Raw genomic sequence first — 57,671 nt, forward strand, 5'->3', positions numbered from 1 at the left:
GATTTGTAAACAGATAAAGCAATAGAAACAATGGGCAAATTAAATGTATTCAATTTTATCAGTTTGGATGGCTATTATAAGGATGCCAACAATGGCATAAACTGGCATCAACACGGCCAGGAAGAGGGCGAATTTAGTGCAAAAAATCTGGAGTACGATAGTATCCTGCTCTTCGGCCGGATAACTTATGAAATGATGGCATCGTGGTGGCCATCGCAAAACGCTATTAATGCAATGCCCGAGGTAGCCAATGGTATGAACCGGGCCGAAAAGATTGTATGCTCCAATACGCTGCAACACGCCTATTGGCAAAATACATGGATAATGAGTGGAGATATAGTGGCTCAGATAGCTGAACTGAAGAAAACATCGCCAAAAGATATTACCATTTTAGGCAGTGGCAATCTGAGTACACAACTGGCTGAAGCAGGCTTGATCAACACTTATCAAATCATGATCGATCCGGTAGCCATTGGCAAAGGCACTTCCATTTTTAGTGGCATAAAAGGGCAATTGAATTTGAAATTAACCGATACCCGAAGCTTTAAAAGCGGCACCGTATTGTTGAGTTACGAAGCATTATAACTAAGAATCGATATTTAAATACGATAACCATGAAAACAAAAATTTGGGCCAATTTAGGCGTTAAAAACGTAGAGAAAAGCAGCGCCTTTTATACCAAACTAGGCTTTGAAAAAAATGCGGGACTCGAAAGCGATGAGTTAGCCAGCTTTTTATTTGGAGCGGATAATTTTGTGATCCACTTTTTTAAAGAGGATAGTTTAAAAAAAGGCATGAAAGGCGAACTGGCCGATTTAAGCAAGGGCAATGAAGTCATTTTTACCCTTTCGGCCGAAACAAAAGAAGAGGTAGATGAGTGGGCTATAAAAGTAAAAAACGCGGGCGGTTCTGTATTCTCGCCACCTGAAGAATTTCAGGGCATGTACGGTTGCGCCTTTGCCGACCCAGACGGGCATAAGTTTAATATACTGAAGTGGAAGTAGGTATATGCAAGCGGTCTCTAATGCGGGCCGCTTACATATGCTTTTCAGCACAAAATAAAATATACGCACATCGAATCCAAAAAACACATATTTGAGTTCGACACCTCTTCTGTATGTATACGAATAATTGGAATTATATTTTAGATTTCAATGATTTGCGGTTACTCTTCCATTGATAAAAAAGCACTCTCTGATCCTTGGTCAGAACACTGTCTATCCTGCTTTTGGATGAGGCCAGCATAGATTGAAAATATTGTCTTTTAGCTATCCCGCCAGTTTGACTCTTCTTTAGAGAATCGGCCAATTTAAATTGTAACTGAAAAATAGTGAAAAGCGAATCTTTTTGCTGATCGTTCAGCATAATTTTGTTCCGCAGATCGCGAACTAAAAAAGTTGCTTTTTTTTCGGGCGTGTCTAAGCGCTTTGAAGAGGTATTTTGAGCTTGACTGCTTAACGACAATAATGCCAAATAGATAAAATGTCTTGATCATTGTGATAATTTAGATTTAAATTCTGATTAAATATTAAGATTGATTATAAGCGTTGATGATTGATTTAATAAAATCGAAACTAAACTTACCCCCATTCTGGTATTGTTCTGCTACTTTAGGATTATCCTTTAACAGTACAAAAAATGCATCTTCTCGCTCTTTTCGGTTAAACGACAATTTACTGGTTTTGATTTCTATAATATCCTGATCCTGTTTTTTAACATACCAGGTTACGCTTGATGAAGCCACCCCGCTGTACGAAACTGCTGTTTCTATCAATTCATACAAAGTAATTTTACCAGACATTAGCCGATGCACAAATACTGTTTTTTTAGTTCCTGGCAGTTTTACAGCTTCGCAGTCGGTCGGATTCTTTCTAATCTTTACAACGTGAAAAGCTTTTATTTCAGTAGCTTTATATCTTACCCGCTCGGTACTGCCCTCAGGTATAAATTTAACCACATCTTCAAAATAATTTTTGACCTCGCCTTTAATGGTGTCGCTTTGGAGAGTTACGATATATTCGGATTGTGCTTTAAGATTGAAAGCAAAAAGTGATAGTATTGCACATGGAAGAATTGATTTAATTATGTCCATAATCTATTCTTTCAAATATTTGATATTTTCTTTTGAATTAAGAATTAAAAATATTTCTTTACCTGAAGCTATTTTCAAAGTAACAATTCCAAACCTCCTGCTACATGACAGTATGTCACTCTTAAAAAAGTATATTTTCTCATTTTTGCGGATGGCTTCCATACTCATCCCATCAATATAGAGATCATAAATAAAATAATAACGCCAAATTTTTCCAACTCCAAAATGAAGTAAGAAAAAAATTATTCCCGCAATAAGCAAAAAATATGCTCCCGTTAATATTATCATTAATAGTAAAGCCAAATAATTAAGGCTAATAACCCCTGGAAATATTCTACTCCAGAAAAAATGGTTGTCCTTTGTCAGTTTAATCATCAAATCAATATTTAAAAGGATTGTGTTGTTTGGCTATAATTTTAACGCTTGTCTCAACAACTACGCCAATACCTATTTTCCCACCGACTCCCAGAGAAGCTTCAAACTTTTTTGAGCTAAATCATAGGCTGTTTCAAGCGACACCGCACCGAAAGCACCCGAAAGCTTGACTTTGGCTTCTTCTAGTACAGCCTTATTTTGAACGATACCAACTTCGAAGCCCCCACCGATTGCATCATGAGCTGCTTCAAAGCCTACTGAATACTCAAAATATTCGTTCAAATCTATCCATTTATTATCATTCCATGTATATTTAGCTAAAGTAACAGAACCCATATTGACATCAAAACCTTCCAATCCTTTAATGATTGTTGAGGCTCTTAAACCTATCGTATTTTTAAGTTCAAAATCCAGATATATATCGAATCCTTTAAATGTATAATCATTTACAGCTTTGAAAGTCTTGAAGGAATAAGAATCAGCATCTTTGCCTTTTTTAAATCCAACCGTAGCATGCCCCATGAATCTGTCTCCATCCCAACCGTTATAAGTAGCCCCAGGTGTATTTTTAATAAAGTCCCTTCCCGCATTAGAAATCCAGCCGACACCAGTAATCCAATTTTTAAATTCCTGCCACCAACCGCCATCTGGATCAACAGTGGAAATTGGATTATTACCCATTCCAGTATAGGGTGACCAAAATTCCCACATAGGATCGGTACTCATCCATCTTCCATACCTATATTAGGGTAATTGATTGCTTTTATGATCTAATAAATCATAAACAGATGCGCAAAAACATCATAACCCAGAAAGATTTTTATATTTTCAGGAATTCCAATCACCATTTCTCTAATTGATATGCAAAAAAATCGCATACAATCCTGAGTCAATAACTTCCAGAACCCGATGTGATCAGCGTCTTAGCTTGTGTATGCCATTACCAAATTCTATTTCCTTACAGTCTAGATTTCAATGATTTTTGGTTACTCTTCCATTGATAAAAAAGTACCCTTTGGTCTTTTGTTAAAACGCTATCTATCCGGCTTTTGGAAGAGGAAAGCATAGATTGAAAATATTGTCTTTTGGCTGGCCCGTCGGTTTGACTTTTTTTCAGAGAATCGGCCAGTTTAAATTGTAACTAAAAAATAGTGAAAAGCGAATCTTTTCGCTGATCATTCAGCATAATTTTGTTCTGTAGATCGCGAACTAAAAAAGTTGCTTTTTTTTCGGGCGTGTCTAAGCGCTTTGAAGAGGTATTTTGAGCTTGACTACTTAACGACAATAACACCATAATGCTAAATAGATAGAATGTTTTGATCATTGTGATTAATTTAGATAAATCGTTTAAATATTAAGATTGATTATAAGCATTGATGATTGATTTAATAAAATCGAAACTAAACTTACCCCCATTCTGGTATTGTTCAGCTACTTTAGGATTATCCTTTAACAGTACAAAAAATGCATCTTCTCGCTCTTTTCGGTTAAAAGATAGTTCAGAAGTTTTAATTTCTACAATATCCTGATCCAATTTTTTAACATACCAGGTTACAGCATGCGAAACTCCTCCATTGTACCTCACAAAAGTTTCTATCAATTCGTACAAAATAATTTTACCTGATAAAACCCGGTTGACAAATAAAGCCTTTCTTTTTCCAGGTAATTTTATAGCTTCTAGATCAATTTCTTCTTTTTTCAGCTTTACATGAAAAGCTTTTATTTCAGTGGCTTTATATCTTACCCTTTCTATACTGCCCTCGGGGATAAATTTAACCCTATCTTCCAAATAATTTTTGATTTCACCTTTAATAGTATCATTTTGAAGGGTTACGATATACTCGGATTGTGCTTTTAGATTTTTAATGCTGCAAATGAATATAATTGTACAAGTGAATATTGTTTTAAGTTTTTTCATTAGAATAATAAATTTGTGCTAATTATTGATCTCGGAATTTATTACATTCAAAATAGGCCGACATTGTTTATTTAAGAAACATCCAATAGGTAAATAGAATATCCTGCAAAGCATATTTATAAATTCGTTAAATAGCAAAAGGTATTCCTTTGTTTCATTTCCTTCATAAATTTCAATTAGCATTTCTCACATCATGTTCGCATTTTTAACGGAAATGGTATTTGATAAAATCGTGAGCCCAAAAAGGAAGAGAAATGCAAAATCCAGTAAATATTAGTACAATAATTAAAGAGAGTAATTTACTGTTAAAAAAAAATATTGGATTCAAAATTATTTTTTTACCATTTTTTTTATAATTAAAGTACCATATAAAAATTATAAATAATAACAGAAATAAAGCATAGCCTATGTAATTTTTACTTTTCATAAAATAAAAAGAATCTACAAAGTCTAATGCTGAATTTATAAAAACGGAGCAAATAAAACTTAATAAAAAAATGGTTGAGGTATGAGGCTCCGTTTCTATTCTACTTTTCTTGTAAAACTGATAATAATAATAATAAAGTACTTTAAAAAACATTATAAATATTTGTGTTAGTAATTAGGAGTCTAATATTATGAATTAGCATTTTAATTAATCTCTACGCTGATGGAGAAGATCCTGCAAATGAGGTCTAATGTTTTCTCTGTACCATGGCCTTTGAGAAATCCATCTACCAGATTCCCAGCCGATACTCCATCCCAACCCTATGGTTCCGGGTGCAAGACCAATTATGTTCGAGCCCTGTTCCAAATTACGAGTAGTTTTTGAGATTTCTCCGTTTGCATATTGCTCGTTTATATCAAAATAATTTTTCACGGCAAGCCCTCTTCCAAGCCACTTCATTGTATTAGCTATTTTTCCAATATTCTTCTGCGGAAGAGTATACCCATTACCGTAAAAATTACGCCCATAAAATTTAAATTGCTTAAAATCAAACCAATGTTTCTCTCCGAAGATAGTGTTTTCAAAACTACCAATAAAGAGGCCTACTCTGGGATCTACAGTTTCTACTTTAGGTTTAACGATTGCTTCGTTTAACATGACGCTAAAGTTAAAAACTCCATTAATTTTAAATACCCCATTCTCATAACTCATGCCTCCAAGTCCTTTCATTGCGAATCCCTGAAATTTCCCATCTATATAATAATTATTGAAGTTATCATTTGTTTTTGTAATCTCGGTTTTACCTGTTTTAGTATTAAAATTAATATTATCTTTTGTTTGACCACCATCTGGATCAACTTTAGAAACAGGATTATTCCCCATCCCTGTATATGGGGACCAAAACTCTCCCATCGGATCGGTACTCATCCACCGCCCTATTTGGGCATCGTACATCCTGAAATCAAAATTATTCCAGCCCGTTTCTTTATCCACTTCTGCGTACTGACCCTAATAACCATATCTGTAATCGTTATTGGCCAAAGGTCATACCAAATAAATATATATTTATTCATCCAATATCGTTGCGCTTCTACAAAGAGACTTAATCATTTGGCAAAATCGTTTAATATCAGGTAAGCCCACAAAAAAACCCTCCAAAGTCACTTTAGAGGGGTTTAAGTTATGAGGTTAGCTGGTTTATGTATTTCAGAAAATATAATTCCTTTAAATTAAGCATCTGGTATTTCTGGCTCTACCAGCTTCGCTAACTTTTCTAGCGATTCCTGCCAGCCCAGGTAGCACATCTCTACAGGTATAGCTGATGGAATCCCCTCTTGTGAAATTTTAATTTCGGTACCCACTAAGGTCTTTTTTAACCAAACAGAGGTAATCATCTCACCAGGCAGATTTGGATCATCAAACTGATCGGTATACTTTAGAAACTCGTTTGGTGTAATTTCAAGGTATTTCCCACCGAATGAATGACCATTGGAAGTAGAAAAATTTTGAAAGGACATTTTAAAAGAACCTCCCAATGCCACTGTCATTTCGTGAACAGTACAAAGAAAGCCATATGGAGGTAACCATGAAGCAATTGCCAAAGGTTCGGTAAATGCACGGTATACTTTTTCTGGCGATGCTTTTAAAACTCTGTGCAATGAAACGGTGTTGTTCGACATAAAATTATTTTTTAATCCCCTACTCTTAGGCTTTTCGGTTTCGCCCGTTTTTGGAGTGGTAGCTGCTCCACCATATGGTCAGGTTTTTAATATTAATTCCTGACTATACAAAGATGGCATGTAAATTCGGGTTTGCCAGTGGCAATATGCGACAATGTTAGTGGGGCTTTACGCCCAGACTAAGCGTATTTTTTAAAAAAAACATTGTAACTATTTGATTACATATAATTTGTTCATATATTAGATTTATCTGATCAATACATTTTAACCTAAACTAACTTAAACATGAAAAACACAAAATTTTTATCGCTAGCCATGCTATGCGCTTTATTTATCTACGCATCTTCTTGTAAAAAGAACAACACTTCAGAACAAACTGATAACAAAGCCGAAATATCAGCAAGTACATTACAGCAAATAAAAAGCCTGGGATTTAGTGTCGAAAATGCACGTAAAGTGGATAACGGTTACCTTGTTGAAGGCGACATCGTTCTAACAGATGCCAACTTAAATGAAAAGTCTTCAAGTCCTAATTTAAACATTGCCGAAACCGAGCAGTACCGCACAACAAACGTGGTTAAATCACTACCACGTGTAATTACAATTTCTGTTACAAATTTACCACAGGTGTATAGTGATGCTGTTGATCTGATGATTTCAAGATACAACTCTTTAGGCCTGCGTATGACTTTTCAAAGGGCAAACACAGGTACTACAGGTAACATTGATGTATTTGGATTTAACGAAGGTCCAAGTGGAGGCTATATCACTTTAGGTTCATCTGGTTTTCCTACTTCGAGCGGCGAACCATTTAACCAGGTTAAAATGAATACGAATGTGAATGCCTATGGAACAAATCCTAATTTATTGTATGTTGCCTCTGTTTTACAACATGAAGTTGGACATTGTATAGGATTCCGCCATACCGACTATATGAACAGGGCGTATAGCTGTGGAGGAAGACGTTCTAACGAAGGAACAGCGGGAGTTGGTGCAATACAAATCCCAGGCACACCATCAAAAGCAGATGCAGAATCATTCATGCTGGCTTGCTCTAACGGTGGCGACCGTACATTTAATGCAAATGATGTAATTGCAATGAATTACCTTTATAAATAAACCAAATACAGATCAATAAAAAATAAAATATATAGATCAGATAAAAAAGAGGGAGCTGAAAAGCCTTCCTCTTTTTTTTGGACCTAAAAAGACTGGAAGTATATATTTTTTTTTATGTTTTTAATAAAATAACCTTTTAAAAAACCGCAAACACAGCACAAACAACAACGAACAATATAATTCAGAAAAAAAAATCGCCATTTTTCAATCAATAACATGAGGCTCACTTCATCTTTACGTCATCGTGTTAAATTTAATCCTTAATTCTGAACCTATCAGTTGAAAATCCTTAACATTATTTTCAATTAACCTTATAATTCTTAATAATTTCTTAATTCTAATTGACAAAATCCCTAATCGGGTTAAGGCATCTTTGTGAGAAATTCACAGAGCAAGAACAATCGTTTGTTTCTGTGAATGATCCCAACAATCATAACCAATCATTCATGAAACAAAACTACAAAAAGACCTACTTGTCTTTGATTGGCAGATGGCAATGTCTTGTTGCAATGCTGCTTTTCTTTTCATTAAACACCCATGCTCAGGGCAGTAAAACAATAACGGGTAAAGTTATTGATGAAACCAACCAGCCATTACCAGGTGTAACGGTTAAAATAAAAGGCAGCAATTTAGGAACATCAACTGATACAAATGGCGTTTATACCATTCAGGCAAAACCAGCTGATATACTTACATTTTCGCTACTTGGAAGTTTAACGAAAGAAATTCCAGTTAATAACCAGGTTAAAATAAATATAACACTTGTTTCGGATAATCAAAACCTGAAAGATGTTGTGGTTATTGGTTATGGTACCGCTAACAAAAAAGATTTAACAGGTGCGGTAACTTCTGTAAAGTCAGAAGAATTTAATCAAGGCGTTTTGGTTAACCCTGCACAACTTTTACAAGGTAAAGTTGCGGGTTTAAATGTTACTAAAAGTGGCGATCCGAATGCTAAACCATCTACTATTTTACGTGGTCCATCTACTTTGCGTGAAGGTGCTGCGCAAGAACCATTTTACATTATCGATGGTGTTCCTGGAGCTTCAATTGATTTATTGGCTCCGGCTGATATAGAAAATATCGATATTTTAAAAGATGCATCTTCAACCGCAATTTATGGTTCAAGAGCTGCAAACGGTGTAATCATTGTCACCACAAAACGTTCTAAAAGCGGCCAATCCCGCCTAAATTATAGCGGTTATGCTGCAGTAGAGAAAGTTTCTAAAAAATATGATATGCTTTCAGCTCCAGAGTTAAGGCAATATCTTGCAGATAATAAGCAAACTTTAAACGCTGTAGATGATGATGGTTCGGATACAAACTGGCAATCACTTTTAGAAAGAACAGGTTATTCTCAGAATCACAATGTTTCTTATGGTGGCGCTGGTCAGACATCAGATTATGGCGCAAGTGTAAATTACCTCGATAATAAAGGAATTCTTAAAAATACATCACTAAAGAGAACAATTGTTCGTGCCTTCCTTAACGAAAAGTTTTTTAATGACAGGCTTAAACTTGGCTTAACCATAACAAATAGTAATTCGAAAAGTTCTGATATATACCAGTCGCAAGCGCTACCCAATATGCTTTTCTATTTGCCAACAGTAAATCCTTTTAATACTGATGGCAGCTATAAAGAGAACTACAACCGCACGGGGAGCGGAACAAGAAATCCGTTATCCATTGTTGATAATAACATCATCAATAACCTGAATAACAAAACGTTGATTAATGGTATGGCCCAGGTAAATATCATAGATGGATTAAAGTTTACAGCAAGTGTTTCTTCTCAGAGAGATCAGAATAATTATAGCACTTATTTAAACAGCCAATCGGGATTAGCCAGGGGTGTAAATGGGCAAGCGCAAAAAATCGATGTGCTGAACAAAAATCAGATTTTAGAAGGTTATTTTAACTACGATAAAACTTTTGGCAAACATAGTTTAAAATTGCTTGGTGGTTATTCATGGCAAGAAGATAGAACCAATGATGGTTTTGGCGTAACTACACAAAATTTTTCAAATGATAATTTAGGTTCTAACAACCTGTTTTTATCTAACCCAACTTTACTCTCCCAAATCACTTTTAACGATGCGCCTATATCTACTTTAAGGTTAATTTCATATTACGGCAGGGTTCAGTACAACTATAATGAAAAATATTTATTCCAGGCGTCTTTAAGGGACGACGGCTCTTCTGCATTCGGAAAAAACAATCGCTGGGGTTTATTCCCAGCTGTTTCTGCTGGCTGGAGAATAATTAGTGAAGATTTTATGCAATCTGTTCCGGTTATTAGCGACTTAAAACTTCGTGCTGGTTATGGCGTATCTGGTAACAGTTTAGGTTTCAATGCCTTCTCTTCGTTATTGATTTACGGAACACTTCCGGGAAGTAATAAATTTTTAAATAATGGTTCTATCAGCAATGCAATTGGCCCGGTTAGAAATCCTAATCCAGATTTAAAATGGGAAAGTACAGCAACAACCAATATTGGATTGGATTTTGGTTTATTTAAAGATAGGATTACCGGTTCGTTAGATTTTTACGTGAAGAAAACTTCAGATTTGATTTACGACCGTTACGAAGTTTCTACAACACAGTTTTTCTTACCAACCATTACAGCCAATGTTGGTAAAATGAAAAATACAGGAGTAGAGTTCTCTTTAAATGCAATTGCAGTTAAAACAGACAATTTCAAATGGACAACCTCTCCAAATATTGCACACAACAAAAACGTAGTAGAAACTTTATCTGATGATTTCTATAAAATCGCAGCCATCCAAACTGCCCAACTCGGAGGTAAAGGCCAGTCAGGTAATTTCAGTCAGCTGATTCAGCCAGGTTATGCATTGGGTACCTTCAATTTATGGAACTATGCCGGTAAAAATGCAGCTGGTGTAAGTACCTATATTAATGCAGCCGGACAAACCATTGCTACACAACCCTTAACCACTGATGCTAAAATAGCAGGCGATGCCCAACCAAAATTAATTTACGGCTGGGCAAATACCTTCAACTATAAAAACTGGGATTTGAATTTCCTTGTTCGTGGGGTATTGGGCAATAAGATTCTGAATGCCACAAATGCATCTTTAAACAATCCTGCCGATGCAAAACTTCAAAACATTCCAAGGTTTACCCTGGGCGAATCTTTCAATGATATTAATGCTTATCTGATTTCAGACCGTTTTCTTGAAAGTGGTTCGTACCTGCGCCTGGATAACGCCACCCTTGGCTATACGGTAAAACCTAAAACACCGGCTATTAAAGCCATTAGGTTATATGTTACAGCAAATAATCTTTTTGTAATAACCAAATACAGTGGTTTAGACCCCGAAATCAACATTGGTGGATTAACCCCAGGAATTGATAACAATAATTATTACCCAAAAACAAGAACCTTCAGTTTCGGTGCAAGTGCATCATTCTAAAAAAAATAAAGATGAAAAAGATTATAATCCTATTTAATTTCCTTGCTTGCCTGATGGTTTTAGAATCATGCAGTAAGCTCGATGTTGATGTAGAATCGCAATACGTTAAAGACAATTTTCCTTTTACCAATTCAGATTACGCAGCACTTTTCGGCACCATGTATTCTAACCTTTCTTCTCAATATGGTGTTCCTTATTGGAGAATGCAAGAGCTTTCTACAGATGCCGCAATTATTCCGGCACGCGATGGAAATTTTGATGATGGAGGTCAATACCGTCAGCTCCACTACCATACCTGGACCATTGATCATCCAAATGTGAGAGATATCTGGCAGTGGGGATTTGGCGGTATCAATAACTGCAACCGCTTAATTAACCTAACCAATGAGTCTTCAATCTCAGCAACACAGAAAAGTAGCAGTATAGCCGAAGTAAAAGCAATGAGGGCCTTATACTATTATTTTATGATGGATTTATACGGTAATGTACCAATTATTGATACTTTCCCAGTGAGTACGCTCCCAGGAAACCAAAGCAGAGATAAAGTATTTGAATTTATTGAGAAAGAACTTTTATCCGTTATTCCGCAATTACCAATAAAGGACAATAACAACCGTGTATTGGTTTATGGCCGACCAACCCAGGCAATGGCTTATGCTTTATTAGAAAAAATGTACCTTAATGCTGAGGTATATACAGGCAAACCGAGATATGCAGATGCCGTAATTATGGCCGATAATATTCTGAAAAATACCAACTACGCTTTGGATAACAAGTATTCTGATATTTTTGATGTAAACAATGGGCCTCAAATTAACGAAACCATATTCGCTATTCCTTACGATCAGCAAATTCCGGGTAACCAGATTACAAGATTTGGTTTTTACCCTGCATTAGCAGCGGCTTATGGCATTAACGTAGGTTTCAGTATTGCCATGAGCACTACACCCGAATATTATAATCGTTTTAATTTAAACAATGATATCCGTAACAGTTTCTGGTTAATTGGCAAACAATATGCACCAGATGCCAACCGTAAACCTGATTTAACTAAACCCGTTTTTGTTGCAGGAACCACTACACAAATCGAAATTACGCCAGATTTAATTCTGAAACCAGGCAAACCAATGGATTTAGGCAATACCGTTGCAGACCAGGCTAAAGGTGTTCGATCGGTAAAATACTGGCCAGATGTAAATGCAATTCAGGCCACACGTTTAAATGGCAACGATATGCCCGTATTGCGTTTAGCTGATGTGATGCTCATGAAAGCAGAAGCCATATTAAGAGGAGCAACTGCTACCACTGTTAATGGCGAGTTGCAAACGCCACTGGTACTTTTAAATAAAATAAGAAGCCGTGCAGGTGCCGAATTGGCAAGCACTGTAACATTAACGGTTTTATTAGATGAAAGAGCCCGCGAATTTAGCTGGGAAGCATGGAGAAGAAATGACTTAATCCGTTTCGGACAATTTGAAACCGAATATCCGTTACCTAACGATGTACTTTTCATGAATAAGGATATAACCAGAAGAATTTATCCTATTCCGGCAAACGAGTTAAAGCTTAATACAAACCTGAAACAAAACCCAGGGTATTAATAATCAAAAAAGGTGTATGAGAATCATCAGTTACGTAAGCCTATTGCTGGTATTGCCAGCAATAGCGTTTATTACCGTTAAGGAAGATCCAACCATCAATCAGATTCAGGTTATTGGTTCGCACAATAGTTATAAGCAAGCCATCGATCCGGCATTATTTGCCATGTTTAAAAAAACAGATTCAGTAGCTGCCAGTAAGATCGATTATGAGCACATTTCTATACCAGAACAATTAAATATGGGCTTAAGAAATTTGGAGATTGATGTTTATGCTGATTCTGCTGGTGGCCGTTATGCGCATCCAAAAGGTTTAGATTGGGCAAAGGATCAGCCTGCCTTTGATGCCTCTGGAGAAATGAAAAAGCCCGGTTTTAAGGTTTTACACATCCCCGAACTCGATTTTAGAAGTTCTGTACCAACTTTTGTAGCGGCTTTAAAAGTGTTGCGTACCTGGTCAGAAACACATGCAGATCATTCGCCGATTTTTATTACACTAGAGGCTAAAGATGATTCGATAAAAAGACCTGGTTTTACATCACCAGAATTATTTACGCCAAAGGTTTTTGATGAACTGGATAAAGTGATTTTAGAGAATTTAGGTAAAGAACATATCATTCTTCCTGATGAAGTAAGAGGTAAATACAGTTCGCTTCAAGACGCGGTACTCCATCAGAATTGGCCAAAATTGAGCCAGGCGAAAGGCAAGTTTATTTTCGTACTGGATGCAACCGGCAAAAAAAGAGCAACTTATATTCAAAATCATCCATCACTAAAGGCCCGTGTAATGTTTACGAATTCAGACCCAGGCACACCCGAGGCTGCTTTTATGATTAGAAATAATCCGAAAGACAAACAGATTCCGGAAATGGTAAAAAAAGGTTACATCATTAGAACACGAGCCGATAACGATACGCAACAGGCTCGTAAAAATGATACAAGTGATTTCGATGCAGCATGTAACTCTGGTGCACAGGTTATCACAACAGACTATTACCTAAAAAGCACACATTTTAAGTCCAGTTACGCTGTTAGCTTTGCTAAGGGCGAATACTTTAGAGCTAACCCCCTATTTAAAGTTAGATAAAGAACAACCTGTTTGATAACTGGATTTCGAGAATTTATCCGGTAAGGGCTAATAAACTTAGCGCCTGTTTAAATTTTTATAACCAATATAAATGGCCTCTTGTTGTCAACACTGAGGAGTAATTTATTGGATGAAAATCAATATGAGTGACTGATAAGTTTTAAGTATGTAATATTCCTCGAGAGATCGTCATTCCCAACTTGATTGAGAATCTTAATGCAAGCGTTCTAAGATTCCCGCATGCGCGAGAATGACAACCGCTCTAGTGGATTCTGTCAATGGTCGCGTAGTCCAAGTGCATTTATTAATACGTTAATGATCTTCGACTACGCTCTCCACAGGAGTCCTTTGGACAGACTGACGTACGAAATAATTTTATTTAGTTTTTAAACGGGCCCTTAAAAGTATATTGATTTAATCCAGACTTTCGATTTTCCTAATAGCCAAACCAAAGACAATACATCGGTTAATCTATGGTTCCACTTTTTCTGGCTTTAATTTCGGGGATTTCCTTGCCATCAAGTTCCATCAATGTGGCTTCTATCATCTGGCACATTTCATTCAATGCAAGGTCATTAGATTCTGTACCAAAAGGCTGCTCAATCTCATCTGCAATGGCTTCAAAAGCGACAAAAGTATAGGCAATAAAAACAACAATAAATGGGGTTAGCCATTGGAGGCTATCTACAAGCCCAAAAGGAAGAAGAAAGCAGTAGAGGTATACTGTCCGGTGTAATAACACACGGTAACTGTAAGGTATTGGTGTTGATATGATCCGCTCACAGCCTCCGACAATTTCGGCCAGCTTGTCTAGATTTTCATCAAACCGCATCTGCTGAATTGAATCTATGCTTTCTTTGCTGCGTGCATGAGCAATCCAATCCCCCATCAGTTTAATAATCATGGTCGGTTTATAACGTGTAGTATGGATAAAGCTGAATTGGGTATCGTTGAGCCTTTTTTTAAGGTCATTTTCTGCATTTGTACCCCTTAGCTGATGTTTTAACGCATAGGTACATGATATCAAAAGATTGATGAAGCCTGTGGATTCAGATTTTTCAGATGAAGTGCGGGGAAGCGTTATGACTTGTCTGGCGAGTGAGCGGGTACAATTTAAAAGGGAGCCCCAAAGCTTTCGGGCTTCCCAGAACCTGTCATAACTCACATTATTTCGAAAGCCAAGGAACAATGCAAGTACAAAACCGAACAAGGTTAACGGTGTTGGATTTAAAGGCACTTTAAAGGAAAGGATTTTACCATGAAAGAACACCACCCCTATAGACAGTACAAAAAGTAAGATAAGCCGTGGCAATAGCCTGGGAAGAACCGAGCCATGCCACACAAAAAGCATTTTGAACCAATTTTCTTTTTTCCTGATTATCATATTATTTTGAGCTATTTATCATTTTGACAAAGGTAATTTTCATAGTCAAAGATACGATAAGGCTCCATGCTTTAGGATTACTATTGCATCAGCCGATAATTTTCTTCTACTTTTTTTACCCGGTCATAAATAGTGGGTTCGTGCTTTTTAATTTTAATCTTTACGTATTTAGAAGCTGGCATATTACTTTCTTCTACCACATTGTTCACAGAAACCAAAACATTGGTTTCGGGGAAATAGGTTACCGTATTACGTTCTGGAATCTCATAAGGTACGATGATGAACAGCGGGGCAATCCGTTCAACGCCGTCATCGAAATTAAACAAGTCTACTTTGTCGCCGGCTTTCATCCCCAGTTTTTCGACATCCTTCTTATTCATGAAGATCACGCGCCGCTCATTTTTAATGCCGCGATAACGGTCATCCAGTCCATATATGGTCGTATTGAATTGATCATGTGTCCTGGTGGTTGCCATCATATACTCATCATCCTCGAGATCGTTATTGGGAATTTTTGTAAGGGTGAAGGGTGCACGGTCGCCGAATTCTTTGGTCATAAACTTTCCATCTCTTGCAGCGTTTGGCAAGTAAAACCCACCTTTTTGCCTAACTTTTTCATTATAGTTTTCAAAGCCTGGAATGCATTTCTCTATCGCGTCGCGAACCGCGTCATAACTATCATGGTAGAGTTGCCAGTTAACAACCGATTTTTCTCCCAGTGTTGCCATTGCCATTCGGCAAGCTATCTGCGTTTCATTAATCAAGTTTTTGGATACCGCATCCAGCATCCCCTTTGAAGCCTGTACAACCCCCATAGAGTTTTCAGTAGAAATGATCTGTACCTCGCCATTTACAATATCTTTATCACTTCGGCCGTAAGTTGGCAGTATTAATGCTTCATTTCCGTGAATAAGATGGCTTCGATTGAGCTTGGTAGATACGCAAACCAGCAGATCCAGTTTTCGTACAGCATTGGCGGTATAGGTAGTATCAGGAGTTGCAGACAAAAAATTCCCGCCCATGCAAAACATAAATTTGAGCTTTCCCTCGTGCATGGCCTTGATTGCCCGGACCACATCGTAGCCATGCTCGCGTGGCATTTTAAAGCCATAGTAATTTTCAAGGCGGTCGAGCTGTTCAGCTGTAGGCTTTTCATCTATAAGCATGGTTCTGTTACCCTGAACATTACTGTGCCCACGTACCGGACATACGCCGGCCCCAGGCTTTCCGATACTTCCTTTAAGCAATAGAATATTAAGAATTTCACGGATCATTGCAACACCATTGGGCTGTTGTGTAAGTCCCATTCCCCAACAGAAAATGATTCTTTTTTTAAAGGCAATCATCTCCGCAGCCCTTAGGATATCTTCTTTGGAAACGCCACATAGCCCGGATAAATGATCAAGATTATAATCCTCATGTTCAAACTGCTTCAAAAATGCTTCATATCCGGTTGTTTTATCTTTGATAAATTCCTGGTCAAAAACCTGTCCCGGAAATTTCTTTTCGAAATCGATCAGCAGAATTTCCAAGGCCTTAAGCAAGGCCATATCGCCGTTGATTTTTACAGGGAGATATAAATCTGCCAGCTTAACCCCGCCCCCAATCATTCCCTTTATAGACTGTGGATCCTGAAAACCAAGCAATCCGGCCTCCGGCAGAGGATTAATGGCTATGATCATGGCTCCGTTTTTTTTCCCCTTAGCCAGGGCACTCATCATCCGAGGTGCATTTGTACCTGGATTATGGCCGATATCGATAATTACATCGGTTTCATAAAAGTCCTCTAGCGTAACGGTCCCCTTGCCAATACCAATAGTTGGCCGCAGTGCAGAACCGGAAGTTTCATGGCACATATTCGAACAGTCGGGCATATTGTTGGTACCAAATTCCTTGGCAAAGAGCTGATACACAAATGATGCCTCATTGCTGGTTCTGCCCGAGGTGTAAAATGCGGCCTGGTGGGGCGACTCGAGTGCATTGAGGTGCGCTCCTATTTTCTTGAAAGCATTCTCCCAACTAATTGGCTCATAATGCGTTCCGCCCTTGGGCATATACATTGGCTCGGTAAGTCTCCCGAACTTGCCAATCTGGTAATCATCCAGCTTGGCCAGGTCAAAAACAGAATGCTTTTTAAAAAAATCAGCTGTCACTCTTTTCGTTGTTGCTTCTTCTGCAAGGGCCTTTGCACCGTTTTCACAGTATTCGCCAACAGGAGAGCGTTCATCATCAGGATCTGGCCATGCACAGCTCGGACAATCGAATCCCTTAAACTGGTTCATGTTCAAAAGTGCGTGGTTTCCCCTGAAAAATGTCTTCTCCTCTATCAAATCTCCCATGGCGGCCATTACCGCGTGCATTCCTGCTGCCGATTTCTCTACAGGTGTCAGTTTCAGATCAAGCAGCTTATATGGATTTTCTGCAGAAGGTGCCTTTTTATCTTGTTCCATAGCTTAACAGTTTATATTGGGATTGGGAAAATTATCACTCTGATCTTCTTCCACATTATCCAAACAGGTAAAATCTTTTTCAATGAGCAGGCTTACCGGACCAGACACATCGCTAAAACCGACCTTATCTGTATTGACCAGCTCCTCGATCATTTTTTCGGGCATATTGAGAACGATCCGGTTTTCCGAAAAATCGGCGGTAAGTTGTCCCTCGCTTGTTGTCATAATCGCATATTCCAGCGCTTGGCTAGCAAAGTGGGTACGTTCGGAAAGAAATCCAACCATTCCCAATGCCGCTACTTCAGACTTGGTTAAACGATATCTGAGCGAATTGCCCTTTATTCTAATTTTCATGCGATGTAGGTATTAAAATTCTGTCGTTACTGGTATAAATGTTAAAACGGTCTTCCTTTAAAAAACCTAAAAGGGTAATGCCAAATTCAGTGGCAAGTTCTACGGCAAGACTGGATGGGGCACCGATAGCGGCTACAATTGCAATTCCAGCCATGGCTGCTTTCTGAATCAGCTCAAAACTTGCCCGCCCACTCAACAACAAGATGTACTTGTTAAGGGGAAGCAGATCGCTGGCAAGTGCTGCACCAATGAGTTTATCCAAAGCATTGTGGCGGCCTACATCCTCCCTAAGCATCAGCATTTCTCCTTCAATCGTAAAAAGGCCCGATGCATGAATTCCCCCAGTAGCAGAGAAATTTCGCTGTGCCGACCTCAGCTTGCGTGGGAGCTGGTAGAGGATTTCAGGAGAAAGGCTGAGTTCCTGCTCACTGGCCAGACCTGAATAAATGCTTGACGTCCTGATAGACTGTATTGATCCCTTGCCGCAGACTCCGCAGCTCGATGTGGTGTAAAAATTACGGTCAGACTGCGAGAGATTAGGCGTAAATCGATCACTGAATTCAACACAAACAATGTTTTCCTTATCAAATTCACATGCCATTGCCAGGTGGGCAATAACAGTTACCTCCTCTTTGGAGGATACAATACCTTCGGTGAATAAAAAACCCAATGCCAGTTCCAGATCATTCCCGGGTGTCCGCATGGTTACAGAAATATTCTTTTTTACCCGAGCGTCTGCAGGCCCGTATATTATCCGGATTTCCAGCGGTTCCTCTACAGAAAGAATGTCTAGTGCAGGGGAAGCGATAAATCCCGATACTCTTTTTACGGGCAAGTGTTTAATCGAAACCGATGGAATATCCCTCATAAAATCGTTCTAGTCAAAAATGAAATATAAAGATACTGATTGAGCAGAAAATTAGGTGCGCCAATATGTTTATTTTTTGCCGCTGTTACACAAAACCCCTAACAGGTATATCTTATTTCTCGATCAATAATACCGTTTAAGTGGATGCGCTCCAGTTTAAACGGTACTATTTTCATTGTTTTACTTTACATCCTCAAAAGAAACGTCTGTCACATCATCCGGTCCGTCATTTGCAGGTTGGTTTACATTTTCTGCTCCCTGTGAAGGCTGATCGGTTTTGTACATCTCCTCACTGGCACTGTTCCATGCTTTGGTCAGATCTGCAAGGGAGGTATCAATAGCCGCAATATCCTGTTTTTCGTGTGCATATTTCAGGGCAGAAAGCGCACCCTCAATAGCCTGTCTGTTATCTGTAGAAAGTTTCTCTCCAAAGGTTTTCAATTGTTTCTCAGATTGGAAAATCTGGCTGTCCGCCAGGTTCAGTTTATCCACCCGCTCCCGGGCCTCCTTGTCAGAAACCTCATTGGCCTTAGCACTTTCCCTCATTTTTTCAACCTCTTCCTTACTCAGTCCGCTACCGGCCTCAATCCGTATTTTTTGTTCCTTATTGGTCCCTTTGTCTTTTGCAGTTACATTAAGTATCCCGTTGGAGTCGATATCGAATACAACCTCGATCTGAGGGATTCCCCTTGGCGCAGGTGGAAGTCCATCAAGGTTAAAGATGCCCAGGCTTTTATTATCCTTTGCCATGGTTCTATCCCCTTGCAATACATGTACCTGAACCCCTGGCTGGTTATCAGATGCAGTAGAGAACACTTCTGATTTTTTTGCCGGTATGGTTGTATTGGCTGGGATTAAGGTTGTCATTACACCACCCATTGTCTCTATCCCCAATGAGAGTGGCGTCACATCCAGTAGCACCACATCCTTTACGTCGCCAGATAACACCGCACCCTGGATTGCTGCACCCAATGCAACCACCTCGTCAGGATTTACACCTTTACTAGGTTGCCTGCCAAAAAACTGCGCTACTATTTCCTGTACTTTTGGAATACGGGTACTTCCACCTACAAGGATAACCTCCTCAATATCTGCCGATTTCAATTTAGCATCTTTAAGGGCCGCCTCGCAAGGTTTCAGGCAGCGCGAAAATAAACTGTCGGCTAACTTTTCAAATTTTGCACGGCTCAGTTTTTTTACCAGGTGTTTAGGAATTCCATCCACTGCAGTTACATAGGGTAGGTTAATTTCCGTTTCAGTAGCCGTTGAAAGTTCAACCTTGGCTTTCTCAGCTGCCTCCTTTAAACGCTGAAGTGCCATGGGATCCTTACGCAGATCAATCCCCTCCTCTTTCTTGAATTCATCTGCCATCCAATCTATAATTACCTTATCAAAATCATCACCCCCAAGATGGGTATCACCATTGGTTGATTTAACCTCAAAAACACCATCCCCAAGTTCAAGTACGGAAATATCAAATGTTCCCCCTCCAAGATCGAAAACAGCTACTTTCTGGTTCTTATTTGCCTTTTGCAGGCCATAGGCTAAAGCAGCCGCAGTTGGCTCATTTACTATCCTTTTTACGTTAAGCCCTGCAATTTCACCTGCTTCCTTGGTTGCCTGCCTTTGGGCATCATTAAAATATGCCGGCACGGTAATTACAGCATCTGTTACCTCCTGCCCGAGATAATCTTCTGCGTTTTTCTTCATCTTTTGCAGGATGATGGCGGAGATTTCCTGTGGCGTGTACAACTTCCCCTCAATATCAACCCGGATAGTATCATTGTCGCCACGAACAACTTTATAGCTACAATGTTTTATTTCTTCTGTTACTTCATCAAAACGACGACCCATAAAACGTTTGATAGACATGATCGTATTTTGCGGATTGGTAATAGCCTGCCTTTTCGCAGGATCGCCAACCTTACGTTCTCCATTTTTTAAAAAAGCCACAATCGAAGGAGTGGTTCTTTTTCCTTCATCGTTAGCGATCACTACCGGATCATTTCCTTCCATAACTGCCACGCAGCTATTGGTGGTTCCCAAGTCGATACCTATAATTTTGCCCATAATGTTAGATATAGTTTTAGTTAAAAATTTAATTATTATTTCAGATTAATACTTTCTTTAGCCAAAAACCCTGTCTATCGAAATCACCTGTCGTAAAATGGATGGTGATTATACGTTATACGCCACAATAGAAATCCCAATTCCTAACCCCTCTCGGTACTGGGGCATGTTCTGCATTTCTCACAACTATCAAATTTCATAACATCAGCCAATACAATATTAGATAATAAAAAAACGGCATCTTTCGATATCACTATAGAATAGCATGAAAATAGTAGCGTAAATTATCGATCCGAGAACTGCAAAAAACATCCAGACCGCTCGACCTGCAAAAATGATTTTGTAGCCCGCGGCACAGCCAGGCAAGATTTTGGATAGCAGAAAAAAATAAATATTAAACCTGTGTATTTTAGGCTACAGCCTGGATGAAAAGTGGTTTATTTAGGCTATTTTAAATATTAAAGTATAAAAGAAGAAACCCTAAAAACTATAAATATAGTATTTAGTGAAAATAATGTCGAATAATATGCATTTACAGAAAATGTGAGTTGTATCACATTTACATAAACTAAATTTGGCTTATGCCTTTTAAAAACGATACCTGTGAACGTGAAAAAAATCTACTTATAAAAAAGCTACAGAAGTCTGAAATTTATTTGCATTATAGGAAGCAAAGAAATCATTGAATTCTTGTTTCGAAGTTTAAAAAAACAACAGTAATTTTTCCCATGAGCACCAACTTACTCCATTATTTTAGATCGTGTTATTGATAGAATTATCCATATACCAGGCATTTTACAGGCAAGTTTTACCGTAATGGGAATTGATTTGGATAGCGTATATTTAAGATAAAAAAAAATCAGACAAAAGATAAAATTGAAAATTATAAACCCATAAGCGTGAATCAACCACAAAACGTAACAGACTATCCTAATAACAACACCATTTTTATGGTTTGGAAATTCAAAGATGGCGCAGCCATCAGGCCCGCCTTCGAGCAGCTATGTGCCCTGGTAGAAAACATAAATCGCTCTTATGCAATCCGAATTGTAAAGGGACGGACAAGTTGTGTGCTGGGTGTAGGGTATGATGCCTGGAAAAAACTTAGACTACCCACTCCCCTCCCAAAAGAGCTGGTAGAATTCGAACCCATTGTTGGAGAACGACATACCGCAGTGTCTACCCCGGGTGATCTACACCTACATTTACGGGCAATGGATATGGGCATATGTTTCGATATGGCCAGCGACATTACGGCGGTGCTAGAATCCGTAGCCGAATGCAGCCTGGAAATACATGGTTTCAGGTACTGGGACGGCCGCTCTATACTCGGCTTTGTAGATGGCACAGAAAATCCTATTGGAGATGAAAGGCAACTTTTTGCCCTTGTGGGAGATGAAGATCCGGTTTACAAAGGTGGGAGTTACTTATTTGTACAAAAGTACCTGCATGAGATGAAAAACTGGACGGCATTGTCTACAGAGGACCAGGAAAAGGTAATTGGCCGTTATAAAATGAGCGACATCGAAATGACCGATGAGGTAAAACCAAGCAATTCGCACAGTGCACTCGCCGGGATTGAAGATGCCGCAGGGAACGACCTTAAAATCATCAGAGATAACATGCCTTTTGGGCATCCGGCAAAAGGAGAAGTTGGTACCTATTTCATTGCCTATGCCAATACATTCAGCACTGTAAAAGAAATGCTCACCAGAATGTTTATTGGAAGCCCTCCGGGAAATTCTGATCGAATACTTGACTTTAGTACCGCTAAAACCGGTACACTTTATTTTGTACCAACCATTACTATGCTTCAGAATTATTCGGCAACTTCACAATAATTCAATCAAAGAAAAACGGTCCCGTCTATTAAATCAAGATTCAAATTTAAGACAGCTTATTAAAGATAACCCAGCCAAATGGATTACATTGATTATTACAAAGTTCTTGGTGTTGGTAAAAATGCAACACCCGATGAGATCAAGAAGGCATATCGCAAGTTAGCCCGCCAGCATCATCCCGATCTGAACCCTAATGATCCCGCTGCAGGAAAACTTTTCCAGCAGATCAACGAGGCTAACGAAGTGCTCAGTGACCCGGAAAAAAGAAAAAAATATGATCAGTATGGAAAAGACTGGAAAAATGCAGAACAGTTTGAAGAGGCGCGCAGGCAACAGCAACAACAACAGTCTGCTTACAGCGGAGGTAACCCTTTCGGAGGTCAGGGCGGATATTATTCAAGCGATGATGATGGAGACTTTTCTGATTTTTTTGCTTCGATGTTCGGAAACCAGGGCAGATCAAGGGCAAGCAGACAGCCCCATTTTAAGGGGCAAGACCTTCGTGCCACGCTCCAGTTAAATCTATCAGAAGCTTATACAACCCATAAACAAAGCTTTACCGTAAACGGGAAAAATATTAGAATTACCATTCCTGCGGGCGTAGAAAACGGCCAGGAAATCAAAATTAACGGGTATGGTGCCGATGGCGCTAACGGAGGGCCAAAAGGCGATCTCTATATCACAGTTGAAATTAAAAACAATACCGCTTTCATACGCAAGGGAAATGATTTGTATTTAACCGTCTTGCTGGATCTTTACAAAGCAATATTGGGATGAGAAGAAATGATTCAAACAATGAGCGGAAAAGTTAAATTGAATATTACCCCAGAAACACAGAACGGAAAAAAAGTACGTTTAAAAGGCAAGGGATTTCCTGTTTACAAAAAGGAAGGGGCCTTTGGAGATCTTTACATCACCTTTGATGTGCAAATCCCCAAAAACCTCACCGAACGTGAAAAGGAGTTATTCGGACAACTTGCAAAAGAATCCAAAAAATAATAAAGCCGATGGAAAATTTAACAAAGATTTCGGTAGAACAGTGCTGTATCTACTATAAAATTGAATTGTCTTTTATACAAAAACTGGATCAACATGGATTAATAAGCCTTATTTCATCGGGCGAAGGGGCTTTTATTACCTATGAGCAGCTGAACGACCTGGAGAAATACATTCACTTTCACTATGATCTGGAAATCAATATGGAAGGTATCGAAACGGTTGTGCACCTTTTAGAGAGGATCAAAAAGCTCCAGCAAGAAGTAAAAATCCTTCGAAATTATGGCCAAGAAGAACAATTCACAAACTTCGACACCGCGACCTAAAATAAATCAACATTACTCAAGCTACATTATTAATTGTTAAATGTCTAAAACAAAGAGCTACATTGGGCATCCCGGCAGTGATCCAGGTTCCGAAAACAAAGCTTTCGTAGAATATAAGTATTTTGATAACGCCAGTATGCTCACCGCTGCTCTAGAAGGCGATTACTTTGCCCTGATACTATTTGAAAGCGGAACGGGAGAGCAAAACATCGCTTCTCAAAAACAAGTTATCAAGCCCCAGCAGATCTGCATATGCCCGCCCGGAGAAATTCCGCAATGGAGGTTCCAGAATGAGCCAAAGGGTCAAATCCTGCTGGTAAAGCGGCCATTGATTGAGACCTTTCCCACAATTTTACAATTTTCATTTTTGGGACGTAATGCGCAGTCTCTCCTGGATCTGGATACGGAAATGTACGAAAAAGTCTGCGCAGAATTTTCGGCCATTAATAAGGAACTGTCCGCATCTACCGTTTTCAGCGAACTGGTTAATGCAAGATGCCGTTTAGTCGGTCTGATGATCACCCTATGGGTAGAGCATACCTTTGGCGATCATTCGCCGCAGCGGTCCAAGTCCATTGCTTATAAATTCCAGGCAATGGTTGACAAACATTTTAAAACACAGAAATCGGTATCATTCTATGCAAACCACCTTTGCATCACATCCAATTATCTGGGGGTATTATGCAAAAAGCAGTATAAGATGTCTGCATTAGATTTTATTCAGGAACGTATTTTACTTGAGGCAAAGAAATTGCTTCACAGTTCTGACCGATCCATCAAGGAAATTGCTTTTGATTTGGGTTTTAAGAGTCAAACCTATTTCTGTTATTTCTTCAAAGTCAAAACAAGTTTAACACCGAGAGAATACAAGATAATTTTAGGGAAATCGTAAGAAATTAAACACATCACATTCAATTTATCGACTTTAAATATATCAACCTAAAAAACAAGCAAACTAAGATCAAAAAGTGAATTAACAAACAGTCCGAAAATGAGGAGAGGCAAAATTAAAAGTATATGTTTAACAAATCGTTCTGGAATCATCATTGATGAAAACAGACAAACAATCGGCTTCAGCCGGTTAGATGATTTAGATTTGGAATTGAATGAAACTGTGTTTTTTGAAATAGAAATGAAGGAAAATGGGCTTGAAGCGGTAAACATAAAAAAGATGCAAATACTCGCCATAGCTAAAAACTATAGTGTTGCTGAGATTGTGTTGTTGCATTAATATTTCACTTACCAGCAATTGTAACATGTATTTATTACTTTTTTTTGGGGAGAAGCTCCTTAAATAATCTACACCATGCCTGCTACTGCCAATGATCTGGCCTACTTTGCCCGAGAATGCGCCATTTACGCCTTTTGAATAGCTTGCCATCATTTTGTTTTTTTATTGAAAAAATGTTTGTTCAAAAAAGGATTTCTGTTTATACCGGTATGTTTAAATCCATGCCCAAACTTAGCGGCTTAGCAGCATTGGTGCCTCATTTTGAGCTTAAATGAGCTAAATTGAGCTAAATAAGACCGTTATTGAGCTAAAATGGACCGTTATTGCGTGGTGGTTTGCAAGGGCCTGAGGGGCCATAGCAGCCAAATTTTATGTGTGGTTAAATTACGCCTACCTGCACTAAGGGCTTAACTTAATGACATTGCGTGGCGACCTGCTTAAGGGCAGCATAACCGTTGGTGGTGGTGCTATTCTGCTAAAACAGGCGCTGGCTTTACCTTTTAGGTAAGCAAAAGGTAAAGAATAGGTAACCCTGGGGTTAACCTGGGGTTAACTTGGTAGCAAGAAAGGGTAAACAACAGGTACGGGATAGGTAAACAACTTTTTAAGAAATTTTCTCCTTTCCAGGTAGACAGCCAGTAAATTTTCAGGTAAAAACGATCACCGTACGACAGTTTTATGGGCTTTAAAGTGTTATCTTTTACCTTACGCTTGTGGGTACTCTCGCTTATTTTAAAATAATCTTTTACCTGTTGGCGGGCAAGTTGCGCGTTAGGGTCGCCGAAGAGATCGATAAAAGAAAGGCGAGCTGTTCAGCTTATAGTTCAGTTTCGCTCTACAAAAAACCCCTTTAAGTTATCCTTAAAGGGGTTTAAAGCAGTCTTTCTTTTTTTGAGTTTATGAATTTAAAAACCATACATACCGCCCGAAACGGAAATCTGCTCTCCTGTAATCCAAGCCGACTCATCGGAAGCAAGGAATACTGCGGCTTTCGCAATGTCTTCGGGCTTACCTCTACGACCGAGCGGTGTATTGGCAATGAACATTTTTTCATACTCACTGCCAGCGGTGACACCCGCACTAATTGCACCTTCTGTTTCTGTAGCACCCGGCAAAATAGAATTGATACGAATGTTTTTTGCACCCAGCTCTTTCGACAAAGAGATCGTTATGGCATCTAATGCGGCTTTAGTTGCAGAATATAAAGAAGCTCCCGGAAGAGGCATCTTGCTGGCACCCGAACTGATATTGATGACATTCCCGCCCTTATCGCCAAACAGTTTCAAAGCTGCTTGGATAGTTAGTATGGGGCCAAGTACATTAACATTGAAACTATTATGAAATGTTTCTGCTAATATCAGTTCAATAGGTGCATATCCCTGATAAACCGCATTGTTCACCAAAATGTCCAAGGTACCGAAAGCCTGTTTTGTTTCTTCAAACAGCCTGGTTACATCGGCTTCATTTGAAACGTCAGCCTGTATCGCAATGGCCATGCCACCATTGTCGGTTATGGCTTTCACCACTTTATCTGCGCCTTCCTTACTTGAGGCATAATTTACAATAACTTTTGCGCCTGCTGCTGCGAAATGTTTTGCGATCGCTGCGCCTATTCCTTTCGAAGCACCGGTAACTACTGCTACTTTGTTTATTAATTTACTCATGATTTTATAATTTAATATTTGATTTTATAAGTCGAACTTGATCAGATCCTTAAAGATCAATTTACCCCAGCTATTTCCCTGCGCCTGCACAAGAAGTCCACCTTCCGAAAGCCCACCCAATTGAATTGGTGAAAAACCGAGATTTTTTGCAAGTTCACCGATCTCAGCTGCTGCAGTGTCATCATCGCTTGACAGATAAACTACTCTGCTTCCACCATGTACGGCAGGATCTTGCTCAAGAATGGCAGCGCCCAAATGGTTGAAGCCTTTCACCAGCTTCCCGCCGGTGAAGGCTTGGGCAACGACACTTGCAGAAGGCTGTCCTCCCAGTTGCTCAAGCGGTACACCATAGGCGTTGGTCACATCGACAATGATCTTTCCCTGCCAGTTGGGCAGCATTTTTGCGACATCTGCATGCGACTCAAAACGCACCGCTAAAAAGATGACGTTTGCCTTCAAGGCTTCCGCCAGTGTGGTGGGAATGATACCGGGTCCGATTGCGGCGGCCTCGGAGGCAAAACTTTCCGGGTTACGCGTGGTAGCAATGGATACTTCGATGCCTTTACGAGCGAAGGCCTTCGCCAAGGCCTTGCCAATCTTACCAAAGCCGATAATTGCGTAACTTTTTGCTACGTTGTTTTGTGAATTATTCATTTTGAGAATTATTTAATTATTTTGATAAATAAGTCATACCGCCATCCACAAGGAGTTCGGCACCCAACATAAACGAAGAATCATCAGAGGCCAGGAAAACCGCTGTTTTACCAATGTCAGTCGGTTGCCCGATCCTGCCTATCGGCATTTGATCTGCAAAGTGTTTTTTTACTGCTTCCATTTGTTCTGCAGGAACAAACTTGTCAAATGCAGGTGTATCTGTTGTACCTGGTGTGATGACATTTACCCTGATCTTTCTATCTAAAAGGTCGCTTGAAAATCCTTTTGCTAAATAGATCACCGCTGCTTTGGCAGCGCCATAAAGCGTAAAATTCGCATAGGCCCGGTGTGCCGCGTTTGACCCGATCAGAATAATAGAAGCACCATCATTCATATAGGGCAGTGCTTTCTGAACGGTGAAGTAAACACTTTTCAGGTTCAGATCAATGGCATGGTCAAAGTCGGTTTCACTGGTCGTTGCCACCGTTCCTACAGCGCCACCACCAGCGTTGGCGACGATCACGTCAATTTTACCAAATTTTTCAGCGGTGGTGGCAAACACGCTCTCCAGGTCGGCCAAATTGGTCACATCGGCGTTGATGGCGATAAAATCATCCCCCAGTTTTGCCACAGCGCTATCTAACGTTTCCTGATTTCTGCCAACAATAACTCCCTTTGCACCTTCATTCTTGAATTCTAGTGCAATGCCCAATCCAATGCCGCTATTTCCGCCTGTAATTACAGCTACTTTATTTGTTAATCTGTTCATTTTTAATTTAATATTAAATTTGTTTCTCAAAGTTACTATCATTAGTTTATATTTGTAACCATTATCGTAGATACTGGTTACGCACAGGTTACCACAATTTTTAAAAGATATGAGAGACGAAAGATTTTGCAATTCGAATTGCCCGTTCACGAGAGCTATTGGCACCATTGGTAATAAATGGAAGCCGATCATTATCAATGTAATTTCAACCCGCACCGTTCGTTTTGGTCAGCTGGATTCCATTATACCACACATTTCAAGGAAAGTACTAACCGAACAACTTAAAGAATTGGAAGAAGATGGATTGCTGGAAAGGATAGCCTATAAGGAACTACCGCCCAGGGTAGAATATAAGTTGTCTGAAAAAGGCGTAGCTTTTTTGCCAATTTTAGAAAGTATAAAAGAATGGAATTGCAAATATGAGGTAGCTCCGATGCCCAGCGAGGCTGATAAAAAAAGTAGAATAAGTTACTCCCGGACAGCATAAAATTGAAATGATCTCGGTTGGATGATACGCTGTCGTTGCTTCCGTCATTTTATGGTCAATCGTCAGGTATTACAGGATTATTGATTTACCTCGGGGGAGAGAAAGAAGAAGAAAAAAGCAGCTACAGCTTAATTAAATAACAGCTAAATAAAAAAGGTTTCTGGATATGCATCCAGAAACCTTTTTCTTTTTGGGTTAAGCTTAAAACTTCAGGATGAAGTTCCCTGTGAACCTCGCCGGTGCCTGTGGGGTAAGGCGTACAGACCAAGCCTTTTCACTGGTTAAGTTATCTACTTTTAAGCCGATACGGAATTTTGTATGATCGTAAAAAACACTTGCATCGAATATCTTATACGATGGGATAATAAACTTGGATAAACCGCTCGTAAGCGTAGGATAAGCGTTCGTATAATAAGACATATCACCGATATTGCCGCCTACACCCGCTCCAAGACCATTGAATTTACCCATCGGTATGCGGTAACTGACCCAAAAGTTGTAGGTGTTTGGCGGACCAGACTGCCCTGGGCGCAAACCATTATTGCGTGGGTCTGCAGCGGCGGTGAGCTTGCTGTCGTTATAAGCATAGCCTGCAACAATGTTTAATCCTGCAATTGGATTTGCCGTTAACTCGATTTCCAGCCCCCTGCTCAGCTGCGAGCCATCCTGGACACTGTAATTATTGGGATCAACCGGATCAGGTCGCAGCATATTTTTGACCTTAATGTCATAATAACTCACAGTACCGACCAATTTGTGGTCGAAAATATCGGCTTTTACGCCAAATTCAAGTTGGTCGGCATATTCGGCCTTAAACGCACTTCCGTCTCTTGCTACACCGCTTTTATTAAAAAAGCCGTTCATATAGTTCCCAAAAAGCGAAACATGATCTTTGTATACCTCATATACCAATCCAAATTTCGGAGATAAACTGGTCTGATTAAATGGCCCGTTCTGTACCCCGCCTGCGCCTAAACCACCTGAAGTCTGGCCCGTAGAAATATTATAAACACCTTTATACTGGTAGCGGTTTACCCTTAAGCTCATCATTGCATTCAAACGTTCTGTAATGCTGAATACATCTGAAGCATAAACAGCGTAGGTATTGTCCCGGTTGGTTTCCTTTCGTAACACTCCTCTTGAAGTCAAAGAATCTACCTTAAACTGACTCACACGGTAACTCGCAGGTGTATTGATAAAGTCTACATCAGGAAGATTGACCGTAACGCGGTCGAAATCGTTATAGTTATTATAATAATCCAATCCAACCACTAGGCGGTTACGGTGTCCGGCGATCTTGAAATCACCAATAAAATTCTGCTGAAAATCTGTAGCTATAAACTGGGTGTAGCCTACAATTACATTGGGGCGGATGGTGGTCTCACTTCTTCCGTTAAGCGCGGTAATATCTCCACTGATCGAAGAACGCGCCCTTGAAAGAATGGTCTGAGATGTCCATTCTTCAGATATCTTATAATTAATCTGGCCAAAGATGTTCATCATCTGGGTTTTATAGGTCAGATCATTGCTCAGGAAAGTTTTGTTGTATGGAAAACCGATATCGGCAATTGATCTTGTAATCTCGGCGGTACCTGTAGGAACGGCCACGTAGGGATTTAAACGTACGACTGAAGTTCCCTTGGCCTGTCCAAATTCCACATCCAGCAGCAGCGATAAACGGTCGGTAATCTGATAAGAGAAGCTTGGGGCAATGCTCATGCTGTTGGTATAGCCAAGATCCTGAAAACTGTGCTCCCAGGTAGTTGCACCGTTTAACCGGAACAAAGCAGTCCTATCGGCATTGATTGGTGTATTCACGTCAACGGTAAGCCTGTTTAGGTTCCAGCTCCCAGTAGTATAAGCTACCTCACCGCCAAAACCGTTGTAAGGTTTTTTGGTTACACGGTTATACAAACCACCGTAACTACTAGCAATGCTGTTACCGAAAAGTGTAGCAGACGGCCCTTTGATGGCTTCAATACGTTCTAAATTCGCTGGATCAATGAAAGAAAAAGCTGCACCGGCTACCCCGTTACGGGCATTGGGCTCCGTATCGAAACCACGTGAACGGAACGTCACGCGTCCCTGATTGGCAATCATTGGGATGCCTGCGCCCGGTACGTTCTTGGCAATACTTCCTAAATCCAGTGCCATTTGCTCCTGAAACAAAGCTTTTGGAACAGAATTGTATACCTGTGGATTCTCCAGGTTTTTAAGTGGCAGCCTCGCAATATACATGCTTTCCTTCTGTATGAATTTATTGGTCGCACCGGCAATGGTAACTTCCTGAAGGGCCTGTACGTTCTCCTTTTCGAGCCTGTAGTCAGCCCTGGTGGTCTCACCGTTAGCAACAGTTACTTTTAAATCTTTCTGCGGAAATCCCAGTAGCTGAATCCTCACCGTATAATTTCCAGGTTCGATGCCGGAAAAACTGTAGCTTCCCTGCTCGTCGGTCAGCGTGGTTTTTCGGATTTCCAAAACAGTCACAGAGGCTGATGCATAAGGCAGGCCATCGACTAAAAGAACTTTACCCGATATCTTTCCGGAGGTCTGGGCAAAAACAATATTGCCTGCAAATAAAAAGCAGGCCAATAAGTACAATGATTTCATCAAATAATACAATAAGGATGACTAAATATTCGGCAAAGATAAAAACATTATCTAAAATTAGTCTAAATAAATATATTGTACTAAAAAACCACCTTGCTTTATTCTGCAAACAGGCAAAAGCTTCTCCCTTTTCATCCAGTACCAGTTCCCTTTCCCAGTTTTCAGATTGGAAGTGTAGTAGCATTCCTTTGTACAGGCGATTCCAAATGGATTAATACTAAAAGAATAGTAGTTTCTGGCGGATACAGAATATAATAGAATCAAAATATATTAGATAAGCTCATTCGATTAGTGTTGAATGGGCTTTGGCTCGAATGACTCCTACACCATTTTTAGTAAAGTTAATGCATAAATCAAATGCGGTCTAACATTGATCACAGTACGGCTCTTTATATCGACCTATACCTTGTTCTTCAGCTTTTCTACGGGAACGAAAGAAGCAAAATCATCAAGGTTAAGTAAAATATACAATCATTTAAAAAAACATTTGTTTTATTGAACACCGTTCAATACATTTGTACGGTCAATTAAAATGAGCAGTTGCAAATGAAAAAGTTATTTCCTAAATCAGGCTAATATCTTTTTAAATTATTTTATCCATGGGCATTACAGAAAGAAAGCAAAGAGAAAAGCAAGAAATGAGGCAGCGCATATTAAATGGTGCTAGAAAAGTATTTCTTCAGAACGGCTATGAGCAGACCAGTATGCGCAACATCGCCAGTGAGATCAGCTATAGTGCAGGGGTGATTTATTTCCATTTTAAGGATAAAGGTGAAATCTTCCATGAGCTCCATAAAGAAGGCTTTAATCTGTTGCTTAAACAGCTTCTTGTACTGGATTCAGTCGTAGATCCATTCGAACGGTTAAAAGCCGTTGGTCGTGTATTTATTCAGTTTGCTCAGGAAAATAAAGATTATTATAACCTCATGTTTATGGTTGAAGAACCATTAAAAAGTGGTGAAGAAGGTGGTTTTCAAATCGCTCAGAGCGCCATCAGCCACCTGCATAACCTGATAAGACAATGTCAGGACAATGGTCGGTTCACGGATATGGATACTGATTATTTCGCTTTTATGTTCCTCTCTGCCATACACGGGATCTGCGCCCTGTTCTGTAAGGACCGGACCGTAAGTTTTACGAACAAGACAAATGAAGCGCTCATGGACAATGGTTACGCTTGTTTGGTTAAGCTCCTGGAAAAAGGGTAAAACCTTTTTTTTGTCACAATATTGAACACTGTTTAAATTTAATACAATGATTAATTATCTTCGAAATCTGCCTACTATTTACAGACTGACCGTCTTACAGCTCTCGGTCATCTTGCTCCCATTGGGGCTAAGTGCCCAAAATCGTTTGAATGACTATATCTCACAGGGGTTAGCGTCAAACCAGAGCATCAAGGAGCAAAACTTCCTTTTGGAAAAGAACATTTATGCCTTACAAGAGGCAAAAAGCATGTTCTTGCCCAGCGTAACCTTTTCTACAACTTATACGAAAGCCGACGGAGGCAGAACAATTGATTTTCCTACAGGCGATCTTTTTAATGCCGCCTACGCCACGTTGAACCAGCTCACAGGAAGTAACTCTTTCCCCCAGCTGGAGAACCAGAGTATACTGCTCAATCCCGATAACTTCTACGATGCCAAGTTCCGCACCAGTCTTCCCATCCTGAATGCCGAACTGGTATACAACAAAAGGATCAAAGCACAACAAGTAGACCTGCAGAAAGCGGAAATACTGATGTATAAACGCGAACTGGTCAAAGAAATCAAGACGGCATATTATAACTATCTTAAAGCCACCAATGCAATAAGGATCTATCAATCCTTTCTGAAACTGCTCGAAGAAGGTGAAAGGGTAAACCGGAAACTTTTTGAGAACAACAAGATCAACCGTACGGCCGTGATCCGTAGCCAGAACGAGGTGTCAAAAATAAACGCATCGCTTACTACTGCCCAAAAAACAGAGGAATCTGCCCGTTATTATTTCAATTTTCTACTGAACAGACCATTAACGGATCCCATTCTGACCGACGATGTTCCATTACTGCCCGCCCAGGATAATCTATTGCTTAATGATGTTAATGGCCGTGAGGAACTGGCGAAGCTTGAGATTGCCAAAGGAATAAATAAAAACCTTACCGGCCTTGCCAAATCTTATCTCATACCTAAAGTTGGCACTTCGCTCGATCTGGGTTCCCAGGCCTTCGACTGGAAGTTTAATCAGAAAAGTAGATATTATCTATTGGGCGTTTCATTGGAATGGAACCTGTTCTCCTCAGGACGGAACAGTTATAAAATAAAACAGGCTATCGCCAGTGAACGGGCCGTGTCGGCACAGGCCGATCATGTTACGCAGCAACTGCTTACCGAACTGAACGTGCGCAGGGCAAACCTGCAAAGTGCTTTAGCTCAGTACCGGGCGGCCCAATCGCAACTCAAAACCAGTCAGACCTATTATAATGACATGACCAAGCTCTACAAAGAGGGAATGGCCATTTATATAGAGCTGCTTGATGCCCAGAACCAATGGGTAGATGCACAGCTTCAATCCAACATTGCCCTATTTGACACCTGGATATCCCTTACCGCTATCGAACGCGCCAACGCTAGTTTCAACATACAATAAATATCATGAACAAGACACAACTCACACTTATTGCGCTTACATCACTATTGTTCGCATGCAAAGAAAAACCAAAAAATACAAATCCCCTTGGCCAGCCAGATATCATCTCTGTAAAGGTTGCGCCCATTTCTTCTTTTGGGATAACAAATTCCATTCAGGTCACTGGACTGGTAGGTACCGAAAATGAAGCGAATTATTCCTTCAAAATTGGCGGGGTAATCAGCAGCATCCTGGTAGATGAGGGACAATTTTTTAAAAAGGGGCAATTGCTGGCCACCCTGAATACCACCGAGATTGCGGCTGGTCTGGCCCAAGCGAATCTTGGTGTAGATAAGGCCGTTCGTGACTATGCCAGGGCAGTTAATCTTTACAAAGACAGCGTTTTTACGCTGGAACAGTTGCAGAATACCAAAACGGCACTGGATGTTGCAAAAAAAACAAGTGAGGCAACTGCCTTCAATCAGCGTTATGCCAGGATCTATGCGGCCTCTGATGGTTTTGTAACCAAAAAGGTTGCCAGCGTAGGCGAAGTGATTGGTGGCGGAATGCCGGTGCTGATGACGGGCTCAACCCAAAAAACTGACAGCTACCTGTTAAAGGTTGGGGTAACTGACCTGGAATGGGCAGGAATCAGTGCAGGGCAACGGGCTGTTGTTTATCTTGATGGATATCCCGAACAGCCATTCCAGGCAACGGTACTGCGTAAACTTCAATCTGCTGATGCCGCTATCGGATCTTTTCAGGTAGAACTGAAACTCCAGATGGGCAATCTGAAACCTGCAATTGGCATGTTCGGGAAGGCGGAAATCGAAACCAATACTTCAGAAAACAGGACCGTAATTCCCTTTAGCGCCCTTGTAGAGGCAGATGGAGAGACAGGTTACATCTTTACCCCTAAGGGTACAAACAGCGTTAGAAAAGTGCCGGTAACCATCCTGAAGTTTGACAATAAAAATGTTTACCTAAAAGATAAACTGGAAGGAATAGATCGCATAGTTATTTCTAACAGTGCCTACCTCAACGAACAGTCAACCGTAAAAATTATCAAATAAAAACCACGAGATGAAAATTACAAATTTTGCTGTAAAGAACTACCAGTTTACCCTGATCATATTTGTGCTTGTGGCAGTGGTAGGATTGCTTACGCTCTTTACCATGCCCCGCTCGGAGGATCCGACTACCCATCCTCCGCAATATCTGGTAACGGTAATCTACCCAGGCACCAGTCCGAAGGATATGGAAGAACAAGTGGTAAAGCCCATAGAAAATAAGATCTATGGCCTGGAGAATATCGATAAGATCCTGACCACGGTTGAAGATGGTGTAGCAGCGATACAGATCAAGTTCAAGTATGGGGTTGATGTGGATAACAAGTATCAGGAAATATCAACAGAAATCAATGCGCTGAAAAACGGCGAGCTTCCAAAAGACATTTATCAGATCAAGACCGAAAAAATTGCCTCATCAGACGTAAAGATTATTCAGGTTGCGCTGATCTCAAACACCGCTTCGTCCAAAATATTGCGCGACAATGCAGACAAATTGAAGACCCAGCTGGAAAAGATCACCAATCTGAGAGAGGTAAAGTATACTGGAATGCCAGAGCAGGAAATCCGCATCGACATGCAACTCGATAAACTGGCCCAACTAAAAATACCATTGAACCTCGTTATAGGTAGCCTACAAAGCGAGGCAGCCGACATTCCGGGAGGAAGTATCAATATGGACAGTAAGGTCTTTAACGTAAAGACCAGTGGCAAATTCAAAAATATTGAAGATGTGGCGAATACGATTATTTATAATGCCAATGGAAAAATAATATACCTGAAGGATGTGGCCCATGTGAGCTATATGGACGGCACGATTAACCACATTACCCGGATCAACGGACAGCGCTGTATATTGGTTACCTCTTCGATGAAGAACAACGTGGATATCAGTCAGGTTAAGAAAGAGTATACTCCGGTATTGGAACAATTTTCCCAAACCTTGCCTCAGAACATTAAAATGGTTAAAAATTTTGACCAGGCAGATATGGTATCAAAGCGGCTAGGGCACTTGGGCTTTGATTTTGGATTGGCCATACTATTAGTGGTGGTTACCCTGTTGCCTTTGGGCTTCAGACCATCGCTGATCGTAATGATTTCCATTCCACTCTCTCTGGCTCTTGGTCTTATTGCAATGAACCTTTTAGGCTTCTCGCTCAACCAGCTCAGTATTGTTGGGCTTGTGGTAGCATTGGGGCTATTGGTTGATGATAGTATCGTTGTTGTAGAGAATATAGAAAGGTGGTTAAGGGAAGGCCATTCCAGAAAGGATGCCATTTTAAAGGGCACCAAGCAGATCGGGGTAGCTGTTGTAGGCTGTACCGCAACACTTGTTATTGCATTTTTACCATTGGCCTTTCTGCCGGATATGGCCGGAGAATTTATCCGAAGCCTACCTATGGCCATTATTACCAGTGTATTGGCCTCTATGATTGTGGCGCTTACGCTCGTGCCTTTTATCGGCAGCAAGATCCTGAAAACCCATAGTCATGCGGAAGGAAATTATTTCTTAAAAAAATTGCAGGGCTTTTTGACCTGGTCGTATCGTGGCATTATGCCGTTGGCGCTAAAGTGGCCAAAGGTAACCATTAGTATATCTATTGCATTGAGCGTATTGGCTTTTTTACTGTTCCCACTGGCAGGTTTTAAGCTTTTCCCTACCTCAGAAAAACCAATGTTTCTGATCAATATTAAAATGCCGCTACAGGCAAATATCCCAGAAAGCGATAAAGCTGCAAAGCTGGTGGAAATGGAACTGAAAAAGCATAAGGAAATCGTTTACTACACCTCAAATGTAGGAAAAGGTAATCCACAGATCTATTACAACGTGCATCAGCAAGATATAAAACCAGATTTTGCACAGATTTTTGTGCAATTGGAAGAAGAGACAAGCCCAAATGACAAAACTGAGCTGATCAAAACACTTAGAAGCAGATTCACTGATTTCCCATATGCAAAAATAGAGGTGAAGGATTTTGAACAAGGCACTCCAATAGAGGCGAATATCGTAGTCAGGATTTTTGGAGAGAATCAGGATACCCTGCGATCACTCTCGTTCAAAGTGGAGGAGCTGCTACGTAAACACCCAGGTACTTTTTTCATCAACAATGAACTCAATGCCTATAAGTCGGATGTAAAGATTAAGATCGATAAGGCAAAGGCCCGCACATTGGGCGTACTGACCAGCGACATTGACAAGGTGATCAGGCTGGCTGTTGCCGGACTGACTGTTGGGGATTACATTGATGACAGGGGTGATTCGAGGAATGTGGTGATCACCATTCCACGTGATAAGTTTTCAAATTTAAATGCATTGAAGAACCTTTATGTGAACAATATCCAGGGTGCACCAATTCAGATCGATCAGATTGCAACCATTGGGCTTGAAACCTCTCCAACTGCAATCAACCATTTCAATAAATCGCGATTTGCAAAGGTTACCTCGCTTACCAAGGATAATGTTTTGGCAAACGATATCCTCAAGGATATTGTGCCCGAACTCAACAAATTGAAAATGCCCAAGGGCTATTATTATAAATTATCTGGAGAGGCTGAATCGGAAGGTGATGCGCTGGGCGGAAATTTCCTTTCGGTGATCATCCTAAGTACCTTCCTGTTTATCGCTGTACTGCTGCTACAGTTTAAGACATTTAAAGGGATTATTATCGTTTTGTCAATTATTCCTTTGGGCGTTTTGGGTGGGGTGATATTTCTGCTGATGACAGGAAATCCGATGTCGCTGGTATCTATCATCGGTTTCATTGGTTTATCAGGCATCCAGGTAAAGAATTCACTGTTATTAGTTGATTTTACCAACCAATTGCGGGAAGAGGGAAAAAGCATAGACGAGGCAATCCATATTGCCGGTGAAACCAGGTTCCTGCCTGTTGTACTTACTTCTATTACGGCCATTTGTGGTCTGATCCCGATTGCTATGAATCCCAATCCACAGATAGCGCCACTTGCCATTGTGCTGATTGGGGGTCTGATCAGCTCTACCATATTATCAAGGATCGTTACCCCGGTAATGTACAAGCTCATACCTCCACAGTTGCACGAAAAGATATGATATGCCAAAATTGTCTCGTCGTGCTATGTCTTGTCACTAAGAACAGAAAAATGGCAAGTTATAACAGGACGAGACAGTGATACTCCTTAACCGAAGTAACCATGTGTTTGGGATTGTCAATATATCAATGGGTGGTGTTAGTGGTACTTATGCTGATCCAAAGGTGGTGTTTGCTATCGCTTTAAAAGGTAATTCGTCTGGAATAATACTCACACATAACCATCCAAGTGGGTAAGTGCTTTTAAGAAAGATCAGGCAACAAAAAACCCCTCTAAGTTATCCTTAAAGGGGTTTAAAGCAGTGGGCCCACCTGGGTTTTTCACACACCATTTCCTATCTGATTTACGTTTAATGACACATTTAGCTAAAATAATCGAGGAAGATTTCAAGGAATATCCAAATGAATAGTGAGGAACTAAACTTCATTTATTGGCGTTATTTTGCACTCTCTTTTCAAGTATATCTAATGCATCAATTATTGTGTCTATTGGCTTCTTTAGATTTTCGAATTGACTTTTGCCATCTTGAAAATTATATTCACTCCAATGGGTTGGTTTCCAACCGTACTGCCACTTCCCATTTCCATCAATGTAAGCTTGATTAACTCCTCCATGCTCAAATCTTACCCAAACCAAGATATATTCCGTAGGCAATTCTTCATCAACATTTATCCAAACCATAAACTGTAATCTATAGTATTTTAAAAAAAGTCCTCAAAATGTCACGACACCTTTTCAATGATAACCCCTAGCCCTTCAAGATGTTCTCGGGTTTGAATTGAAATTGGCTGCAAACAACCGATACATAGCAACTTTTCTGCCCTGCTAAAAGCCACATATCCAAGCCGCGGATGATCTTTTAATTCTCGATCCCTTTTGGCTTCTCGTTTTAATTGATCGGTTTCTAGCCACAATAAAAGTTCTTGCTCATCTTTTGCAATAGCCAGAACAGCATGAGATTCAAGCCCTTTTATTGTATGAATATTAGATACAGTAATTACTCCATCATTCCTCGGAGTTGAATAATCAAATTTGAGGTTTGCTATCTTTACCGGCAACCCTTTTTTCATTTCCAGTCCTAATGAATCAGTTATAAATATGCCATAGGTATTTTCATTTGTAATTACACCATTTTTTATAGCCTTTAAAATAGCGATACAATGACTCCTTAAAGTATAAACATCTGTATTGTAGCGTGTAAAAAACTCCATTTGGCCCATTTGAAGCGTTGTAAGCAAGGTGTCTTGTATGGTTTTAATAGGTGAAGAACCACTACTTTTTTTGGGATCCATATAACGATTATCAAGAGCAGCCTTAATCCGATTTACTAAATCATTTTTTTTGGCAATGATGCATCTCTCAGCGATAGGGATTCCAATATTATCACACATTTTATTAAAACTTGCTATCATTGGGCTAACCGATTCCCAGCCTATAACAAAATGAACTGGTTCTCCTAAATCTGCAACAGCATTTGGATTAGCGCTTCTTGATCTAGCTACCTGGCTAAATTTCTCTTTACCAAAATCCCTACCATTGAAATTGTTTAGGAAATCGACAATACGTCTGGTCGATCTAAAATTAGACCTATTTATTTCAACAGTATAAGAACTATTTTGTGAAGCCTTTAGAATCGGAATATTGACAAATGACTTAATGCTGGAATCAAATCCCTGAATATACTGTTCAGGATCCCCAACACAATAAATTATCGTCCTACCTTGCTTTCGAATATTTTCCAATATAGAGAACACGTCATTATCTGAATCTTGGAATTCATCGATAAACAGATACTGCAGGCGATTTGAAAGAATACTAGCGACAGCTTTGCGCTCAATGCATTCTTTGGCAATAGATAGTGTTTGGTCAAAGGTAATATATCCTCGTAAATTAAGCCGTTGTTTGATATCGGATTTACGTTTGGCTATAGCCTTAACATCAGTTATTCTTTTCTCTTTCGGCTTTTGTTTTTCAATATTTGAGAATACATCCTCAAGACCACACTGCATAAATAATTTTTCCTTACCTACATTAGAATTGCCTATGCTGGCATAAGGAATAACCACAAATCTATTCAAAAAGGAATGCATCGTTCCGATAAAAAAATTTTCTGGGATGCGAATAAGGGGTTCAAGCCTCTTTTTAATGTTGTTAGTAGCAGAATTAGTATAAGTTATGACCGCCATGTAACGGCACGGCTCAAGATTGCCGATCGCATCAATAATCGTCCCAACCATATTATGGGTTTTTCCTGCGCCGGGACCAGCAATAATGAGCTTTGAAGTAGGTTTTCCCTTTGCCATCAGTCAAGGAATTTTATGGCCTGAACAATATATTCTGGAATATTAAAGCCCTGCGAATCATCATCCAGCCTTAACATCAGCGAATAGGCAAATTCTGACTTGTAATCTTCAATAAGTTCAAAATAGCTGGAGACTATTATCGGGCCTGTTCCAAGATCCGTTGCATATTTTTTACCTGAATTAGGCCTTACATTTTTAAGTACCTCTAGCAAAATATCTCTACCTTTCAACACGGTATTAGCAGCAATCAAATCCTTCTCAAAAGTGGTATCGGATGTTATTCCCACATGTATCTGTGAGATTTCACTATATTTTGTTACCAAACTAGCTGCGCGATCTTTTGCTTTTGTGTCTGAATCCTGATCAGTCAGAACTACACATTTTTGAAAATAACCGTTGCTAATAACCTCTAGAAAATAACTAAAAGCGAGACCATTCACATTAATAATACAACAGCTTGATTTTTCAGTACTATGTCCAGTCAGCATTTCAAAGAATATCGGCATCAATAACTTTTCAGAAATACCCTCAACTAAAATAATACGTGTAGAATAAAAGAGATTTGTATTAACAGCATCCAAATATTTATTTAGATATTTAATTTGTTTTTTGCCTAAGGCATCTTCACTAAATCCATCCAAAATATAATGAGAGACGATTTGTCCATCCTTTTTATAAAGTACCACGGTATTATCAAAATCAATCTTGGTGGTGATATGAGTAGAATGAGAGGTGATTAATAGCTGTATGTCCTTTCTAAACTTATTAGATTTTGGATCTTTAATCAGCGATTCAATGTTATGGGCAAGATGATCTTGCAAATTTGGATGCAGATGAGATTCCGGTTCCTCTAATCCCACTACTCGGAAATACGGACTGTGAGCCCTACTCACATCCTCTATATAAGAAAGTACTAAGGAAATAAAGAGCAGATTGTTTCGACCTGTACCATTTCGTTCAATTTTTATTGGGTTGTCACCATAAATTAAACTAATTTTTTTTAGAAGATCTGAGACATCTGGCAAGGTGAAGATCAAGTCTACCTCATTTGTCTTGTCTTCAGTTCTGAGTGAAATTTTATCCAATTGCTCAGATATTCCACCTTTAATACTCTGTAAAGCCTCATTATCGTTGATAGCTTTCTGTAAGCCAAGAAGCTGTCCCTTTAAATCCTGATATTCTTTCTCTTCTTTTGAATTTAAAATTCGAAATAACAATTTGCTGTTGTGACTTGCAACAAGCTCTGTACATGCGTCCCGTAAAGCATCTAAAAGCTCGAATCGAAGCTGATTCAGATGATAACTATTAAATGATCCACTACCATCTCCTCCATAAATTGTATACTGATATCTAGAGATTGGAAAATTAACAAGATCTAATTTAGAAATTTCAGCAAGGCTTTCAAATTCATCTTCCCCCATCTCTCTTTTACGTTTGGCGAGGTATGAACGTTGTTCTCTTATCTCAGCAATTCGATCGAATTTTGACGATGGGGAATAAATATAAGTTAAGCAGGCCTCAGAAAATTCATCGTTACTATACCAATCTCCAATTACAGATTCCTGTGGCCCATCCCAATCTTTTAAAGTAGCTTTCACTATAATTTCAGGGTAAACGATGTGCTCAGGAGCAATTTCTAAATCTAAAATCTGTTTTTTGAACTCATAAATACACTGATAATTAAAATCAGCTACTTCCAATACCCGACGTTTGAAATAGGACACATCCTGTCCAAATATCAACCCTATGCAATCCAATAGATTTGATTTACCAATATTATTCTCACCAATGATTAGGGTAAGAGGTTTTAAAGCAATTTCAAAGTTGCCGAAGGTCCTATAATTTTTGATTGATAGTGAAGAAATATACATGAGGGTTAATTTATGAGATAATTAGTTTTCAATTCTACTATTATTATCTCAGAAAAAAAATATCCGGTAGAAAAAGAATTCTGCATTCAGCCTATAAATCCTAATGATTAGCAGTTTGACAAAACAGCAGATTTAATTGTCGAGTAAGTTGACATTGAATCCCATTTTTCATTTCCCCGTCGCTCACTTACTCAATTTTGAGTATTCCTGGTTTTTCTTCACAGTATTGGAGCACAATTCATATTTTTAAGTCTACCTCTTCACGCACTCTATATTAAACAATGAAAATCAAACATTACGATATTACCATCCCTGAAAATAATCCGTTTCAAAACTGCAAGCTGGATCGCCAGAAGTATGCAGATGCACTAACGAGTTTAGTGGCAAACTACAAAAATGGATTTGTACTGTCGATCAATAATTCATGGGGTACTGGAAAGACCACATTTATCAGAATGTGGCAATCTCATCTCATTAACCGAGGTTTCAGGACGCTATTTTTCAATGCATGGGAAAACGATTTTGAAAAGGATCCTCTGGTTGCAATTATGTCGGAACTTAATAGCCTAAATGGTAAAAAAAATGATAAGCTTTTTACTAATGTAATTCAGAAAGCGGCCATCATCAGTAAAAATGTTGCACCAGGATTAGTAAAGGCAATCGCAGGCAAGTATCTCGATTCCGAAATCTTTTTAGATGCCATCAAAGGTGGTGCAGAAAGTGCCACTGAAATTTTTAAAGAAGAAATAGATAACTACGCCAAAAAGAAAAAAGGACTGGTGGAATTCCGATCAGAACTTGAAAAATACATAGATTCCAATAATGATGGTAAGCCATTAGTATTCATAATTGATGAACTAGACAGATGTAGGCCGGATTATGCGGTACAAGTACTTGAGCAGATCAAACATTTCTTTAATGTGCCAGGGATAGTATTTGTGCTCTCAATTGATAAGATACAACTGGGTAATGCAATAAGAGGGTTTTATGGAAGTGAAAAGATTGACAGTGATGAATATCTTAGGAGATTTATAGACTTGGAATTCTCTCTTCCAACGCCTGAAAAAGGCATATTTGCGAAATATCTTTTTGAATACTTTGATTTTAATGCCTATTTCAAAACACCACAACGTAGGGAGTATCGTGACTTGCAACATGATGCGGAAGAATTTATTCATTTCGCAAGCCTGCTATTTTCTACCGCAGGTCTTACCTTAAGGCAGCAGGAAAAAATATTCTCCTCTGCAAGGATAGTGTTAAATACATTTTCCGTTAATAACTACATTTTTCCAGCAGTGTTTATCTTGCTGATCTATATCAAGGATTACCATCCGGATTTTTATCGCATGTTAATGGAGAAAGATGCTTCTCTCCAAGATATCGTTGACCAGCTATCCAAAATATTTCCAGAAAATATTAGCGATGAAAATGAACTGGGCTTTCTAATGACAGAGGCCACTCTACTATTACTATATAGGAATGGTTTACTCAAGATTGGGATTTCAAAACCAATCATCGAAAAGGATGATCAAAACAAAAAGAGGTTAACCTTTAAATCATGTGTCGATAAAACTTCTGAAGGAAGTCATTTTCTTAATGTTTTTGAAACAATCGAAAATGCAGGTTTCAGAACAGCGCCACTCGATCACCTCATCGGGAAGATCAATCTCATGGAATCTTTCCAAACAGATCTTGGATTACCATCATAATTCCTCAGGCTTTAATAAGAAACAATTTGGATAAATTAAAAATGAGCAAGATTAAAAACCAACATTATGTCCCTCAATTTTATCTTAAATCTTTCTGTGATAAAGCGGAGCAAGTATGGGCGTTTGATAAAACAAATCAACACATATTTACTTCTAGCCCAAGAAATTTAGCAAGTGAGGGGTATTTCTATGACCAAAAACAAATCGACGAAAAATTTGGAGAGCAGCACCTTGAGCATGTTCTTGGCATCGAAGAAACCAGATTCTCAAAAACATTTAATCAGCTGGCTTAATCTTTGGAGATTGCGGAAGTTCTTGCATAATTAATAATTTAAATTACCTAAATCAAAATGAATTTATATACCCTAGTCCATCAAATTTTGATTGGTTAGCGTTAGTTCAACTTATCCATCTCTACTAGAAGTCTATCCCGGTGTTCAACATTTTCAATTTGACTTATAACTTTGAGCGTTATGGTTTTCAATATTTCTACGCTTTTCTTTAGATGACTATCTGTCGGGGTATCAATCCCGTGTAGAAGATAGTTTCTTAGTTTTCTTAAATCATTTAAAACACCAGCTTCATTTGCATTTAGAACATTTTTATCTGTTAAAACAGAAAAATTGGGAATCATATACTTTCTAGATTTTTTTTCGTCGTCAGTAAGAAACTCTCGCGTGGCTTTTTCCAAAATAACCCAATACTTCACAAACAGCTCAAAGATCGAAGCCTTTTTTTCCGGAATTTGTAAATTTTTAAAATACTGCTTAAAATCCACTAGATTCGTCTTATTGTTAAATTCAACAAACAACATGTTTAGCAATTGATCTGTTACTGTTTCATCAAGATCGGTATTAATCTTATTAATGAATTTTGTAAAAATGCTTGTACTAAGACTTTTGTTGATTTTCAGGAAATTATTCAGCAAAAAGGTATCTCCTAATTTAATCTTATCATGATAATCTTCAGCTAGGTTGTTAAGCAAAAAATTCGTCAACTCATACTTATCTTTAATGTCCTTTGTTGATCGGGTTCTTTCAGCCATAGCCGCTTGTAGTCTTTCTAACGCAATTTCTCCCGTTAGTACAAGGCCGTTAATTTCGTCAAGAATTGCTAGTTCGGAGGCAGATAGATTTCCAGAAAATGGCTTATAGACCAAATCATGTTCCACTTCTGACCATGCGTGCATTAAAACAGACGCGACTTGAATCTCCGCAGTTGTATCGGAATACCTTTTTATTAACCCATCGTCTTTTAGTTGTACTCTATAATGATTTGCCCAATATCCAGAGAATCGTTTCTTATGAAGAGGCTTGTGTGCCTGCTCAGGGAACTTCTTTTTGTTGTCAATCACAAAAAGCTCGCTAATTATTTCATCTAGTATATCTCTTTCCGACGGAAAATAAAGGGAAACTCTTATCCCTGCCAAATCAACGATATCATTATAAATATCTTTGACACTTTGGTAGTTTTTATCCTGATTGCGTTTCGTTAATTTTTCTAAAAGTCTATCAGGCTTTTTTGCCCTAAAAGTAACAATTGCTTTTATACCCCTTTTAAAAAGTTGATCTTCGATTTTACCAGATACTATTTGAGATAGCTTATGATAATAATCATATTCTTTATTGTACTGCTTTATAAATTCTTCAATTACATTCATGAGAGTTCTCGCCTGAGTTAATTCGATGTGTAATTATATAAAAATAGATTGAAACCTGTTGCAATAGGAGCACATTTTTCAAATAATTTCAGTTATTGGTAAACATTTACCATTCACTTGTTAATCAGACAAAGAGAAGTTTTTTCTACCGTGAAACATCACTCCGTGCAAAAACCTAACATTAGCCATATTTCTTATCAAAAGCCTCAACAAATTGATTAATAAGCCATCCAAATTGAACTAGGCTGAGCAGTATTTGAACAAAGACAATAACCCTAATTAATCTTGTATTTGGGAGGATATCTCCGAAATTGGAAGAAGTAGCTATCCCTGCACTAAAATAAAGAAAGTCAAAGTAATTTAATTTTTCGAACCTTTTAGAATGAAAGTCAACCACCACATTATAGATCTTTAATTGAATTTTATTTATCTCTGATAACATATTGATATTACGTATTCTATAGGTTGAATCGCGCTTTCCAGCCTGAACATTTTTTGAGTACAACTGTTTATCAAAATAGGTTTCAAATTTCTTGTTCAACACGGCTGCAATTATTTTAGCTTCCTGTAATCTTAATCGAGCTAGTTTCAACTTAGTTTCAGCTACTACTACAGGTGAGGTGTTTTCAATATCTGAGCCGGAAGCAAATGTCATTATTTGCAATGAATGCTCTAACGAATCTATTTTTTGTTTGACTTCTTTAGTTCCATTTTTAACAGCGAGTTGAGAATTAATTTTATAGCTGTCCCAAAGCTGGTCGTTTAAGGCATCTAAAAACCTGTTATAATTATTTTGCTCATTTTTGTTTCGTTTGATCGCCTTGTTCAATGAATCAATACTCAAATGTAAAGATTGAAGTACCTCATTCGTTTCTATTACTGTTTTTTCCTTACCTCTTGGCAAGCTCCCTACCTCTTCATCAAAAAACATTGGCGCAAAAGTAACAGTATTGAATTCTTGATTGACCATAAAGTAACTGGTATTTTTCATCCAGAAAAACCAATAAACTGCCGCAAACAGAACTATAGAAATAAGGTAACACAAAACTACTTTATAAATAGATTTCTTCATAATAGAGGGGTATCCGGGTTAGTTAAAATTTCAACCATAGTGAAATTGACATGAAGTAATTCGAATTTGGTGCAGAATATATCTAATTAAATTTTGCTGAGAAGTCTCTAACGAATAGCAAAAAGCTCACAACAATGTTAGAATCATATTCTGAATACAAACCATGTGCTGCCTTGTTTCTTAAATCAAGCCAACCCGTAATCAATTTTTGGTAGGTTAAATTGTAGATATTGTTTTTAGCAAGCTCAATGTTCATAGACTCTGCTTTCATCGGCTTTACCTTTCCTGATTTAGTATCAGTTTGCGTTATAGGCAATCCACTTTTTAAAGAGAGTTGCCTTAAATTTTCTTCTAATACGCTTCCAATAATGACGGCTGCAGGATCTTTATATCCTTCCTCAGTAAGATGTTCTGCCATATCAAGAAAATCCGAAAATAATTCAGCAGAAACCAAGCCTCTTAAATTATCCAACCAACCCTCTTCAACGTCATTCTTAATTTTTTTGAGTAGTTCAATTGCAAGAACAACATTATAATCTGCATAATATTTTACACCACTGTTGAATTTATGATAATAGTGTTCCTCACCAAACATAGATTTTAAAAAGCTTAGTGCTGAAGTCCTGAAAGCAGAAAACTTTGGTTCCTCCATTGCTTTGTTAAAATTTGCCATCTTCAAGTTCTCCAACAGGTTGGTTGCCTCATGTATCAACTTATCAAGTTTAATAAGAATTTTTTCTTTCATCAGATATGGGTTAAGAGTCGTTTTGTACTGGTTATATTTCCAAAGCTACTTAAAACTGAGGACTCCACTAAAATGCCCTCATACTAATTCATCAGGAATTCCCCTAATTTGTCGTTAAGCATCAAAATTCTTTCTTCCCATTATTGTCCTAAAAAGGAGGATGGCAATGAGTGGCAGCAAATCTTACTTAACCCCTGAAAAAGTAGTAAAGATTTTAAAAAAACACGGCACAATTATATCAGTTGAACAGGCTAAAAAGGTATTGGAATTCTATCGAAAATTTGCTAAATTATAGCTTGAACAGGTATTTAAGCCATGAAAATAGCAGATTTATATATTAGGGTAAGCACCGACGAACAGGCCGAAAAAGGATATTCTCAAAGAGACCAGGAAGAACGTTTAAAGCGATATTGCGAATTTAATAACATCACCGTTAGAAAAGTCATATACGAAGACCATTCGGCCAAAACCTTTAATCGGCCGGCATGGGGAACCCTCCTGGCCGACTTAAGAAAAAGCAAAGGCAGATTAACCGACCTGGTTCTATTTACCAAATGGGACAGGTTTAGCAGGAATGCTGGTGATGCCTATAACATGATCAGCACCCTAAGAACGCTCGGCGTTGAACCCCAGGCAATAGAACAACCACTGGATTTATCTATTCCGGAAAATAAATTGATGCTTGCCATTTATCTCTCTACCCCGGAAGTAGAGAATGACAGACGAGCATTAAATGTAATTAATGGAATGAGAAAAGCCCGAAAAGAAGGGCGTTGGATGGCCTCTGCTCCCATCGGTTATAAAAACATCACCACCGAAACCGGCAAAAAAATGATTGTCACAAGAGAGCTGCAGGCATCTTTGATCAAAGAAGCGTTTGAAAGAATAGCTATGGGTATTTTTTCGACAGAACAAATCTGGAAAGCCTTAAGAACCAAAGGACTTAGTTGTGGCAAAAACAATTTCTTGGTTTGTATGCGTAATCCCGTTTATTATGGCAAGATTTTCATTCCCAAATACAAAGACGAAGAAAGTCATTTGGTAAACGGAATACATCAGCCTTTAATTACCCAAAGCCTGTTTTATGAAGTGCAGGATGTAATGGACGGCTGAAAGCAGAAAAAAGCGCCAAAAATATTCTCATTAGAAGAACTCCCTTTAAGAGGATTTCTCTATTGCTCAAAATGCAGCCGAATACTAACTGGCAGTGCATCCAAAGGCAGAAGTAAATATTATTACTATTACCATTGTTCCTCAATCTGTGGCTGCAGATATAAAGCTGAAGTAATAAACTCAGCCATCATTAAAGATTTAAAAAAGTTTGCACCCAGACCTGGCTATGCTAAAGTTTGTGCAAAAACGGTAAATGAAATGTATTTAACTAACTTTTCTGAAAGAGGCGACAGCAAAAGAGAAGTTGCAGCTAAAATTGAAACATTAAATAACAAGATAAAAACCGCAAGAGAACTATTGCTAAAGGGAGATTTAGATCCTATTGATTACAAAACGATTAAAATTTAGTGTGAAGAACAAATAGGCATTTTGGAAAGCAAGTTAATTGACGTATCAAATCCTACAGTTAATATTGAGACTGAGCTCAAAAACACGGTTCAAGCACTTTTAAAGTTGGATTTATATTATAAAAATGGAAAGATGCCGCTTAAAAGAGAGATAATTGGTTCGATCTTTCCCGAAAAGCTATGCTTTGACGAAACGCAACATCGACCCGATCGGGTTAACGAAGTTGTATCAATTATCAATGTGATTTCCAGTGACTTACAGAGCAAAAAAAAGTGGACAAACGACGTAAAAACGTGTTTGCCCACTTGGGTGGGCCCACCTGGGCTCGAACCAGGGACCAAAAGATTATGAGTCTTCTACTCTAACCAGCTGAGCTATAGGCCCGGAAAAAAGGCATTCCTTTTTTGCGAGTGCAATGTTACAAATTTGAATTGAAATTAGGAAAATGTTTTCAGCATTTTTTCATAAAAAGAACGAATATAAACTCATTTTCAAGTGCTTAATTTTAATTTTCATTTTACTGCCCCTCCATTCTCATAAAAATTGTTGATAAAACGCCTGTTAATCTATCCTTAAATCCATTTCGAATAGGTTAATTTTGTAATTGATATGAATACGCCCGACCCGGACAACCAACTTCTTTTAGATTTTTTAGCCACCACCAACCAGCCTGTTTTTTTAACCGGTAAAGCTGGAACGGGTAAAACTACCCTCCTACGCAAAATTAGGGATACCACAAAAAAGAATTTCGCCATTGTTGCACCTACAGCTGTTGCGGCAATAAATGCTGGTGGCGTAACACTTCACTCCTTTTTTCAAATTCCTTTCGGCCCTTTGGTTCCGGTTGTTGATGAAAATGCTGAAACGAATTTTAAATACTCTGCTGAAAAAACAAGGTTATTACGCTGCCTTGATTTATTGATCATTGATGAGATTAGTATGGTTAGGGTTGATCTGATTGATTTTATCGACCGTACTTTAAAACGTGTTAAGGGTGCTAACCGTCCATTCGGTGGCGTTCAGGTATTAATGATCGGCGATCTTTACCAGCTCTCTCCTATTTTTCATGATGCCTGGCATATCCTGGGCAGTTATTATTCCAGTCCTTATTTTTTCGATAGCTTGGTTTTCAGGTCTACGCCAATGCTTACGTTTACCTTAGATAAAGTTTACCGTCAATCAGACCCCATATTTCTTGATATTTTGAACGGAATGCGAGAAAATAGTCTCAGTGCTGACCTTCTTGCCAAACTGAATGAACGTTACGACCCATCTTTAGATCAGGAATGGAAAGATGATTACATTACTTTAACTACACACAACCAACTGGTTAACGAAATTAACCAGGGTTGTTTAGATAAATTACCCGGAGAAATTTTCGAATTCAATGCGGCCGTAAGTGGCGATTTCCCTAAAGATGCCTATCCTACCGATGAAAAACTCCAGTTAAAGCTGGGTGCACAGGTTATCTTTATCAAAAATGATTCATCGGGTAAAAAGCAGTTTTACAATGGGAAAGCGGCAAAAATTACAGCAATTAGTGAAGATTCGATAAAAGTAACTTTCACTAACAGTGGCAGGGAAATCGAAGTAGAAAAAGAAATCTGGCAAAATGTTAAATATAGCCTGAGCGATGAAGAAAATAAAATTGACGAAACCAGTACCGGATCATTCGCTCAATACCCGTTTAAACTGGCTTGGGCCATTACTGTACACAAAAGCCAGGGATTAACTTTCGATCAGGCGATAGTTGATGTGAGCACTGCATTTACCCACGGACAGGCTTACGTAGCACTGAGCCGTTGCAGAAGCTTGGAAGGACTTATCCTAAAATCGCCTGTAGTTTCCGAAAATATCATTACCGATGCCAAAGTAATCAGTTTTACAAAAGCTGCTCACCAAAATAAACCTACGGCCGATCTGCTGGCACGTTATACGCAGCAATATGCCTGGGGGCTGGTTCATGAGCTGCTGGATTTCTCACTGGTTGCCAAAGATTGGGAAAAACTCGGGCGCTCCAAACTAATCGACAAAGACGAGAAGAGTGCCTTTTTATCTATTTACGAACAAGGAAACCAGATTCTTCAGCACGAGATCTTTAAAGTAGCCAGAAATTTTATTGCAAAGGAATTTTCGAAAATAAACACCGATGAAAATCCGGCAAATGAAACTGCTTTTATGGATCGTTTACAGAAAGCGTCTGATTATTTCGTTCCAAAGCTGGAACAACTCATTACCTTAATGGCAAGAATTGTGGCCATCAACTTTTATAATGATACACACTCGGATAAATTGCTTACGGTATTAAATGATTGTAAAGATGCCCTTGAGATCAAGCTGGCTTTATTTAAAATTTCGTGGACCCCATTTTCAATCAAAGATTATATCAGTACTCTGCACGCAGCAGGCAATAAACAACCAGAGAAAAAACCGGTTAAACCAAGCATTAAGCCCAAAGAGATTTCCAATCCGCAGGTTTATAAAAACCTGGTCGAATGGCGCAAAACAATTGCGCAGCAGCGTGGCACGCCCGATTATGCTATACTTTCTGACTTAGCACTACTTTCTATTGCCGAAAAAATGCCCAGAACTACCGACCAGCTGGCGGCCCTTAAAAGCGTAGGCATTGGCAATGCAAAAGAACTCGGCCAGCAGATTACCCGCATTGTAAACGCCCATTTAGGCACCAGCGAGTTATTTTAAAAAAATTTAGTTCTTCACACTTTTTTTAATACTTTCGCAACCCCATTTTAGCCGCCAGCCACAGCACATCAAACCATGAGTAAGTTTTTATACGGAATCGATTTTGGAACAACCAATTCGGCACTTTCCATTTATGATGAAGAAAAGAAAGAAATTGTAGATACGATTTCTATCCCTTCATTGATTTATTTTACAGAAGTAAAAAGTCTTGTTGATGGCGAAAGCCATATTGTTGGCGAAAAAGCAATAGATGCCTACCTGAGCGATGGCATGAAAGGCCGTTTTATCAAATCCATCAAACAAATCCTCTCGAGAACTACTTTTACCGAAACCCGTATCCACAATAAAAGATATACAGCATCCGATCTGGTAACGTTAATTCTTAAAGATTTGAAAGCGAAAGCTGATCAGATTATTGGTGAAGATTGCCAAAAAGCCATTATAGGCCGACCGGTTTTCTTTGATGACGACAATACGATGAAAGATACCCTGGCACAAACCAGGTTAAAAAAGGCAGCAGAAAGTGCCGGTTTTACCAATGTCCGTTTTCAATTTGAACCTATCGGTGCAGCCTTTGCCTACGAAAAAACCATCAGTAAGAAAGAACGCGTTTTAGTAGCCGATTTAGGTGGAGGTACAACAGATTTTACCTACCTGATTCTCGATCCGGATAAAGTTGGCAGCAAAGACCGTAAAAACGACATGATTGCATCTGGCGGTATCTACATTGGAGGCGATAGTCTTGATTCTGCATTTATGTGGGATAAAGGCACACCATATTTCGGAAAAAACACCCTATATGAGGCTACACCTGGCAAAGTTTTAAATGTACCTAAATCGCTTTTTGCAAATATTTGCACCTGGGATAAAATGAACTTTTTTAATGGTTTAAAAATCCAGAAAGAGATGGAGGAATATTATTATTACTCAGGAAACGATCCGAAATTTAAAAACCTGATCACCTTGATCGAAAACAACCTGGGTTATTCCCTGTTCAGATCGATAGAGAAAACTAAGATTGAACTTTCTGACCAACTTCATTCTACCTTCGCCTACAGCAATATGGAAATCGAGATTAATGAGAATATTTCGCTCGGGCAGTACAATTCCATCATCGAAAAAGACATTGATAAAATCGATACTTACCTGGATCAGTTTATGGAAACATACAAAATCAACCCTGCTGACATTGATTGTTTGTTTTTAACCGGAGGAACATCGATGGTTTCGGCCGTACAAAATCTGTTTAAATCCAAATTCCCACACATTCCATTAAACTCTGGCGATAATTTTAAAAGTGTAGCCAAAGGACTAGCCTATAGCGGTTATCTGTTTGAGGATTAATTATACAACCTGTCATTCTGAACGAAGAACCCTAGGACGCTGCAAGAAGAAATGCTGATTTGGATTTGGAGCGCTTTGCCTGTATAAAACACTCCCTTTCTTCCCGTTTTTCGCTTTTACGCTTCGCTTCCTCGTACCTCGTTGCTGCAGGGTAACGCTACAACCGGGGCTAGGTGGCTAATTCACTATTTCATTTTTAGGGTTTGCAAGTTGCAGAAACCCTTGTTCCTAAACCAGATTGAGCGGAATAGCCCGCAGCGCAGCGAGGACTATAAGCGAAAGCGGGACTGAAGCTGCCAAGAACCACCGGATGCTCATTTCCTCATTTTAAAACACTAATATTTCGGCCAGCGACGACAGAGGCCAAGGGGAACATTTCCTAATGCCTATTGTATTAGATATTACCAGCCGACATGTTCTACCCGCACAAAACACTCATTTTCTTTACGTTACTTCACCACCTCATCATCTATTTTTCAATTTCCGACCATTCAAAGAGCGGATTTTCTGATGGCGTTTTAGCCTGTTTCATTAAAGCATAGAGTACTTTAACTGTTTCAGGATTTTTTGCCGCAATATTATTCTTTTCGCCGATATCAGCTTTTAAGTTATACAGTTCTAACTTTTCGGCAGTACCTTTTTCTTTAAAACGGATCAATTTCCAATCGCCTTTAGTTAAGGCTTCTTTCAAACCGCTTTCATTAAACTGCCAGTAGAAATATTCATGTTCTTTAACTGCTTTTTTGCCACTTAATAATGGAGAGAACGATAAGCCATCTATATTTTTGGGTGATGTTGTACCCGTAAGATCATCGATCGTTGGCAATACATCCCAAAATGCCCATGGCGTAGGATTAACCTGCCCCGCCACAATTTTGCCAGGCGCTCTTACAATCAGTGGTATGCGGATCCCTCCTTCGTACAAATCTCTTTTTACGCCCCTAAATTCGCCACTACTGTTAAAAAATACCGGATCAGCACCACCTTCTTTATGCGGGCCATTATCACTGGTAAAGAAAATGTAGGTATCGTTATCCAAACCTAATTTTTTGATCAACGCTACAATAGTACCTACATCGGCATCAAGCTTATTTACCATTGCCGCAAAAGTAGCATGCGGCTGCGCCTGACTGTTGTAGTTTCCTTTTTTCTCAAAAGGAGTTTCGGGCGGAAATTTACTCGAACCATCTGCATGCTGGAACCTCTTCAATAGTGCTGCAGGTACTTTTAACTCCGCATGTGGAACTGTTAACGGCAGGTATAAAAAGAAAGGCTGATCTTTATTGGCATTAATAAAATCAACAGCTTTATTTACAATCAAGTCTTCAGTATATTTTGTAGTATCAACAGGTACTTCTACTGTTTTACCGCCAACAATTTCGTACAAATGGTTAGTGTAATAATGGTGTGCATGCGATTGATCCAAGTATCCATAAAAACTATCAAAACCTTTTAAATGTGGCGCACCTTTGCTGTCTTCATCACCTAAACCCCATTTACCAAACATACCTGTTTTATAGCCGTTTTCTTTTAAGCGTTCGGCGAGGGTAGTATCTTGCGCACGTAGCGCAGCAAGGCCATCTTTGGCTTTTGCATTACCTCTTATCCAGGCGTGCCCCATGGTATAACCCGTCATCAGCGCACACCTTGAAGGTGCGCAAACGGTATTTCCAGAGTAGAAACGTGTAAACTTAATTCCTTCTTCGGTAAGCTTATCCAGATTTGGCGTAGGGATTTTAGAATTCGGATTAAAGCTGTGTACGTTACCATAACCCAAATCATCGGCCAGTATAAAAATAATATTGGGTTTCTTTTTACCTTGTGCCTCTACAGCAATAAAACTGGCCATTAGCATAGCAAAAGCTATAAATTTGAATGCATTTAGTAAAGAAAAAGATTTCGTAAACGCTTGCTTCATCATGATTATATTTTTGGTAAATATAATTTTTTTCAAATAGACTATAAGTTTACTAGTTTTTTTATTTACTCGTGCAAAACCAACGCAGATACCGAATTGTAAATTCTGAAATACAAACATGTAACATATTTAAGAATATTTTTCTTCTTTAGACTAAGATTTTATAATTTAGCAGACGTAAAAATTGGTGCGGCTGATAAAATAGATGCAGTAAGCAAAACTTTACGCGTTAGGCGCGAAAGCAATTAATGTGGTGAGGTCTGGAATACCTGTTCATCTAGAAGAGATGAAATCAAGCTGATGAACATTTCTTTGGCAGACGCACCAATTTTTCATTCAATTTAGGTTAGGCGGCTAAATTGTAATACCGAGATGCCTTTGTGCCGCCTAAAACTCGTACTAAAATTGGTGGTTTGTTCAAAACCCAATAATTCAGCTATTTCATCAACTGTATAATCACTATGAAGCAACAATTCTTCGGCTTCGCGCATAATACGATCTTTGATGAGCACTGTTAGGCTTTTCCCGAGCACACGATCTAAAAATTTATTTAATTTACCTGAACTCATGCCCATGCCTTCTGCATAAAATTGAATGGACCTTTCTTGCTTATAAAATTGTTCTAAAATTGCCCTAAACCTTAATACCTGCTGTAAATCATCTAAAGTTAAAGCAGCAAGATAACCATCTAAACCAGCTGTAAAACCCAGAAATAGCGATAAGTATTGTGCTAAAAAGGGCATATCTTTTTTAATATTGATCTCTCTTTTTAGCTGATCGAGTAAACTATAAGTTTTAATTGATTTGTGCGAATCAAGATCCCTGAAAGATAAATTTAAGAAGAGATTCTTAGCCTGAGGATCTAAGTGCTGAAGTAAAAATTCTGCATACAATAAACTACTAAAACTTAGCCAATAACCTGAAGTAATTTCTCCATCGAGCCTAACCAGGCCTTCTTCCGGAATAAAAAAAATCCTACCTTTTAACAGGGGATAATCGCCAGAATTCATACATAAAAAGCCATTTCCCTCGCGTACAATCAACATACGCATAGGGTATATTGCATGCAATGCATGTTCTCTTTTAAAAAAACCGTTAATTGGCTCTAGCTGTATCATAAAAACTTAAGGATAAACAACAGTAAGATCAAATTTATCAGATTTGGTTACAAGTTGCTAAAATAAATTTATTATAATGATAAAATGCTATCTGCAATACGGGTTAAACATCAAATCGCTAAATCATCATCAATCTTTCGGTTCAAGAATCAACACATTTATTGCAATTGATAATGTTTGATGCAATTCAAAAGAAACTTTTATCCCCCTTCTTAAATTAAATCCATTTATTAAGCCGTTTTGATAAAATAGAACTTCTTCTCCAATATCGCTCATGATTTTTCCAAAACCCTCATTTTCATTATAATATTCTATTGTACCCTTTGCGCTTGTCACCATTTTTCGACACTTTTGTATTAACTATTTGTTTAGCTCATCAAAAAATTGTGCCAAATAATAAATAGGCTGACAAATAATAGGATACAAGAAACATTCCTTAATACCTATTTTACACAGATAGCACAATTACCTTAATGGCCTCTACACCATTCTGCGTAAATTCAATATCAAACTGAACAATATTATTAGGTTTAATTGGATCGACCACACCGTGGGCAAAAACACTTACTTCTCTCCCTCCATTTGATGGTGTAATACTGCCAACACCTTCTTTTTGGTTATAAAACTTTACTGTACCTAACCTCATCGAATTACTGAATCAGTTTTACATTAACTGCAATAGAACCTTTTTTCCCTTGTTCGATTTCGAACTCTACCCGGTTATTCTGACTTATTTTATCAGTTAAACCTGTAACGTGAACAAAAACTTCTTCCCCGTCTTCTGTTATGATGAAACCAAAACCTTTAGATTCATTATAAAATTTTACTGTTCCCTGCATTTTGATTTAGATTTTAAACCATAAACATACAAAAAAACAAAAAGGTTTACTTATTAAATAGATTTCCATACTAAATCGATAGATCAAGCAATAACTAACGATGATTTTAGTGTTGACATAACCAAAACATATGTAAAAAAGCCAAAGACAGAATTTATAGCTTTCCTATTTTTTATATATGATACACTCAGCATTAATAAATAAATAGGATTTGAATAAAAACATCGATAAAAACAAGCAATATTTTACCAGTATCGAAATTTCGATTGGCATACAATAAGCTGTTAGTCTATATTTATCATTGCATAGTCCAGCAATCCCTAAATTAATAAGGGACTGATGTAAACACCAAAAATGAATTCTGTTTTTTTATTCGGATACCGAATTTTGCCGCATCATCAAAATAAACCATTCAAGGAGAAAAATTTCTCCTGAAAAAGTATTTGAAAATTGAACTAACCCTTTTTTCCGCTAAAAATCACAAAGAAAACACTAAAACCACCTAAAAGGAAAACTATTCCAAGAATCAAATTTACTTTATCGCCCATTCCGTAATTTACAGATTAAAATGACAATGACAATAGTCTGACATAAAATAAAACTTAGGGTTGTACGATTTTAAGCTAGATTACTTTTTCATGCAGGTTCTGATGGGTTTGATTTTGTAATGATATAAGCTGATCATTAACCCC

At 38.7% G+C, this 57,671-nt stretch carries 49 protein-coding genes, 1 tRNA gene and 2 pseudogenes; 24 read left to right on the top strand and 28 right to left on the bottom strand.

Going from position 1 to position 57,671, the window contains the following annotated elements:
• The first annotated feature begins 30 nt into the window (after positions 1-30).
• Both FHT21_RS12205 and FHT21_RS12210 read left to right on the top strand, forming a co-directional pair.
• The gene (locus tag FHT21_RS12205; RefSeq protein ID WP_167294926.1) at positions 31-585 is read left to right on the top strand and encodes a dihydrofolate reductase family protein; all 555 of its coding nucleotides are present in this window, start codon (positions 31-33) and stop codon (positions 583-585) included.
• Between the two features lie 29 nt (positions 586-614).
• The gene (locus FHT21_RS12210) at positions 615-1,004 is read left to right on the top strand and encodes a VOC family protein (RefSeq protein WP_167294927.1); all 390 of its coding nucleotides are present in this window, start codon (positions 615-617) and stop codon (positions 1,002-1,004) included.
• A gap of 524 nt (positions 1,005-1,528) precedes the next feature.
• Here the strand turns inward: FHT21_RS12210 and FHT21_RS12215 are convergent.
• The 7 genes from FHT21_RS12215 to FHT21_RS12245 form a co-directional block, all read right to left on the bottom strand.
• A complete protein-coding gene (locus tag FHT21_RS12215; protein ID WP_167294928.1) occupies positions 1,529-2,092 on the bottom strand; it encodes a hypothetical protein in 564 nt (187 codons plus the stop codon).
• Positions 2,093-2,095: 3 nt separating this feature from the next.
• Positions 2,096-2,467, bottom strand: coding sequence for a hypothetical protein (locus FHT21_RS12220; RefSeq protein WP_167294929.1), 372 nt, complete (start codon positions 2,465-2,467; stop codon positions 2,096-2,098).
• A 72-nt stretch (positions 2,468-2,539) separates the two neighbouring features.
• Positions 2,540-3,193 carry a hypothetical protein gene (locus FHT21_RS12225; RefSeq protein ID WP_167294930.1) on the bottom strand — a complete coding sequence of 218 codons (654 nt, stop codon included), beginning with the start codon at positions 3,191-3,193 and terminating at the stop codon, positions 2,540-2,542.
• A 415-nt stretch (positions 3,194-3,608) separates the two neighbouring features.
• Positions 3,609-3,791 (bottom strand): hypothetical protein, encoded by a 183-nt coding sequence (locus FHT21_RS12230; protein ID WP_167294931.1) that lies wholly within the window; start codon positions 3,789-3,791, stop codon positions 3,609-3,611.
• Between the two features lie 30 nt (positions 3,792-3,821).
• A complete protein-coding gene (locus tag FHT21_RS12235; protein ID WP_167294932.1) occupies positions 3,822-4,385 on the bottom strand; it encodes a hypothetical protein in 564 nt (187 codons plus the stop codon).
• Positions 4,386-5,019: 634 nt separating this feature from the next.
• The gene (locus FHT21_RS12240; protein WP_167294933.1) at positions 5,020-5,805 is read right to left on the bottom strand and encodes an RHS repeat-associated core domain-containing protein; all 786 of its coding nucleotides are present in this window, start codon (positions 5,803-5,805) and stop codon (positions 5,020-5,022) included.
• Positions 5,806-6,041: 236 nt separating this feature from the next.
• Positions 6,042-6,491: an SRPBCC family protein gene (locus FHT21_RS12245; RefSeq protein ID WP_167294934.1), complete on the bottom strand. Its 450-nt coding sequence runs from the start codon at positions 6,489-6,491 to the stop codon at positions 6,042-6,044.
• A gap of 285 nt (positions 6,492-6,776) precedes the next feature.
• On the opposite strand from FHT21_RS12245, the gene FHT21_RS12250 reads away from it, so the two are divergent.
• The 4 genes from FHT21_RS12250 to FHT21_RS12265 all read left to right on the top strand — a co-directional run bounded on the left by FHT21_RS12250 (position 6,777) and on the right by FHT21_RS12265 (position 13,729).
• Positions 6,777-7,610, top strand: a complete 834-nt coding sequence (locus FHT21_RS12250; protein ID WP_167294935.1) for a M57 family metalloprotease — start codon at positions 6,777-6,779, stop codon at positions 7,608-7,610.
• Positions 7,611-8,056: 446 nt separating this feature from the next.
• Positions 8,057-11,044 (top strand): TonB-dependent receptor, encoded by a 2,988-nt coding sequence (locus FHT21_RS12255; protein WP_167294936.1) that lies wholly within the window; start codon positions 8,057-8,059, stop codon positions 11,042-11,044.
• Positions 11,045-11,055: 11 nt separating this feature from the next.
• Positions 11,056-12,645, top strand: coding sequence for a RagB/SusD family nutrient uptake outer membrane protein (locus FHT21_RS12260; protein WP_167294937.1), 1,590 nt, complete (start codon positions 11,056-11,058; stop codon positions 12,643-12,645).
• A gap of 16 nt (positions 12,646-12,661) precedes the next feature.
• Positions 12,662-13,729: a phosphatidylinositol-specific phospholipase C1-like protein gene (locus tag FHT21_RS12265; RefSeq protein WP_167294938.1), complete on the top strand. Its 1,068-nt coding sequence runs from the start codon at positions 12,662-12,664 to the stop codon at positions 13,727-13,729.
• 466 nt (positions 13,730-14,195) lie between these two features.
• Here the strand turns inward: FHT21_RS12265 and FHT21_RS12270 are convergent, their stop codons facing one another.
• From FHT21_RS12270 to dnaK, 5 genes are all read right to left on the bottom strand, one after another.
• Entirely contained in the window at positions 14,196-15,113 is a 918-nt protein-coding gene (locus FHT21_RS12270) for a bestrophin family ion channel (protein WP_167294939.1), read from the bottom strand.
• A gap of 80 nt (positions 15,114-15,193) precedes the next feature.
• Positions 15,194-17,563 carry an FdhF/YdeP family oxidoreductase gene (locus FHT21_RS12275; RefSeq protein WP_167294940.1) on the bottom strand — a complete coding sequence of 790 codons (2,370 nt, stop codon included), beginning with the start codon at positions 17,561-17,563 and terminating at the stop codon, positions 15,194-15,196.
• A 3-nt stretch (positions 17,564-17,566) separates the two neighbouring features.
• On the bottom strand, positions 17,567-17,917 hold the full coding sequence (locus FHT21_RS12280) for a hypothetical protein (RefSeq protein ID WP_167294941.1): 351 nt from the start codon (positions 17,915-17,917) through the stop codon (positions 17,567-17,569).
• The gene (gene fdhD / locus FHT21_RS12285) at positions 17,907-18,785 is read right to left on the bottom strand and encodes a formate dehydrogenase accessory sulfurtransferase FdhD (protein ID WP_167294942.1); all 879 of its coding nucleotides are present in this window, start codon (positions 18,783-18,785) and stop codon (positions 17,907-17,909) included. The genes FHT21_RS12280 and fdhD overlap by 11 nt, the downstream gene beginning before the upstream one ends.
• Before the next feature lie 180 nt (positions 18,786-18,965).
• The gene (gene dnaK, locus FHT21_RS12290; RefSeq protein ID WP_167294943.1) at positions 18,966-20,855 is read right to left on the bottom strand and encodes a molecular chaperone DnaK; all 1,890 of its coding nucleotides are present in this window, start codon (positions 20,853-20,855) and stop codon (positions 18,966-18,968) included.
• An 899-nt stretch (positions 20,856-21,754) separates the two neighbouring features.
• On the opposite strand from dnaK, the gene FHT21_RS12295 reads away from it, so the two are divergent.
• From FHT21_RS12295 to FHT21_RS12315, 5 genes and pseudogenes are all read left to right on the top strand, one after another.
• Positions 21,755-22,696 carry a Dyp-type peroxidase gene (locus FHT21_RS12295; protein WP_208398913.1) on the top strand — a complete coding sequence of 314 codons (942 nt, stop codon included), beginning with the start codon at positions 21,755-21,757 and terminating at the stop codon, positions 22,694-22,696.
• Positions 22,697-22,774: 78 nt separating this feature from the next.
• A pseudogene (locus tag FHT21_RS12300) lies at positions 22,775-23,695 on the top strand (DnaJ C-terminal domain-containing protein).
• 8 nt (positions 23,696-23,703) lie between these two features.
• Complete coding sequence (locus tag FHT21_RS12305; RefSeq protein WP_167294944.1) at positions 23,704-24,018, top strand: chaperone modulator CbpM; 315 nt, start codon at positions 23,704-23,706, stop codon at positions 24,016-24,018.
• A 40-nt stretch (positions 24,019-24,058) separates the two neighbouring features.
• Positions 24,059-24,910 carry a helix-turn-helix domain-containing protein gene (locus tag FHT21_RS12310; RefSeq protein ID WP_167294945.1) on the top strand — a complete coding sequence of 284 codons (852 nt, stop codon included), beginning with the start codon at positions 24,059-24,061 and terminating at the stop codon, positions 24,908-24,910.
• Positions 24,911-25,009: 99 nt separating this feature from the next.
• Complete coding sequence (locus tag FHT21_RS12315) at positions 25,010-25,249, top strand: hypothetical protein (RefSeq protein ID WP_167294946.1); 240 nt, start codon at positions 25,010-25,012, stop codon at positions 25,247-25,249.
• A 905-nt stretch (positions 25,250-26,154) separates the two neighbouring features.
• Here the strand turns inward: FHT21_RS12315 and FHT21_RS12320 are convergent.
• The 3 genes from FHT21_RS12320 to FHT21_RS12330 are packed head-to-tail and all read right to left on the bottom strand — an operon-like array spanning position 26,155 to position 28,336.
• The gene (locus tag FHT21_RS12320) at positions 26,155-26,913 is read right to left on the bottom strand and encodes a glucose 1-dehydrogenase (protein WP_167294947.1); all 759 of its coding nucleotides are present in this window, start codon (positions 26,911-26,913) and stop codon (positions 26,155-26,157) included.
• 24 nt (positions 26,914-26,937) lie between these two features.
• Positions 26,938-27,567, bottom strand: a complete 630-nt coding sequence (locus FHT21_RS12325) for an NADPH-dependent F420 reductase (RefSeq protein WP_167294948.1) — start codon at positions 27,565-27,567, stop codon at positions 26,938-26,940.
• Positions 27,568-27,583: 16 nt separating this feature from the next.
• Positions 27,584-28,336: a glucose 1-dehydrogenase gene (locus FHT21_RS12330; protein WP_167294949.1), complete on the bottom strand. Its 753-nt coding sequence runs from the start codon at positions 28,334-28,336 to the stop codon at positions 27,584-27,586.
• A gap of 109 nt (positions 28,337-28,445) precedes the next feature.
• On the opposite strand from FHT21_RS12330, the gene FHT21_RS12335 reads away from it, so the two are divergent.
• Positions 28,446-28,823: a helix-turn-helix domain-containing protein gene (locus FHT21_RS12335; protein WP_167294950.1), complete on the top strand. Its 378-nt coding sequence runs from the start codon at positions 28,446-28,448 to the stop codon at positions 28,821-28,823.
• Between the two features lie 201 nt (positions 28,824-29,024).
• Here the strand turns inward: FHT21_RS12335 and FHT21_RS12340 are convergent, their stop codons facing one another.
• Positions 29,025-31,433 carry a TonB-dependent receptor gene (locus FHT21_RS12340; RefSeq protein WP_167294951.1) on the bottom strand — a complete coding sequence of 803 codons (2,409 nt, stop codon included), beginning with the start codon at positions 31,431-31,433 and terminating at the stop codon, positions 29,025-29,027.
• Between the two features lie 599 nt (positions 31,434-32,032).
• On the opposite strand from FHT21_RS12340, the gene FHT21_RS12345 reads away from it, so the two are divergent.
• The 5 genes from FHT21_RS12345 (at position 32,033) to FHT21_RS12365 (ending at position 38,412) form a co-directional block, all read left to right on the top strand.
• Positions 32,033-32,641, top strand: coding sequence for a TetR/AcrR family transcriptional regulator (locus FHT21_RS12345; protein WP_167294952.1), 609 nt, complete (start codon positions 32,033-32,035; stop codon positions 32,639-32,641).
• A gap of 46 nt (positions 32,642-32,687) precedes the next feature.
• Complete coding sequence (locus FHT21_RS12350) at positions 32,688-34,061, top strand: TolC family protein (RefSeq protein ID WP_167294953.1); 1,374 nt, start codon at positions 32,688-32,690, stop codon at positions 34,059-34,061.
• A gap of 5 nt (positions 34,062-34,066) precedes the next feature.
• A complete protein-coding gene (locus FHT21_RS12355) occupies positions 34,067-35,113 on the top strand; it encodes an efflux RND transporter periplasmic adaptor subunit (protein WP_167294954.1) in 1,047 nt (348 codons plus the stop codon).
• Positions 35,114-35,123: 10 nt separating this feature from the next.
• Positions 35,124-38,177 (top strand): efflux RND transporter permease subunit, encoded by a 3,054-nt coding sequence (locus FHT21_RS12360; protein ID WP_167294955.1) that lies wholly within the window; start codon positions 35,124-35,126, stop codon positions 38,175-38,177.
• 76 nt (positions 38,178-38,253) lie between these two features.
• Complete coding sequence (locus FHT21_RS12365) at positions 38,254-38,412, top strand: JAB domain-containing protein (RefSeq protein ID WP_167294956.1); 159 nt, start codon at positions 38,254-38,256, stop codon at positions 38,410-38,412.
• A gap of 187 nt (positions 38,413-38,599) precedes the next feature.
• Here the strand turns inward: FHT21_RS12365 and FHT21_RS12370 are convergent, their stop codons facing one another.
• From FHT21_RS12370 to FHT21_RS12380, 3 genes are read right to left on the bottom strand one after another with little or no spacing between them, the layout of a single operon-like run.
• Positions 38,600-38,857 carry a DUF551 domain-containing protein gene (locus FHT21_RS12370; RefSeq protein WP_167294957.1) on the bottom strand — a complete coding sequence of 86 codons (258 nt, stop codon included), beginning with the start codon at positions 38,855-38,857 and terminating at the stop codon, positions 38,600-38,602.
• Positions 38,858-38,898: 41 nt separating this feature from the next.
• Positions 38,899-40,479, bottom strand: coding sequence for a UvrD-helicase domain-containing protein (locus FHT21_RS12375; protein ID WP_208398914.1), 1,581 nt, complete (start codon positions 40,477-40,479; stop codon positions 38,899-38,901).
• Positions 40,479-42,350: an AAA family ATPase gene (locus FHT21_RS12380; RefSeq protein WP_167294958.1), complete on the bottom strand. Its 1,872-nt coding sequence runs from the start codon at positions 42,348-42,350 to the stop codon at positions 40,479-40,481. Before FHT21_RS12380 ends, FHT21_RS12375 begins: the two co-directional genes overlap by 1 nt.
• A gap of 281 nt (positions 42,351-42,631) precedes the next feature.
• Here FHT21_RS12380 and FHT21_RS12385 point away from each other — a divergent pair, with 281 nt between their 5' ends.
• Both FHT21_RS12385 and FHT21_RS12390 read left to right on the top strand, forming a co-directional pair.
• A complete protein-coding gene (locus FHT21_RS12385) occupies positions 42,632-44,059 on the top strand; it encodes a P-loop NTPase fold protein (RefSeq protein WP_167294959.1) in 1,428 nt (475 codons plus the stop codon).
• A gap of 41 nt (positions 44,060-44,100) precedes the next feature.
• The gene (locus tag FHT21_RS12390) at positions 44,101-44,352 is read left to right on the top strand and encodes a DUF4238 domain-containing protein (protein ID WP_167294960.1); all 252 of its coding nucleotides are present in this window, start codon (positions 44,101-44,103) and stop codon (positions 44,350-44,352) included.
• A gap of 101 nt (positions 44,353-44,453) precedes the next feature.
• Here the strand turns inward: FHT21_RS12390 and FHT21_RS12395 are convergent, their stop codons facing one another.
• The 3 genes from FHT21_RS12395 to FHT21_RS12405 all read right to left on the bottom strand — a co-directional run bounded on the left by FHT21_RS12395 (position 44,454) and on the right by FHT21_RS12405 (position 47,536).
• Positions 44,454-45,719, bottom strand: coding sequence for a RelA/SpoT domain-containing protein (locus FHT21_RS12395; protein WP_167294961.1), 1,266 nt, complete (start codon positions 45,717-45,719; stop codon positions 44,454-44,456).
• 181 nt (positions 45,720-45,900) lie between these two features.
• Positions 45,901-46,791 (bottom strand): potassium channel family protein, encoded by an 891-nt coding sequence (locus FHT21_RS12400; RefSeq protein ID WP_167294962.1) that lies wholly within the window; start codon positions 46,789-46,791, stop codon positions 45,901-45,903.
• An 82-nt stretch (positions 46,792-46,873) separates the two neighbouring features.
• Positions 46,874-47,536: a hypothetical protein gene (locus FHT21_RS12405; RefSeq protein WP_167294963.1), complete on the bottom strand. Its 663-nt coding sequence runs from the start codon at positions 47,534-47,536 to the stop codon at positions 46,874-46,876.
• 315 nt (positions 47,537-47,851) lie between these two features.
• Here FHT21_RS12405 and FHT21_RS24965 point away from each other — a divergent pair, with 315 nt between their 5' ends.
• From FHT21_RS24965 to FHT21_RS24975, 3 genes and pseudogenes are all read left to right on the top strand, one after another.
• Complete coding sequence (locus FHT21_RS24965) at positions 47,852-48,649, top strand: recombinase family protein (RefSeq protein WP_243853978.1); 798 nt, start codon at positions 47,852-47,854, stop codon at positions 48,647-48,649.
• A gap of 21 nt (positions 48,650-48,670) precedes the next feature.
• Positions 48,671-48,841: pseudogene (locus tag FHT21_RS25060) on the top strand (zinc ribbon domain-containing protein); the annotation flags it as partial.
• A 66-nt stretch (positions 48,842-48,907) separates the two neighbouring features.
• Positions 48,908-49,057, top strand: a complete 150-nt coding sequence (locus FHT21_RS24975; protein WP_243853980.1) for a hypothetical protein — start codon at positions 48,908-48,910, stop codon at positions 49,055-49,057.
• A gap of 310 nt (positions 49,058-49,367) precedes the next feature.
• Here FHT21_RS24975 and FHT21_RS12415 read toward each other — a convergent pair.
• Positions 49,368-49,441, bottom strand: a tRNA-Ile gene (locus tag FHT21_RS12415).
• Between the two features lie 225 nt (positions 49,442-49,666).
• Between FHT21_RS12415 and FHT21_RS12420 the strand changes: the two genes are divergently transcribed.
• Positions 49,667-51,760: an HRDC domain-containing protein gene (locus FHT21_RS12420; protein ID WP_167294964.1), complete on the top strand. Its 2,094-nt coding sequence runs from the start codon at positions 49,667-49,669 to the stop codon at positions 51,758-51,760.
• Positions 51,761-51,835: 75 nt separating this feature from the next.
• On the top strand, positions 51,836-53,104 hold the full coding sequence (locus FHT21_RS12425) for an Hsp70 family protein (RefSeq protein WP_167294965.1): 1,269 nt from the start codon (positions 51,836-51,838) through the stop codon (positions 53,102-53,104).
• Positions 53,105-53,573: 469 nt separating this feature from the next.
• Here FHT21_RS12425 and FHT21_RS12430 read toward each other — a convergent pair whose 3' ends face one another.
• The 5 genes from FHT21_RS12430 to FHT21_RS12450 form a co-directional block, all read right to left on the bottom strand.
• On the bottom strand, positions 53,574-55,025 hold the full coding sequence (locus FHT21_RS12430; protein ID WP_243853982.1) for an arylsulfatase: 1,452 nt from the start codon (positions 55,023-55,025) through the stop codon (positions 53,574-53,576).
• A 338-nt stretch (positions 55,026-55,363) separates the two neighbouring features.
• On the bottom strand, positions 55,364-56,140 hold the full coding sequence (locus FHT21_RS12435) for an AraC family transcriptional regulator (protein ID WP_167294966.1): 777 nt from the start codon (positions 56,138-56,140) through the stop codon (positions 55,364-55,366).
• A 129-nt stretch (positions 56,141-56,269) separates the two neighbouring features.
• Entirely contained in the window at positions 56,270-56,479 is a 210-nt protein-coding gene (locus FHT21_RS12440) for a hypothetical protein (protein ID WP_167294967.1), read from the bottom strand.
• A 109-nt stretch (positions 56,480-56,588) separates the two neighbouring features.
• Entirely contained in the window at positions 56,589-56,786 is a 198-nt protein-coding gene (locus tag FHT21_RS12445) for a cold shock domain-containing protein (protein ID WP_167294968.1), read from the bottom strand.
• A 4-nt stretch (positions 56,787-56,790) separates the two neighbouring features.
• Entirely contained in the window at positions 56,791-56,979 is a 189-nt protein-coding gene (locus tag FHT21_RS12450) for a cold shock domain-containing protein (RefSeq protein WP_167294969.1), read from the bottom strand.
• Between the last annotated feature and the right edge of the window lie 692 nt (positions 56,980-57,671).

Origin of the sequence: Pedobacter sp. SG908 (assembly GCF_011759615.1) — a bacterium.
GTDB lineage: Bacteria > Bacteroidota > Bacteroidia > Sphingobacteriales > Sphingobacteriaceae > Pedobacter > Pedobacter riviphilus.

Excerpts from the sequence above, each read along its gene's own strand:
- FHT21_RS12225 (WP_167294930.1), bottom strand. The coding sequence starts at position 3,193 with ATGAGTACCGATCCTATGTGGGAATTTTGGTCACCCTATACTGGAATG.
- FHT21_RS12400 (WP_167294962.1), bottom strand. The coding sequence starts at position 46,791 with ATGAAGAAATCTATTTATAAAGTAGTTTTGTGTTACCTTATTTCTATA.
- FHT21_RS12205 (WP_167294926.1), top strand. The coding sequence starts at position 31 with ATGGGCAAATTAAATGTATTCAATTTTATCAGTTTGGATGGCTATTAT.
- FHT21_RS12430 (WP_243853982.1), bottom strand. The coding sequence starts at position 55,025 with ATGATGAAGCAAGCGTTTACGAAATCTTTTTCTTTACTAAATGCATTC.
- FHT21_RS24965 (WP_243853978.1), top strand. The coding sequence starts at position 47,852 with ATGAAAATAGCAGATTTATATATTAGGGTAAGCACCGACGAACAGGCC.
- FHT21_RS12210 (WP_167294927.1), top strand. The coding sequence starts at position 615 with ATGAAAACAAAAATTTGGGCCAATTTAGGCGTTAAAAACGTAGAGAAA.
- FHT21_RS12325 (WP_167294948.1), bottom strand. The coding sequence starts at position 27,567 with ATGAATAATTCACAAAACAACGTAGCAAAAAGTTACGCAATTATCGGC.
- FHT21_RS12340 (WP_167294951.1), bottom strand. The coding sequence starts at position 31,433 with ATGAAATCATTGTACTTATTGGCCTGCTTTTTATTTGCAGGCAATATT.
- fdhD (WP_167294942.1), bottom strand. The coding sequence starts at position 18,785 with ATGAGGGATATTCCATCGGTTTCGATTAAACACTTGCCCGTAAAAAGA.
- FHT21_RS12435 (WP_167294966.1), bottom strand. The coding sequence starts at position 56,140 with ATGATACAGCTAGAGCCAATTAACGGTTTTTTTAAAAGAGAACATGCA.
- FHT21_RS12270 (WP_167294939.1), bottom strand. The coding sequence starts at position 15,113 with ATGATAATCAGGAAAAAAGAAAATTGGTTCAAAATGCTTTTTGTGTGG.
- FHT21_RS12355 (WP_167294954.1), top strand. The coding sequence starts at position 34,067 with ATGAACAAGACACAACTCACACTTATTGCGCTTACATCACTATTGTTC.
- FHT21_RS12390 (WP_167294960.1), top strand. The coding sequence starts at position 44,101 with ATGAGCAAGATTAAAAACCAACATTATGTCCCTCAATTTTATCTTAAA.
- dnaK (WP_167294943.1), bottom strand. The coding sequence starts at position 20,855 with ATGGGCAAAATTATAGGTATCGACTTGGGAACCACCAATAGCTGCGTG.
- FHT21_RS12385 (WP_167294959.1), top strand. The coding sequence starts at position 42,632 with ATGAAAATCAAACATTACGATATTACCATCCCTGAAAATAATCCGTTT.
- FHT21_RS12375 (WP_208398914.1), bottom strand. The coding sequence starts at position 40,479 with ATGGCAAAGGGAAAACCTACTTCAAAGCTCATTATTGCTGGTCCCGGC.
- FHT21_RS12370 (WP_167294957.1), bottom strand. The coding sequence starts at position 38,857 with ATGGTTTGGATAAATGTTGATGAAGAATTGCCTACGGAATATATCTTG.
- FHT21_RS12265 (WP_167294938.1), top strand. The coding sequence starts at position 12,662 with ATGAGAATCATCAGTTACGTAAGCCTATTGCTGGTATTGCCAGCAATA.
- FHT21_RS12420 (WP_167294964.1), top strand. The coding sequence starts at position 49,667 with ATGAATACGCCCGACCCGGACAACCAACTTCTTTTAGATTTTTTAGCC.
- FHT21_RS12310 (WP_167294945.1), top strand. The coding sequence starts at position 24,059 with ATGTCTAAAACAAAGAGCTACATTGGGCATCCCGGCAGTGATCCAGGT.
- FHT21_RS12345 (WP_167294952.1), top strand. The coding sequence starts at position 32,033 with ATGGGCATTACAGAAAGAAAGCAAAGAGAAAAGCAAGAAATGAGGCAG.
- FHT21_RS12215 (WP_167294928.1), bottom strand. The coding sequence starts at position 2,092 with ATGGACATAATTAAATCAATTCTTCCATGTGCAATACTATCACTTTTT.
- FHT21_RS12315 (WP_167294946.1), top strand. The coding sequence starts at position 25,010 with ATGAGGAGAGGCAAAATTAAAAGTATATGTTTAACAAATCGTTCTGGA.
- FHT21_RS12350 (WP_167294953.1), top strand. The coding sequence starts at position 32,688 with ATGATTAATTATCTTCGAAATCTGCCTACTATTTACAGACTGACCGTC.
- FHT21_RS12260 (WP_167294937.1), top strand. The coding sequence starts at position 11,056 with ATGAAAAAGATTATAATCCTATTTAATTTCCTTGCTTGCCTGATGGTT.
- FHT21_RS12235 (WP_167294932.1), bottom strand. The coding sequence starts at position 4,385 with ATGAAAAAACTTAAAACAATATTCACTTGTACAATTATATTCATTTGC.
- FHT21_RS12280 (WP_167294941.1), bottom strand. The coding sequence starts at position 17,917 with ATGAAAATTAGAATAAAGGGCAATTCGCTCAGATATCGTTTAACCAAG.
- FHT21_RS12275 (WP_167294940.1), bottom strand. The coding sequence starts at position 17,563 with ATGGAACAAGATAAAAAGGCACCTTCTGCAGAAAATCCATATAAGCTG.
- FHT21_RS12445 (WP_167294968.1), bottom strand. The coding sequence starts at position 56,786 with ATGAGGTTAGGTACAGTAAAGTTTTATAACCAAAAAGAAGGTGTTGGC.
- FHT21_RS12335 (WP_167294950.1), top strand. The coding sequence starts at position 28,446 with ATGAGAGACGAAAGATTTTGCAATTCGAATTGCCCGTTCACGAGAGCT.
- FHT21_RS12440 (WP_167294967.1), bottom strand. The coding sequence starts at position 56,479 with ATGGTGACAAGCGCAAAGGGTACAATAGAATATTATAATGAAAATGAG.
- FHT21_RS12380 (WP_167294958.1), bottom strand. The coding sequence starts at position 42,350 with ATGTATATTTCTTCACTATCAATCAAAAATTATAGGACCTTCGGCAAC.
- FHT21_RS12255 (WP_167294936.1), top strand. The coding sequence starts at position 8,057 with ATGAAACAAAACTACAAAAAGACCTACTTGTCTTTGATTGGCAGATGG.
- FHT21_RS12220 (WP_167294929.1), bottom strand. The coding sequence starts at position 2,467 with ATGATTAAACTGACAAAGGACAACCATTTTTTCTGGAGTAGAATATTT.
- FHT21_RS12450 (WP_167294969.1), bottom strand. The coding sequence starts at position 56,979 with ATGCAGGGAACAGTAAAATTTTATAATGAATCTAAAGGTTTTGGTTTC.
- FHT21_RS12230 (WP_167294931.1), bottom strand. The coding sequence starts at position 3,791 with ATGATCAAAACATTCTATCTATTTAGCATTATGGTGTTATTGTCGTTA.
- FHT21_RS12405 (WP_167294963.1), bottom strand. The coding sequence starts at position 47,536 with ATGAAAGAAAAAATTCTTATTAAACTTGATAAGTTGATACATGAGGCA.
- FHT21_RS12395 (WP_167294961.1), bottom strand. The coding sequence starts at position 45,719 with ATGAATGTAATTGAAGAATTTATAAAGCAGTACAATAAAGAATATGAT.
- FHT21_RS12305 (WP_167294944.1), top strand. The coding sequence starts at position 23,704 with ATGGAAAATTTAACAAAGATTTCGGTAGAACAGTGCTGTATCTACTAT.
- FHT21_RS12425 (WP_167294965.1), top strand. The coding sequence starts at position 51,836 with ATGAGTAAGTTTTTATACGGAATCGATTTTGGAACAACCAATTCGGCA.
- FHT21_RS12245 (WP_167294934.1), bottom strand. The coding sequence starts at position 6,491 with ATGTCGAACAACACCGTTTCATTGCACAGAGTTTTAAAAGCATCGCCA.
- FHT21_RS12330 (WP_167294949.1), bottom strand. The coding sequence starts at position 28,336 with ATGAACAGATTAACAAATAAAGTAGCTGTAATTACAGGCGGAAATAGC.
- FHT21_RS12320 (WP_167294947.1), bottom strand. The coding sequence starts at position 26,913 with ATGAGTAAATTAATAAACAAAGTAGCAGTAGTTACCGGTGCTTCGAAA.
- FHT21_RS12360 (WP_167294955.1), top strand. The coding sequence starts at position 35,124 with ATGAAAATTACAAATTTTGCTGTAAAGAACTACCAGTTTACCCTGATC.
- FHT21_RS24975 (WP_243853980.1), top strand. The coding sequence starts at position 48,908 with ATGTATTTAACTAACTTTTCTGAAAGAGGCGACAGCAAAAGAGAAGTT.
- FHT21_RS12250 (WP_167294935.1), top strand. The coding sequence starts at position 6,777 with ATGAAAAACACAAAATTTTTATCGCTAGCCATGCTATGCGCTTTATTT.